The sequence below is a fragment of the Dokdonella koreensis DS-123 genome (genome assembly GCF_001632775.1).
Lineage (GTDB): Bacteria > Pseudomonadota > Gammaproteobacteria > Xanthomonadales > Rhodanobacteraceae > Dokdonella > Dokdonella koreensis.
Genome location: NZ_CP015249.1, coordinates 3,043,749 through 3,099,372, shown reverse-complemented (window position 1 = coordinate 3,099,372; position 55,624 = coordinate 3,043,749). Strand labels below are relative to the sequence as shown.

General features: G+C 71.3%; 53 protein-coding genes and 1 tRNA gene (2 of these 54 only partly in view). 26 read left to right on the top strand and 28 right to left on the bottom strand.

What is annotated here, in order from left to right:
• The 3 genes in view from I596_RS12710 to thiD are tightly spaced (at most 58 nt apart) and all read right to left on the bottom strand, a layout consistent with a single transcriptional unit that may run on beyond the window.
• Positions 1-222: the 5' portion of a hypothetical protein gene (locus I596_RS12710; protein WP_067648553.1), read on the bottom strand. Its footprint begins 2,112 nt before the window's first position; 222 of the gene's 2,334 nt are visible here — the first part of the coding sequence; its start codon is at positions 220-222; its stop codon lies beyond the left edge, outside the window.
• Positions 219-539 (bottom strand): hypothetical protein, encoded by a 321-nt coding sequence (locus tag I596_RS12705; RefSeq protein WP_067648550.1) that lies wholly within the window; start codon positions 537-539, stop codon positions 219-221. The genes I596_RS12710 and I596_RS12705 overlap by 4 nt, the downstream gene beginning before the upstream one ends.
• Positions 540-597: 58 nt before the next feature.
• Positions 598-1,416 carry a bifunctional hydroxymethylpyrimidine kinase/phosphomethylpyrimidine kinase gene (gene thiD / locus I596_RS12700; RefSeq protein WP_067648546.1) on the bottom strand — a complete coding sequence of 273 codons (819 nt, stop codon included), beginning with the start codon at positions 1,414-1,416 and terminating at the stop codon, positions 598-600.
• A gap of 434 nt (positions 1,417-1,850) precedes the next feature.
• Here thiD and I596_RS12695 point away from each other — a divergent pair, with 434 nt between their 5' ends.
• A complete protein-coding gene (locus tag I596_RS12695) occupies positions 1,851-2,813 on the top strand; it encodes a hypothetical protein (protein ID WP_067648543.1) in 963 nt (320 codons plus the stop codon).
• A gap of 135 nt (positions 2,814-2,948) precedes the next feature.
• On the opposite strand, the gene I596_RS12690 is transcribed toward I596_RS12695, so the two are convergent.
• The 3 genes from I596_RS12690 to I596_RS12680 all read right to left on the bottom strand — a co-directional run bounded on the left by I596_RS12690 (position 2,949) and on the right by I596_RS12680 (position 5,508).
• Positions 2,949-4,349, bottom strand: coding sequence for a PhoH family protein (locus I596_RS12690; protein ID WP_067648540.1), 1,401 nt, complete (start codon positions 4,347-4,349; stop codon positions 2,949-2,951).
• An 82-nt stretch (positions 4,350-4,431) separates the two neighbouring features.
• Entirely contained in the window at positions 4,432-4,893 is a 462-nt protein-coding gene (locus I596_RS12685) for a peroxiredoxin (RefSeq protein ID WP_067648538.1), read from the bottom strand.
• Positions 4,894-4,947: 54 nt separating this feature from the next.
• Positions 4,948-5,508, bottom strand: coding sequence for a glycine cleavage system transcriptional repressor (locus I596_RS12680; RefSeq protein WP_067648535.1), 561 nt, complete (start codon positions 5,506-5,508; stop codon positions 4,948-4,950).
• Positions 5,509-5,774: 266 nt separating this feature from the next.
• On the opposite strand from I596_RS12680, the gene dapA reads away from it, so the two are divergent.
• Together dapA and I596_RS18775 are read left to right on the top strand one after the other, a co-directional pair.
• The gene (dapA, locus tag I596_RS12675; protein WP_067648532.1) at positions 5,775-6,689 is read left to right on the top strand and encodes a 4-hydroxy-tetrahydrodipicolinate synthase; all 915 of its coding nucleotides are present in this window, start codon (positions 5,775-5,777) and stop codon (positions 6,687-6,689) included.
• 27 nt (positions 6,690-6,716) lie between these two features.
• Positions 6,717-7,379: a hypothetical protein gene (locus I596_RS18775; protein ID WP_190278905.1), complete on the top strand. Its 663-nt coding sequence runs from the start codon at positions 6,717-6,719 to the stop codon at positions 7,377-7,379.
• 100 nt (positions 7,380-7,479) lie between these two features.
• On the opposite strand, the gene fdxA is transcribed toward I596_RS18775, so the two are convergent.
• Positions 7,480-7,803, bottom strand: coding sequence for a ferredoxin FdxA (fdxA, locus tag I596_RS12665; RefSeq protein WP_067648526.1), 324 nt, complete (start codon positions 7,801-7,803; stop codon positions 7,480-7,482).
• Between the two features lie 45 nt (positions 7,804-7,848).
• A tRNA-Glu gene (locus I596_RS12660) sits at positions 7,849-7,924 on the bottom strand.
• Between the two features lie 113 nt (positions 7,925-8,037).
• Between I596_RS12660 and pcnB the strand changes: the two genes are divergently transcribed.
• The 8 genes from pcnB to I596_RS12620 all read left to right on the top strand — a co-directional run bounded on the left by pcnB (position 8,038) and on the right by I596_RS12620 (position 19,979).
• Positions 8,038-9,441 (top strand): polynucleotide adenylyltransferase PcnB, encoded by a 1,404-nt coding sequence (gene pcnB / locus I596_RS12655; protein WP_067648523.1) that lies wholly within the window; start codon positions 8,038-8,040, stop codon positions 9,439-9,441.
• Positions 9,438-9,941, top strand: coding sequence for a 2-amino-4-hydroxy-6-hydroxymethyldihydropteridine diphosphokinase (gene folK, locus I596_RS12650; RefSeq protein ID WP_067648520.1), 504 nt, complete (start codon positions 9,438-9,440; stop codon positions 9,939-9,941). Before pcnB ends, folK begins: the two co-directional genes overlap by 4 nt.
• 78 nt (positions 9,942-10,019) lie before the next feature.
• On the top strand, positions 10,020-10,844 hold the full coding sequence (panB, locus tag I596_RS12645; RefSeq protein WP_067648517.1) for a 3-methyl-2-oxobutanoate hydroxymethyltransferase: 825 nt from the start codon (positions 10,020-10,022) through the stop codon (positions 10,842-10,844).
• A gap of 2 nt (positions 10,845-10,846) precedes the next feature.
• Complete coding sequence (gene panC / locus I596_RS12640) at positions 10,847-11,695, top strand: pantoate--beta-alanine ligase (protein WP_067648514.1); 849 nt, start codon at positions 10,847-10,849, stop codon at positions 11,693-11,695.
• A gap of 474 nt (positions 11,696-12,169) precedes the next feature.
• A complete protein-coding gene (gene panD, locus I596_RS12635) occupies positions 12,170-12,550 on the top strand; it encodes an aspartate 1-decarboxylase (protein WP_067648511.1) in 381 nt (126 codons plus the stop codon).
• Between the two features lie 134 nt (positions 12,551-12,684).
• Positions 12,685-14,334, top strand: coding sequence for a glucose-6-phosphate isomerase (pgi, locus tag I596_RS12630; protein ID WP_067648507.1), 1,650 nt, complete (start codon positions 12,685-12,687; stop codon positions 14,332-14,334).
• Positions 14,331-16,634, top strand: a complete 2,304-nt coding sequence (locus tag I596_RS12625; protein ID WP_067648504.1) for a winged helix-turn-helix domain-containing protein — start codon at positions 14,331-14,333, stop codon at positions 16,632-16,634. Before pgi ends, I596_RS12625 begins: the two co-directional genes overlap by 4 nt.
• A 201-nt stretch (positions 16,635-16,835) precedes the next feature.
• The gene (locus I596_RS12620) at positions 16,836-19,979 is read left to right on the top strand and encodes a Kelch repeat-containing protein (protein WP_150132140.1); all 3,144 of its coding nucleotides are present in this window, start codon (positions 16,836-16,838) and stop codon (positions 19,977-19,979) included.
• A gap of 49 nt (positions 19,980-20,028) precedes the next feature.
• On the opposite strand, the gene queG is transcribed toward I596_RS12620, so the two are convergent.
• A complete protein-coding gene (gene queG / locus I596_RS12615) occupies positions 20,029-21,153 on the bottom strand; it encodes a tRNA epoxyqueuosine(34) reductase QueG (RefSeq protein WP_067648498.1) in 1,125 nt (374 codons plus the stop codon).
• 21 nt (positions 21,154-21,174) lie between these two features.
• Between queG and I596_RS12610 the strand changes: the two genes are divergently transcribed.
• The 6 genes from I596_RS12610 to I596_RS12585 all read left to right on the top strand — a co-directional run bounded on the left by I596_RS12610 (position 21,175) and on the right by I596_RS12585 (position 28,232).
• A complete protein-coding gene (locus tag I596_RS12610) occupies positions 21,175-22,656 on the top strand; it encodes a bifunctional ADP-dependent NAD(P)H-hydrate dehydratase/NAD(P)H-hydrate epimerase (protein ID WP_067648495.1) in 1,482 nt (493 codons plus the stop codon).
• On the top strand, positions 22,653-23,135 hold the full coding sequence (gene tsaE / locus I596_RS12605) for a tRNA (adenosine(37)-N6)-threonylcarbamoyltransferase complex ATPase subunit type 1 TsaE (protein ID WP_067648491.1): 483 nt from the start codon (positions 22,653-22,655) through the stop codon (positions 23,133-23,135). Before I596_RS12610 ends, tsaE begins: the two co-directional genes overlap by 4 nt.
• A gap of 88 nt (positions 23,136-23,223) precedes the next feature.
• Positions 23,224-24,552, top strand: coding sequence for an N-acetylmuramoyl-L-alanine amidase (locus tag I596_RS12600; RefSeq protein ID WP_067648488.1), 1,329 nt, complete (start codon positions 23,224-23,226; stop codon positions 24,550-24,552).
• Between the two features lie 167 nt (positions 24,553-24,719).
• The gene (gene mutL, locus I596_RS12595) at positions 24,720-26,534 is read left to right on the top strand and encodes a DNA mismatch repair endonuclease MutL (protein WP_067648485.1); all 1,815 of its coding nucleotides are present in this window, start codon (positions 24,720-24,722) and stop codon (positions 26,532-26,534) included.
• A gap of 110 nt (positions 26,535-26,644) precedes the next feature.
• Positions 26,645-27,541, top strand: a complete 897-nt coding sequence (locus I596_RS12590) for a DUF1684 domain-containing protein (protein WP_067648482.1) — start codon at positions 26,645-26,647, stop codon at positions 27,539-27,541.
• A 70-nt stretch (positions 27,542-27,611) separates the two neighbouring features.
• Complete coding sequence (locus I596_RS12585; RefSeq protein WP_067648479.1) at positions 27,612-28,232, top strand: hypothetical protein; 621 nt, start codon at positions 27,612-27,614, stop codon at positions 28,230-28,232.
• Between the two features lie 54 nt (positions 28,233-28,286).
• Here I596_RS12585 and fghA read toward each other — a convergent pair whose 3' ends face one another.
• Genes fghA through I596_RS12570 form a run of 3 tightly spaced genes read right to left on the bottom strand, consistent with a single transcriptional unit; the run spans position 28,287 to position 30,803 of the window.
• Positions 28,287-29,132, bottom strand: coding sequence for an S-formylglutathione hydrolase (fghA, locus tag I596_RS12580; RefSeq protein ID WP_067648477.1), 846 nt, complete (start codon positions 29,130-29,132; stop codon positions 28,287-28,289).
• 23 nt (positions 29,133-29,155) lie between these two features.
• The gene (locus tag I596_RS12575; protein WP_067648474.1) at positions 29,156-29,482 is read right to left on the bottom strand and encodes a YnfA family protein; all 327 of its coding nucleotides are present in this window, start codon (positions 29,480-29,482) and stop codon (positions 29,156-29,158) included.
• Between the two features lie 4 nt (positions 29,483-29,486).
• A complete protein-coding gene (locus I596_RS12570) occupies positions 29,487-30,803 on the bottom strand; it encodes an NTP/NDP exchange transporter (RefSeq protein WP_067648471.1) in 1,317 nt (438 codons plus the stop codon).
• A 102-nt stretch (positions 30,804-30,905) separates the two neighbouring features.
• On the opposite strand from I596_RS12570, the gene I596_RS12565 reads away from it, so the two are divergent.
• Positions 30,906-31,703, top strand: a complete 798-nt coding sequence (locus I596_RS12565; RefSeq protein WP_067648468.1) for an MOSC domain-containing protein — start codon at positions 30,906-30,908, stop codon at positions 31,701-31,703.
• A gap of 69 nt (positions 31,704-31,772) precedes the next feature.
• Here I596_RS12565 and I596_RS12560 read toward each other — a convergent pair whose 3' ends face one another.
• The 7 genes from I596_RS12560 to rpoZ form a co-directional block, all read right to left on the bottom strand.
• Positions 31,773-33,065, bottom strand: a complete 1,293-nt coding sequence (locus I596_RS12560) for a citrate synthase (protein WP_067648465.1) — start codon at positions 33,063-33,065, stop codon at positions 31,773-31,775.
• 317 nt (positions 33,066-33,382) lie between these two features.
• Entirely contained in the window at positions 33,383-33,631 is a 249-nt protein-coding gene (locus tag I596_RS12555) for a type B 50S ribosomal protein L31 (RefSeq protein WP_067648463.1), read from the bottom strand.
• A gap of 101 nt (positions 33,632-33,732) precedes the next feature.
• Complete coding sequence (locus I596_RS12550) at positions 33,733-34,656, bottom strand: nucleoside hydrolase (RefSeq protein WP_067648460.1); 924 nt, start codon at positions 34,654-34,656, stop codon at positions 33,733-33,735.
• A gap of 47 nt (positions 34,657-34,703) precedes the next feature.
• Positions 34,704-36,806, bottom strand: coding sequence for an ATP-dependent DNA helicase RecG (recG, locus tag I596_RS12545; protein WP_067648458.1), 2,103 nt, complete (start codon positions 36,804-36,806; stop codon positions 34,704-34,706).
• A 19-nt stretch (positions 36,807-36,825) separates the two neighbouring features.
• A complete protein-coding gene (locus tag I596_RS12540) occupies positions 36,826-37,206 on the bottom strand; it encodes a RidA family protein (protein WP_067651909.1) in 381 nt (126 codons plus the stop codon).
• A 94-nt stretch (positions 37,207-37,300) separates the two neighbouring features.
• Complete coding sequence (locus I596_RS12535; protein WP_067648455.1) at positions 37,301-39,460, bottom strand: RelA/SpoT family protein; 2,160 nt, start codon at positions 39,458-39,460, stop codon at positions 37,301-37,303.
• Between the two features lie 57 nt (positions 39,461-39,517).
• Complete coding sequence (rpoZ, locus tag I596_RS12530) at positions 39,518-39,811, bottom strand: DNA-directed RNA polymerase subunit omega (protein WP_067648453.1); 294 nt, start codon at positions 39,809-39,811, stop codon at positions 39,518-39,520.
• Between the two features lie 339 nt (positions 39,812-40,150).
• Here rpoZ and I596_RS12525 point away from each other — a divergent pair, with 339 nt between their 5' ends.
• Positions 40,151-40,963: an MlaA family lipoprotein gene (locus I596_RS12525; RefSeq protein WP_067648450.1), complete on the top strand. Its 813-nt coding sequence runs from the start codon at positions 40,151-40,153 to the stop codon at positions 40,961-40,963.
• 87 nt (positions 40,964-41,050) lie between these two features.
• On the opposite strand, the gene I596_RS12520 is transcribed toward I596_RS12525, so the two are convergent.
• Complete coding sequence (locus I596_RS12520; RefSeq protein WP_067648447.1) at positions 41,051-41,539, bottom strand: asparaginase domain-containing protein; 489 nt, start codon at positions 41,537-41,539, stop codon at positions 41,051-41,053.
• Between the two features lie 90 nt (positions 41,540-41,629).
• Positions 41,630-42,190 carry an FMN-dependent NADH-azoreductase gene (locus tag I596_RS12515; RefSeq protein WP_067648445.1) on the bottom strand — a complete coding sequence of 187 codons (561 nt, stop codon included), beginning with the start codon at positions 42,188-42,190 and terminating at the stop codon, positions 41,630-41,632.
• 111 nt (positions 42,191-42,301) lie between these two features.
• Here I596_RS12515 and I596_RS12510 point away from each other — a divergent pair, with 111 nt between their 5' ends.
• Positions 42,302-43,273: a LysR substrate-binding domain-containing protein gene (locus I596_RS12510; RefSeq protein ID WP_067648444.1), complete on the top strand. Its 972-nt coding sequence runs from the start codon at positions 42,302-42,304 to the stop codon at positions 43,271-43,273.
• Here the strand turns inward: I596_RS12510 and I596_RS12505 are convergent, their stop codons facing one another.
• Both I596_RS12505 and wrbA read right to left on the bottom strand, forming a co-directional pair.
• A complete protein-coding gene (locus I596_RS12505) occupies positions 43,274-43,633 on the bottom strand; it encodes a DUF2069 domain-containing protein (RefSeq protein ID WP_067648442.1) in 360 nt (119 codons plus the stop codon).
• Positions 43,630-44,229 carry an NAD(P)H:quinone oxidoreductase gene (wrbA, locus tag I596_RS12500; RefSeq protein ID WP_067648440.1) on the bottom strand — a complete coding sequence of 200 codons (600 nt, stop codon included), beginning with the start codon at positions 44,227-44,229 and terminating at the stop codon, positions 43,630-43,632. Before wrbA ends, I596_RS12505 begins: the two co-directional genes overlap by 4 nt.
• Before the next feature lie 78 nt (positions 44,230-44,307).
• Between wrbA and I596_RS12495 the strand changes: the two genes are divergently transcribed.
• Genes I596_RS12495 through I596_RS12485 form a run of 3 tightly spaced genes read left to right on the top strand, consistent with a single transcriptional unit; the run spans position 44,308 to position 46,299 of the window.
• Entirely contained in the window at positions 44,308-45,537 is a 1,230-nt protein-coding gene (locus I596_RS12495) for a virulence factor BrkB family protein (protein ID WP_190278904.1), read from the top strand.
• Positions 45,534-46,025, top strand: a complete 492-nt coding sequence (locus I596_RS12490; protein WP_067648430.1) for a TlpA family protein disulfide reductase — start codon at positions 45,534-45,536, stop codon at positions 46,023-46,025. Before I596_RS12495 ends, I596_RS12490 begins: the two co-directional genes overlap by 4 nt.
• Positions 46,026-46,032: 7 nt before the next feature.
• Positions 46,033-46,299: an acylphosphatase gene (locus I596_RS12485; RefSeq protein WP_067648428.1), complete on the top strand. Its 267-nt coding sequence runs from the start codon at positions 46,033-46,035 to the stop codon at positions 46,297-46,299.
• Positions 46,300-46,380: 81 nt separating this feature from the next.
• On the opposite strand, the gene ppk2 is transcribed toward I596_RS12485, so the two are convergent.
• The 5 genes from ppk2 to hemA all read right to left on the bottom strand — a co-directional run bounded on the left by ppk2 (position 46,381) and on the right by hemA (position 52,222).
• Positions 46,381-47,148: a polyphosphate kinase 2 gene (gene ppk2, locus I596_RS12480; RefSeq protein WP_067648425.1), complete on the bottom strand. Its 768-nt coding sequence runs from the start codon at positions 47,146-47,148 to the stop codon at positions 46,381-46,383.
• Between the two features lie 11 nt (positions 47,149-47,159).
• Entirely contained in the window at positions 47,160-47,681 is a 522-nt protein-coding gene (gene moaB, locus I596_RS12475; protein WP_067648423.1) for a molybdenum cofactor biosynthesis protein B, read from the bottom strand.
• On the bottom strand, positions 47,678-49,768 hold the full coding sequence (locus I596_RS12470) for an O-linked N-acetylglucosamine transferase, SPINDLY family protein (RefSeq protein ID WP_067648421.1): 2,091 nt from the start codon (positions 49,766-49,768) through the stop codon (positions 47,678-47,680). Before I596_RS12470 ends, moaB begins: the two co-directional genes overlap by 4 nt.
• Before the next feature lie 109 nt (positions 49,769-49,877).
• Complete coding sequence (gene prfA / locus I596_RS12465) at positions 49,878-50,960, bottom strand: peptide chain release factor 1 (protein WP_067648419.1); 1,083 nt, start codon at positions 50,958-50,960, stop codon at positions 49,878-49,880.
• Positions 50,957-52,222, bottom strand: coding sequence for a glutamyl-tRNA reductase (hemA, locus tag I596_RS12460; RefSeq protein WP_067651906.1), 1,266 nt, complete (start codon positions 52,220-52,222; stop codon positions 50,957-50,959). The genes prfA and hemA overlap by 4 nt, the downstream gene beginning before the upstream one ends.
• Before the next feature lie 581 nt (positions 52,223-52,803).
• Between hemA and I596_RS12455 the strand changes: the two genes are divergently transcribed.
• The 3 genes in view from I596_RS12455 to ispE are tightly spaced (each overlapping or abutting the next) and all read left to right on the top strand, a layout consistent with a single transcriptional unit that may run on beyond the window.
• Positions 52,804-54,498 carry a tetratricopeptide repeat protein gene (locus tag I596_RS12455; protein ID WP_083965554.1) on the top strand — a complete coding sequence of 565 codons (1,695 nt, stop codon included), beginning with the start codon at positions 52,804-52,806 and terminating at the stop codon, positions 54,496-54,498.
• On the top strand, positions 54,495-55,097 hold the full coding sequence (gene lolB, locus I596_RS12450; protein ID WP_067648415.1) for a lipoprotein insertase outer membrane protein LolB: 603 nt from the start codon (positions 54,495-54,497) through the stop codon (positions 55,095-55,097). The genes I596_RS12455 and lolB overlap by 4 nt, the downstream gene beginning before the upstream one ends.
• Positions 55,094-55,624, top strand: the 5' portion of a protein-coding gene (gene ispE, locus I596_RS12445) for a 4-(cytidine 5'-diphospho)-2-C-methyl-D-erythritol kinase (protein WP_067648412.1). Its footprint extends 363 nt past the window's final position; the window shows 531 of its 894 coding nt (coding positions 1-531); it begins with the start codon at positions 55,094-55,096; its stop codon lies beyond the right edge, outside the window. Before lolB ends, ispE begins: the two co-directional genes overlap by 4 nt.

Genomic DNA, 55,624 nt, shown 5'->3' with positions numbered 1-55,624 from the left:
ATCGGCTGCGCCGGTCCCGCTGAACTGGATCTTGAGCTGGGCGTTCTGGCCGATGTTGGCCGGGACGTCGATGTAGTACGACGTCGTGAAGGTCTGTCCCTGCAGCGTGAACGCCGCCGGCGTGCCGGACGCCAGGGGAATCGTCGGCGCGGCGAGGACGGCGGGCGCAACGAGCGCGAGGCTCAGTGCGAGACGGCTGGCGAGGCGGCGGGCGCGGCTCATTCGGACTGCTCCGCAGCGGCCTGGGCGCGGCGCCGCTCGGCGCGTTCGAGGAAGGTCGGGCGGGCGTCCAGGTTCGGGATGTCGCGGCACTGGATCGCGACGGTGCCGTCCGCTTCGAGAGTCGCCACCGTGCCGGCCAGCTGCGGCGGCGGCACGGCGAGCGGCGCAGCCGCCTTGGCCGGCGCCGTCCCGGCCTCGAGGGCCGGTGCCGCGGCCAGCGGCAGCGCCTGCGGCTCGGCGGCGAGTGCGCAGGCCGGTCCGAGCAGCAGTGTCAGCAGCCAGGACGGGCGCAGGAAAGCCGGGATGGAAGAGGGCATTGTGGGATCTCCTTGCTGGAATCCGCCGGGGCGGCACGACGGACCGATCATAAGCCGATCAGTGGCGCGGGAGGGCCTGCACGGCATGGTCCAGGACGACCAGCGGACCACGCCCCGGGCGATAGCCGCTCCGCAGCGCGCGGTGCACGTAGTCGATCGCGTCCGCCACCGCGGTGGCGAGCGGTTGCCCGCGCGCGAGGCCGGCCGCGGCGGCGGCGGCCAGCGTGCAGCCGGTGCCGTGGCCCTCGCCGGGCAGGCGCGGGTGCTCGAACCAGTGCTCGCCGGCGGCGTCGAGCAGCAGGTCGGCGACCTTCCGGCCCGGTCGATGGCCGCCCTTGAGCAGCACCGCCGGGCAGCCCAGCGCGCGCAGGTCGTGCGCGGCCTGGCGCATGCCGGCGCGGTCGCGGATCGTGCGGCCCAGCAGGCGCTCGGCTTCGGGCAGGTTCGGGGTGACCAGGGTGGCGCGCGCCAGCAGGTGGCGCCGCAGCGCGGCGACGATGTTCGCCGCGGCCAGCGTCGCGCCGCTGGTCGCGATCATCACCGGATCGAGCACGACCGGCACGTGCGGATGTTCGGCCAGCGCCTGGCCGACGAGGCGCGCCGCCGTGGTGGTGCCGAGCATGCCGATCTTGACGGCGGCGACCCGGAAGTCCGCGAACACCGCGTCGATCTGTCCGCGCAGCAGCCGGGCCGAGACCTGCTGGATCCCGGTGACGGCGCGCGTGTTCTGGGCCGTGATGGCGGTGATCGCGCACAGGCCGTGGGTACCGAAGGCGGAGAAGGTCGCCAGGTCCGCCTGGATGCCGGCGCCGCCTCCGGAATCGGAGCCGGCGATCGTCAGGACGGCGGGAGGGGCGGGCGGGAATCGATGGGTCATCGTGGTGTTGTATTTTGGCAACGAAAGGTGCGGGGCATTGTGCCCGGATCGGCGGTCCGTGCCGGGTCCGGGCGATTTATCACAGGTGCTCAACGGGTTCCGGCGGCAGCACGGGTGTTGCGTGCTTGACACGCTGTTGCGTTTTTCCCATAATCGGCTCGCTTCACGCGGCAACAGCACAGCACTCAACACTCCAGGGACCGCAGCACAGGGCAATGCAGCGGGCATCATCAGCGACTACAGGCAGATTGGCGGGAGCGCTCAGTATCGTACTGGCGCTCCCCCTTTCTTTTGCGCAGGCGGCGCCGTCGAGTGAATCGGCGCAGGCGCGTGGAGCCGGCCCTGCCGATTCCGCGCTCGATCGCTGGCGCAGCTATGCCTTTGCGAGTGTAACGCCGCGCTTCGCCTGGGCCTTGCTCCCGGCTACCGAAGCCATGATTCCGAAAGTGACCGACGCGCTGGTGACCGCGCGCCCGTCCCTGTTCCCGTCGCTGGTGGCCGATGCGCCGGCAGCGGCACGCCTTTCGCTCTCGATCGCCAGCGGCAACGTATCGGAGACCGCCGCACGGCCGACCCCGGCCGGGCAGCGTCTGTTCGAACTGCCGCAGCCGGGGCTCGAGCGCACGGTCGTCGCGCCGTCGATGACGTTCCGGTTCGGCGCCGATGGGGCGCTGGGCGTTTCGGCGCTGCTGGCCTACCAGCGGTTCGCGAGCCTCGGGCTCGGCGTGGTCGACTGGCAGAGCCAGTACCGTCCGCCGAGCTGGGCCGCCAGCGAGACCTCGTCCGGTACCGGTGTTCGTTTCGACGTGGCCTACCGGCTCGGCGAGCGCTTCGAATGGAGCGGCGGCTACCAGTCGCGCGTCAACATGGACGCGTTCTCGAACTACCGCGGCGTCTATTCCGACCCGGGCCAGTTCGACATCCCGGCGCAGGCCAACCTCGGGCTGTCCTATGCCTTGGTGCCTTCGCTGACGTTCGACCTCGGCGTCGACCGCATCATGTACAGCGGCGTCACGCCGTTCACCAGCAACGGCCTGCCCAATCGCGTGCTGGCCCTGCTCGGCGACGGGCTCAGCCCGACGTTCGCGTGGCGCGACCTGACCGTCTACAGCGTGGGTTCCACCTGGCGCAACCGCTCGTTCGGCGACCTGCAGCTTCGCTACACCACGCGCCAGCAGCCCGAGCCGACCTCCGAGCTGCTGCGCCGCGCCCTGGCCCCCGACGTCGCCGACTACGCGGTCTCGCTCGGCTGGTCGCGGCCGACCGGCCGCAGTGCGCGCATGACGGTGCTGGCCAACTACGCGCCGCAGCCGTACATCCTCGGCCTGCCGACGCACCGCACGCCGTCCTCGGCGAGCCGCGTCGAGTTCGAAGCGCTCTGGGCACTGAGTTTCTGATCGCCCCGGCGTCGCCGCGACGCCTCCCGGCCTGATCGCCGGCTTCCGGTCCCCCCGTTTCCGAGGCGCCGCGCCATCCCTGGCGTTCGTCGCTGTGCCCGCCGCGGCGGCCGGTCTGCGGCCGCGCGCGGACCGTCAGAGCATTTCCGAGGCGCGATCGGCCAGGCGCGACCGCTCGCCGCGGCGCAGCGTGATGTGGCCGCTGTGCTCCCAGGTCTTGAAGCGGTCCACCGTGTAGGTGAGGCCCGAGGTGGTCTCGGTCAGGTACGGGGTGTCGATCTGCTCGACGTTGCCGAGGCAGATCATCTTGCAGCCGGGGCCGGCCCGCGTGATCAGCGTCTTCATCTGCTTGGGCGTCAGGTTCTGCGCCTCGTCGATGATCACGTAGCGGTTCTGGAAGGTGCGGCCGCGCATGAAGTTCATCGAACGGATCTTGATGCGCGAGGCGAGCAGGTCGTTGGTCGCGGCGCGGCCCCAGGAGCCGCCTTCCTGCGGGTTGGTCAGCACTTCCAGGTTGTCGGTCAGCGCGCCCATCCACGGCGTCATCTTTTCCTCTTCCGTGCCCGGCAGGAAGCCGATGTCCTCGCCGACCGAGACGGTCGCACGCGTCATGATGATCTCGCGGTAGCGCTGCTGGTCCATCGTCTGCGCCAGTCCGGCGGCGAGCGCCAGCAGCGTCTTGCCGCTGCCGGCCGTGCCGAGCAGGCTGACGAAGTCCACGTCCGGATCCATCAGCAGGTTCAGCGCGAAGTTCTGCTCACGGTTGCGGGCGTGGATGCCCCAGACCGAATGCGAGCCGTTGACGTAGTCGTCGAGGATCTGCAGCGTGGCCTTGCGGTTGTCGATCGCCAGGACGCGCATCTCCACGTCGTCCTCGCCGGGCAGGTAGAGGCATTCGTGCGGATGCCACTGCTCGTCCTTGCGGCATTTGACCTCGTAGTAGGTATGCCCGCGCTCGGACCACGAACGCAGCTCCGGGTGGCGGTCCCAGAAGTCGACCGGCAGCTCGGCGTGGCCGGCGTAGAGCAGGCTGAAGTCGTCCAGCGCGCGATCGTTCTCGTAGTCCTCCGCCGCCACGCCGTAGATCGACGCCTTGATGCGCAGGTTGATGTCCTTGGTGACCAGCACCACCGGCGTCTTGGGCCGCTGCTCGCGCAGGTGCAGGACCGAGGCGAGGATCAGGTTGTCGGGGACGGCGCGCTTACGCGCCGCTTCGGCACCGTTCTCGATCGGCCGGGTTTCGAAGTACAGCCGGCCGGCCTGCTTGCCGCGGTCGAGGCGAAGCCCCTGCGGCAACTGCAGGTCGAGGCCTTCGGCGATGCCGCGGCCGTTGCCGCGCTCGATCAGCTCGTTGATGAACCGGCTGACCTGGCGCGCGTTGCGCGAGACTTCCGAGGTGCCCTTCTTTGCGGCGTCCAGTTCCTCCAGTACGGTCATCGGGACGAACACGTCGTGTTCCTCGAAGCGGAACAGCGACGTCGGGTCGTGCATGAGCACGTTGGTGTCGAGCACGTAGATGCGTTTGCCTCGGGTCATGCCAGGCTCTCGGTGGAGGAAGGGATTGAGATGGCGCGCGCCGCCGGCGGCCGCGTGACGGGAATGGCGGGACGGGGTCGCTTCACGCGTCGGTCAGGCGCGCCAGGACGGCGGCGGCGTGCCCGGGGACCTTGACGTTGCGCCAGGCGTCCACCAGCGTCCCGTCGGGGCCGATCAGGAACGTGCTGCGCACGATGCCCAGGTAGCGCTTGCCGTAGAGCGTCTTCTCGTGGATCACGTCGAACGCGCGGCACCAGGTCTCGTCGGTGTCGGCCACCAGTGCGAACGGCAGCGCCTGCTTCTCGATGAATCGCCGGTGGCTGGCGGGCGAGTCGCGCGATACGCCGAGGATCGTGCAGTTGCGGCGCTCGAAGGCCGGCTGCAGGTCGCGGAAGTCCTGTGCCTCACGCGTGCAGCCGGTGGTGTTGTCCTTGGGGTAGAAGTAGATCGCGACGAACCGTCCGCGCAGCTGCCCGAGGGAAAGCGCCGAGCCGTCCTGGATCGTTCCGGAAAGCGCGGGAACCTGCGTGCCGATTTCGATCATCTTCGCTGGAGTGTCCTGCCGTTCTCGTCGTGGTCGAGGGACCGCATCGTTCGATCAGAATTTCATCGGATCCATGATCGCGTCCAGGTTCAGTCCGTCGCAGAACTCGAGGAAATCGTCGCGCAGCGCCGCGATGTGCATCGTATTGGGGATGCCGATCGTGATCTGCGCGGAGAACATGTCGGCACCGGTCTGCATCGCGCGGTAGCGCGAGGAATGCAGCTGCTCGATCGAGATGCTGCGACCGGCGAAGAACTCGGCGAGCTGGAACAGCACGCCGGGCTTGTCGGCCGCGATGACCTCGATCACGTACGGCAGCAGGTTGGGCTGCGGCTGGTGCGCGCTGGTGCGGAAATGGCCCAGGCGCAGGCCGCCGTCCCGGTCGAGACGCGCCAGGGCGTTCTCGAGCTTGGCGATCGCATCCCACGAGCCCTGCGCCAGCGCCAGCACGCACAGTTCGCTGCCGAGCGTGGAAACCCGCGCTTCGGCCAGATTGCAGCCGCAGTCCGTGATCCGCTTGCTGATCGCCAGCAGCGGGGACCCGGCAGGCTTGCCGAATGCATTGATCAGCAGGTAGTTGTCGTTTGCAGAGGGACGCGGTGCGATTTCGCTCAAAGTCTGCCTTCCTGCCTCGTCTCGCGGAGTCCGGCACACCTCCCTGCGGCGGGAGGTGCATGGCGCCGGAGCGGCGTCCGAGCCAGCATACTTGCCGGCCCGTGGTGCCGCAAGAATCGCCCGTGCCGATGTCGGCGCCGTGACCGGCGCCTGCCGCAGGCGGTGAACGGCCGCTGGACGGCGGCCGGATCGCGGGGTGCCGGGATGGACTGGCGCAGGGCGCAGCCGGTACTATCGATCGACCTCATCGGCCCGTTTTTCACGCCTTGAACCTCTCCGGCAGTATCTGCGCGCTGGCCACGCCGTTCCGCATGCAGGACGGCGAGCTTCCCATCGATTTCGAGGCCTTCGGGCGCCTGATCGACCACCAGGTCGCCGGCGGTACGCGGGCGCTGGTCGCCGCCGGCTCCACCGGCGAGGCGGCGATGCTCGACGATGCCGAGTTCTCCGCGCTGGTGGCCTTCACGGTCGAGCGGGCCGCCGGCCGTATCCCGGTGCTGGCCGGCACCGGCCAGGCGTCGACGCGGCGCACGATCGAACAGACCCGCCGTGCCGCCGATGCCGGCGCCGGAGCGGCGCTCGTCGTCACGCCGCCGTACGTGCGGCCGACGCAGGAAGGGCTCTATCGCCACTTCATGGACGTGGCCGAGCACGGGCGCCTGCCGGTCGTGCTCTACAACGTGCCGGGGCGCACCGCCTGCGACCTGTTGCCCGAGACCGTCGAACGGCTCGCCGCGCAGGGCAACATCGTCGCCATCAAGGAAGCCCGCGCCGATGCCGAGCGGATGGAGCGCCTGCTGGCGGCGCGGCCGACGACCCGCCGGTTCGCCATTCTTTCCGGCGATGATCCGACCTGCGTCCGGGCGATGCTCGCCGGGGCCGACGGCGTGATCTCGGTGGCGGCCAATGTCGCGCCCGCCGCGCTGCAGGCGATCGCCGAGGCCTGCGCCGATGCCGACCGGCCGCGCGCCGAAGCGCTGGATGCCGCGCTGCAGGACCTCTATGCGCTGCTGGCGGCCGAACCGAACCCGATCCCCGTCAAATGGTGCCTGGCCCGGCTGGGCCTGGGCGGGCCAGACCTGCGTCTGCCGCTGCTGCGGCTGTCGGCCGCCCATCATCGTCAGGCCGAGCGCGTACTGGCCGCCTGCGGACTCGCCGAGCCGCTGCTGGCGACCGGCTGACGCCTACCGTTACAGGAAAACAGAACCGTGAAACGAACGATTGCGCTGCTGATGCTCCTGCCCCTGCTCCTGCTGGCCGGAGGCTGCAAGTATTTTTCGCGCGAGAGCGCCAAGGACGAGTACAAGCGCGCCGTCGAGAGCCGCCCGCTCGAAGTGCCGCCGGATCTCGATGCGCCGGCCAATTCCGGTGCGATGGTCATTCCCGAGGCGCGGCCGTCGGCCTCTTCCGATCCGGCCGGTTCGGTACGCCGTGAGGACGGTGCCCTGGTGCTCGGCGCGCCACCGGCCGGCGACACGTCCGCGACCGCCGAGCCGCCGCCGGTGTCGGCGTCACCCGGCGTGAAGGTCGGGGGCGAGGGCCTGCTCGTCAGCGATTCGGTCGAAAGCACCTGGCGTCGCGTCGGCCTGGCCCTGCAGCGGTCCGGCGCGGCGACCGTCGTCGCGAGCGACGAGGCGACGTCGAGCTACGACGTCGAAACCGCAGGCGAGGTCGTCAGCAAGCCGGGCTGGTTCAAGCGCACGGTCACGCTCGGCATGGCCAAGGACAAGGTCTCCGCGCCGGTGCGCCTGAAGATCCGCGTGAGCGGCGAAGGCGAGGGCAGCCGCGTCAGCATCGAGGGTGCGGACGACGAAGCCGGCCGCGCCGCAGCCGACGGCGTGCTCGCCGCGCTGCGCCAGCGCCTTTCCTGAGGCCGGCACATTCGGGCACGCGCCACGATGGCCGGTGACGTCGTGCGGCGACGCGCCGGTTGAAACCGGCGCATCCGGCCGGCCGGTCAATGCGTGCGGTTCAGCGTTCGAGGAGCGGGAGCTTGCCGGGCTTGCCGTCCCATTCCTTGGCGTCCGCCGGCGGCTCGCCACGCTCGGTGATGACCGGCCAGCCCTTGGCCAGCTCGGCATTGAGCGCGATGAACGCTTCCTGCCCGGCGGGAACGTCGTCCTCGGGATAGATCGCGTTGGCCGGGCATTCCGGCTCGCACAGCGTGCAGTCGATGCATTCCTCGGGATCGATCACGAGGAAGTTGGGGCCTTCATGGAAGCAGTCCACCGGGCAGACCTCGACGCAGTCGGTGTACTTGCACTTGATGCAGTTCTCGGTGACGACGAAGGGCATGGCGTGCGGAGTAGCGGCTGGCCTGGAGGGCGGAAGACGGCGGAATGGCGCTCCCTACGAGGTTCGAACTCGTGTTCCCGCCTTGAGAGGGCGGTGTCCTAGACCACTAGACGAAGGGAGCGCGGAGCTTGGGTTCCGCAGGGGGCGCGTAGTATAACGGAAACCCAACGCCCGGCAATCGAAAGATTTCACTCCCGTCCCACGGGCGTCCGTCGTGGATCAAGCCATCACTGAATGAATTCTCCCGAAACGAATCCGGTCGGCGACGTCACGCCGCATCTGCGCGTGATCGCCCGCTCCGAGCATGCGATATCCCGCAAGAACATCTCCAACGGAGCGCTGCGCGTCCTCTACCGTCTCAACGAAGCGGGCTATGCGGCCTTCCTCGTCGGCGGCGCGGTCCGCGACCTGCTGCTGGGCGGGCATCCGAAGGACTTCGACGTCGCGACCAACGCGACGCCCGAGCAGATCCGCTCGCTGTTCCGCAACTGCCGGCTGATCGGCCGGCGCTTCCGCTTGGCGCACGTGGTGTTCGGCCGCGAGATCGTCGAGGTGGCGACCTTCCGCGGCAGCAGCGACGACGGCAGCGGCGACCGCCACGTGGTCGACGGACGCATCGTGCGCGACAACGTCTACGGCACGATCGAGGAGGACGCGGTCCGGCGCGACTTCACCGTCAACGCGCTCTACTACGACATCTCCGATTTCAGCGTCCGCGACTACGTCGGCGGGATGCATGACCTGGAGCAGCGCACGATGCGCCTGATCGGCGATCCGGAACTGCGCTATCGCGAAGATCCGGTGCGCATGCTGCGCGCGGCGCGCCTCGCGGCGAAGCTCGACTTCTCGATCTCCGCCGAGGCGGCGGCACCGTTCGCACAACTGGCGCCGCTGCTGCGCGACGCCGCACCGGCGCGCCTGTTCGACGAGACGCTCAAGCTGTTCCTGGCCGGTCACGGCCTGGCGAGCTTCCGTACGCTCGAACGGTACGGCCTGCTCGAGGAGGTCTTTCCGGCCACTGCGCGCTCGCTGGCCGGTCCGCACGCCGACCGCTTCCGCGGCCTGCTCGAGGCGACCTTCCGCAGCACCGACGAGCGCGTGCGCGACGAAAAGGGCGTGACGCCGGCGTTCCTGTTTGCGGCGCTGCTCTGGCAGCCGGTCCGCGACGAGGTGGAGCGGCTGGTCGCACGCGGCACGGAAAGCGCCGCCGCCTGGACCCAGGCGGCCGACCGGGTCATGCGCGCGCAGGTCGAGCGTGTCGCGGTCCCGCGCCGCTTCGGCTTCGCGATCGAGGACATCTGGGCCCTGCAGCCGCGCTTCGAGCAGCGCGTGCGCAAGCGCGTCTTCCGCCTGCTGGCCCACCCGCGCTTCCGGGCTGCCTACGATTTCCTGGTGCTGCGCGCCGAGGCCGAGCCCGAACTGGTCGAACTCGCGCAGTGGTGGACCGAAGCCCAGGTCGTCGATCAGGCGGTGCTGGCCGAGCGCCTCGTCACGCCGCCGCCGGCTCCGGCGGCCGGCACCACCGACACGCCGCGTCGCAAGCGTCGGCGCGGTGGCCGGCGCAAGGGCGGGCGAGGGGCCGGTGCCCCGGCTGCCGCCGGCGGCGACCACGCAGGACGGTCCGGTTCGGGGGAATGAAGGCAGCGCAGACGCTGGCCTGGGTCGGTCTCGGCAGCAACCTCGCCGACCCCGTCGCGCAGGTGCGCGCGGGCCTGGATGCACTGGCAGCGCTGCCGTCGACCGACGTGCTCGCCCGGTCGCGGCTGTACCGCACGGCGCCATGGGGGCGAACCGACCAGCCCGTCTTCGTCAACGCCGTCGCGCGCCTGTCCACCGCGCTCGTGCCGCTGGATCTGCTCGATGCGCTGCTCGGGATCGAGCGCCGGCACGGGCGCGATCGCAACAGCGACCTGCGCTGGGGGCCGCGTACGCTCGACCTGGACCTGCTGCTGTACGGGGACCGTCGCATCGAGCACGCGCGACTGACGATTCCGCATCCGCGCCTGCGCGAGCGCGCCTTCGTGCTGGTGCCGCTGGCCGAGCTCGATCCGGAGCTCTCGATTCCGGGCGACGGCCGCGTGCAGGACCTGCTGGCCGCCGTCGCCGAAGATGCCGGCGCGTGCCGGGTCGCCGATTGAATGTCGTATCCGGGCGCCGCATCTTTGCGCCCGCGGCCACCCGGCCGATAATCCCGTGCCGTCGATAGGGGTCTTGCCATGTACGCTCAACCCGCCGCTCCGGCACCACGTGCGGCCACCACGGTGACCCGGCTGCGCGAGATGAAATCGCGCGGCGAGAAGATCGTCAGCGTCACCGCCTACGACGCCGGTTTCGGTGCGCAGGCCGATGCGGCCGGCATCGACATGGTGCTGGTCGGCGATTCGCTCGGCATGGTCGTCCAGGGGCATCCCAGCACGCTGCCGGTCACCGTCGACCAGATCGTCTATCACAGCGCCTGCGTGGCACGGGGCGTGCGGCAGGCGCTGCTGGTGACGGACCTGCCGTTCATGAGCTACCGCGACGTCCCGACCGCACTGGCCAGCAGCGCCCGCGTGATCGCCGAAGGTGGTGCGGCCGTGGTCAAGCTCGAAGGCGCCGGTTGGGCGCTGGAGGTGATCCGGGCCTTGTCCGAGCGCGACGTCGCCGTCTGCGCCCACCTGGGCCTCACGCCGCAGTCGGTGCACAAGCTGGGCGGGTATCGCGTCCAGGGCCGCGAGGCGGCCGCGGCCGAACAGCTCAAGGCCGACGCGCTGGCAGTCGAGCAGGCGGGGGCCGACCTGCTGGTGCTCGAATGCGTGCCGAGCGCGCTGGCCGCCGAGATCACCGGTTCGTTGCGCATCCCGACGATCGGCATCGGCGCCGGCCCCGACTGCGACGGCCAGGTGCTGGTGCTGCACGACCTGCTCGGCATCACGCCGGGCCGGCCGCCGCGGTTCGCCAAGAACTTCCTCGCCGGGTGCGACTCGGTCGCCGCCGCGCTGACGGCCTACGCCGATGCCGTGCGCAGCGGTGCGTTCCCCGGCCCCGAGCACGGGTTCTGACCGTGGAGATCCTCGATCAGGTGCCGGAGCTGCGCGCGGCGATCGCCGCCCAGCGCCGCGCGGGGCGGAGCATCGCGCTGGTGCCGACGATGGGCAACCTGCATGCCGGACATCATTCGCTGATCGCGGTGGCGCGCCGCCATGCCGATTTCGTCGTCGCCAGCGTCTTCGTCAATCCGACGCAGTTCGGTCCCAACGAGGACTTCGCGCGCTACCCGCGCACGCCCGATGCCGACGCGGCCGGACTGGACCGGCACGGCTGCGATGCGCTGTTCGTGCCGGCGGTCCCGACGCTTTACCCGTTCGGCAGCGAGGCGGCGGTGCGGGTGCACGTGCCCGGTATCTCGGACGTGCTGGACGGTGCCAGCCGGCCCGGCCACTTCGACGGCGTGGCGACGGTGGTTGCACGGCTGTTCAACCTCGTCCAGCCGGACGTGGCGGTGTTCGGCCGGAAGGACTACCAGCAGCTGCTGGTGATCCGCCGGCTGGTGGACGACCTGGCCTTTCCGATACGGATCCTCGGCGCACCGATCGTTCGCGAGGCGAGCGGCCTGGCACTGAGTTCCCGCAATCAGTACCTGAGCCCTGCGCAACGCGACCAGGCAGCGGCGATCCACGGCGTCCTGCAGTGGATGCGCGGGCAGGTCGCCGGTCATGCGACGCCGCTGGCGGCGATCGAGGCCGAGGCCGTCCGGCAACTGGCGGCGGCCGGGTTCGATCCGGACTATGCGGTCATCCGCCGGGGCGAGGATCTGGGCACGCCGGAGCCCGAACGCCGGGACGGCCTGGTGGCGCTGGTCGCGGCCCGGCTCGGTTCGACCCGGCTGATCGACAACCTCGAACTGGGCTGAGCCGGCCTGGCACGTGTCGCGGCCTTGGAGGCGAACTGCGTTGGGCTGCCGCGCCGTACGGGCAACGCGGCCGGGGCGACGCGGCGACCGACCCTTCGCACTCGGCTCAAGGATCCATGGGTCGCTCTAGCGTCCCGGTGCGCGGACGAATGTGAAACACCCCGCAGAACAGGTGTGGTTTTTTGCCGAACGCTGTGGTATTCTTCTCACCGCTGTAGGGGTTTTCGCAACGAAAGACGCGACTCTTGCAGCAGCAGGGCGCATTGTAAGGTAGTCGTCACTCCGTATATACCCTCGCGCGTTTATCGCTGCGAGGGTTTTTTTTGCCCTTAGATCTCTAAATATTCTTTTGTTTTCAACGAGTTGAAGAAAATGGAAGGGGCCTGTGCCCGATCTGTTGCAGCGCGCAAACCGCATCGCGGTATAATTCCGGTTCGCAATGTTGCTTGTGCGCAACATCATCAAGGTACCGTCATGCAGCTCAACATGCTCAAGGCCAAGATCCATCGGGCCACCGTGACCCACGCCGAGCTTCACTACGAAGGCTCCTGCGCCATCGACGGGCATCTCCTCGATACCTCCGGTATCCGCGAGTACGAGCAGATCCACATCTACAACGTCAACAACGGCGAGCGGTTCTCGACCTACGCGATCCGGGCGGACGAGCACTCGGGCATCATCTCGATCAACGGTGCCGCTGCGCATCGCGCCGCGCCGGGCGACATCATCATCATCTGCGCCTACGGCGTGCTCGACGCCGCCGAGGCGGCCGGCCACAAGCCGATGCTGGTCTACGTGGACCGCGAGAACCGGCTGGCCCGTACCAGCCAGTCGATCCCGAAACAGGCCGCCTGACGGCAGTCCGCCGCAGCGCCCGCGGGCACCCGCAGGCGCTCGGGGAGCGTGCCGGGGTTCCGGCCGTGCCGCGCGAGTGATGACAGCTCGCGCGTTTCGTATGATGCGGCGACTGCCATGACGTCCGCATTCCGATGACACCCGATCAGCTTGCCGACCTGCGCCGCGCGTCCGAGCGCCTGGGCGCCGATTCCCTTCGCCGGCTGCTGGCCGACCCGGACCGGTTCGCGGCCTGGTCGCATCGCGTCGGACCGCTGCTGGTCGATTTCTCGCGGCAGCGGCTCGACGGCGCCGCGCTGGATGCACTCGGCGGCGTGCTCGCCGGCACCGATTGGGAAGCGCGGCGCGACGCGATGTTTCGCGGCGAAACGATCAATGCCTCCGAGCGGCGCGCCGTGCTGCACACGGCCTTGCGTGCGCGCCAGGCCCGCCTGCCGGCATTGGCGCCGGCCGCGGTCCTCGGGGAGATCGCCGAGGCGCTGCAGCGGATCGAAAAGCTGGTCGCGGCCGTGCAGGCCGGGCGCGCCGAGCATGGGTTGCCCCCTGGCATCACCGATGTCGTCAACGTCGGTATCGGCGGCTCCGATCTCGGTCCGCGCCTGGCCGTCGAGGCGCTCGATCGCTTCCGGACCGGACGCCTGACCTGCCATTTCCTCGCCAATCTCGACGGCGAAGGCCCGGCCCGGTTGATGCGCACGCTCGACCCGCGCCGCACGCTGGTGCTGCTGGTCTCCAAGAGCTTCACGACGCAGGAGACGCTGCTCAACGGGCAGGTGCTGCGCGACTGGATCGTCGCCGCCTACGATGGCGATGCCGCTGCGGCGCAAGGCCATTTCGTCGCGGTCACCGCCAACGCCGCCGCCGCGCACGCGTTCGGCATCGCCGCGGAGCGGACGCTGCCGATGTGGGACTTCGTCGGCGGCCGCTATTCGGTGTGGTCGGCGGTCGGGCTGGCGCTGGCGCTGGCGATCGGCAGCGAGGCGTTCACCGCGTTCCTGCACGGCGGCGCATTGATCGACGACCATTTCCGGACCGCGCCGTGGCGCACGAACCTGCCGGTGCTGATGGCGCTGGTCGGCATCTGGAACCGCAATGCGCTCGATCTTCCGGGGCTGGCGGTCATCCCGTATTGCGACGCGCTGCGCGAGCTGCCGGCGTTCCTGCAGCAGTTGGAGATGGAGAGCCTCGGCAAGTCGGTGCGGCCCGACGGCGCGCCGGTCGCGCAGGCGACGGTGCCGGTGCTGTGGGGCAACGTCGGCTCGAACGCGCAGCACGCGTTCTTCCAGGCGCTGCACCAGGGGACCGATCCGGTACCCGTGGACTTCATCGGCGTGATCAGGCCCGACCACCCGCTGGGCGCCAACCACCGGGCGCTGCTGGCCAACATGCTCGCCCAGGCGGCGGCGCTCGCGGCCGGCAAGACCTTCGAGGAGGCGCTGGCCGAGGCGCGCGAAGGCAGCGAGGCCGAGCGCCGCGTGCTGGCGGCGCAGCGGACGTTCCCGGGCAACCGGCCGAGCACGACGATCCTGCTCGACGTGCTGACGCCCGAGAGCCTCGGCGCACTGATCGCGCTGTACGAGCACAAGGTGTTCGTGCAGTCGCTGCTCTGGGAGGTCAACGCCTTCGACCAGTGGGGCGTCGAGCTCGGCAAGGTGCTGGCCAAGGCGATCCTGCCGGTGCTGTCCGGGGAGGCCGACCCGGCGGCGCTGGACGCCGCCACGCGCGGGCTGGTCGCGGCGATCCGGACACGGGACGTTCGCGAGCGCGACATGCCCGCGCCATGACGCCTGCGGCGTACCGTTTCGGACGGTTTCGCCTGATCCCATCCCGGCGCGAACTCTGGGACGGCGACGGCCCGGTGCACCTGCCGCGCCGCGTCTACGACTGCCTGTGCCACCTGGTGGAGCACTGCGACCGCGCCGTGGGCCGCGACGAACTGGCCGCGGTGCTGTGGGGCCACGCCGGCGTATCGGACAAGCAGGTCAACCAGTTGATCGTGCGTACGCGGCGTGCGCTCGGCGACGACGGCAACGCCCAGGCCACGATCCGGACCGTGGCCGGTTTCGGCTACCGCTGGGCGATGCCGATCGAGCCTGCCGCGCCGGAGCTGCCCGCGGACGCCGTATCGCCGCGCCCGGTCATGGCCGAAGCCGAGACCGTGCCTGCGGTGCGGCGGCCGCTGCGCTGGCGCCTGGCAGCCGGAGCGCTGCTCGTGATCCTCGGCGTGGCGGCGGCGGGCCTGTTGCTGCCGGCCGGATGGCGGCCCCGGCCGGCCGTGCCGCCGGCGCCGGCCAATGCCGTCATCGTGCTGCCGGTCGAGGTGCAGGGGCCGGCGGACGCCGGCTGGATGCGCCTGGGCCTCATGGACCTGGTGGCCGAACGGCTGCGGGGGGCCGGGCTGCCGGTGCCGCCGAGCGAAAGCGTGCTGACGGCACTCGGCGCGAAGGCGCAGGCGCCGGCATCGGTGGAGGGCGGTTCGCCGTTGCCGTGGGCGGACAGCCTGCTGATCCACGGCAGCCTGTCCCGGCTGCGGGCCGGCTGGCGCGTCGAGCTGGCGACGGTGGCGCCCGACGGCACGCGCCATCAGGTGCAGAGCGAGCGCGGCGATGCGGCCGACGCGGCGCGCATCGCCGCCGATCTGCTGCTGGCGGCGCTCGGCCGGCCGCGGCCGCCCGACGCCGACGAAGGCGACCGGCTCGAGGACCGCTTGCGGCAGGTCCAGGCGGCGATGCTGGCCGGCCGTCTCGATCACGCGCGCGAACTGCTGGCGGACATCGGTGCGAACGCGCCGGACGATCCGCAGGTGCGGGTCCGGTTGGCCGAGATCGACCTGCGCGAAGGACGGCTCGACCGTGCCGGGTCCGGCGTGGAGCGGCTCGCCGCCGAGCCGGGAACGGCGGCCGTACCGTCGCTGCACGCACGCGTGCTGACGCTGCGCGGCGCGATCGCCCTGCGGCGCGAGGCCTGCGACGCGGCCTGGCGCGACTACGACGCGGCGGCCGGGCTGCTCGCACAGCAGCCGCGCGCCTCGGAATGGGGCAATGCCCTGGTCGGGCGCAGCCTGGCCGCCACCTGCCGGCACGCGTTCGCCGAGGCCGCGTCGGACATCGGCGAAGCGCGCCTGCGCTTCGAGAGCGTGGGCGATCGCCTCGGCGTCGCCAAGGCCGACAGCTACCGCGGCATGCTCGAGCTCGAGCGGGGACGGCCGGCGGACGCGTTGCCGCATCTGCAGGCGGCGGTCGAGGTCCACGACGCCTTCGGTGCCGTCGGCGACACCGCGTCCGACCTGCTGGCGCTGTTCGATGCACAGGCGCTGCAGCTCGACTGGAATGCCGCCTGGCAGACCAGCGAACGCGCCTGGGCGCTGCGCGGGCGGATCGGCGATCCCGAGCAGCGGCTGCTGATCGGCGCCGACCGCGTGCGCGTGCTGGCCGCGAAGGGCCGCTTCGGCGAGGCCGGCGAGCTGGCGGCCGGCCTGGCGGCGGGCATCGACGGCCTGCGCCCGGCCGTCGCGCGCTACCTGCATGCGGCGATGGCCGATCTGGCCTGGCGCCAGGGCGACAGCGTCCGGCTGCTGGCAGCCGCGTCGCTGGCACTGGCCACCTGGCCCGAGGCCGCCAACGAGGACCTGCGGGCACGCATGGCGCTGTTCCATCAGCGCGCCGCCCTGGCGCTGGGCGACCCCGCGCCGCCGCCGACCTTCACCGGCGGCCGGGTGGCGGCTGCGCAGCTGGTCGCCGACGCGGAGCGCCATGCGGCAGCGGGGCGGCCGGCGCAGGCCGATGCCGCGTTCGCGCGCGCGCTGGCGCAGGCCGAGTCCGAGGCGGTGCCTGCCGGTGTCGCGCTGGTCGCCGTGAGCCATGCCCGCTGGCTGCTGGCCGAGCAGCGGCCGGAAGCGGCCAGCGCCCTGGCGGGCCGTCTCGCCGGCTGGTCCGCGCAGGACTACGACTGCGCACTGATCAAGCTGCAGGTACTGCAGGCGCTCGGCCGCTACGACGCCTGGGCCCAGGCCCTGGCGGCACTGCGCCCGCTGGCCGGCGAGCGGATCGTTCCCGAACCGCTGCGGGCGTCGCTGGTGCCGTAGCCGTCGGCGCCTTGCGCCGCGTATCGGGCGGATCTCGCCCCGGCGCCGCCGTTTTCCCGCCTTGGAGCCGGATTGGAGCCGGATTGGAGCCGGATCGGGGATGACGGTTGCCGCCGCCGCGGCCGATAGTCCGGTGGCCTGGGGCGGTGGAACGCCGGTGCAGGCATTCCCCGCCACGCCTTTCGCTCCGGGAGCTCCATCATGATTCGATTGCAAACGCCTTCCCGCCTATCCGCGCCGACCGGCCGACGGGCACCGTCACGTGCCTGGCTGCTGATGCTGGCGCTGATCGCGTACCCGGTTGCGGCGCTGGACATCCCGGTGCCGAACGGATCGTTCTCCGAGACGGCCAACGCCGGCAGCATCGGCGGCGGCGCGATCGGCGACGAGGGGAACCTGATCGCGATCGGCGACGGGCCCTGGCTGGCCAGCTTCAGCGGCGTCGCCGGCCAGCTGCCGCCGCCGACGCTGACGATCGGCGGTGGCATGGCGGTCATCTCGGGCCTGGTCGCCGCCGGCAGCGGCGAGGACGTGGTCAACAACGGTGGCGCCTTCGATCTGGTGGCCAGCGACGTGCCGCTGCAGCCGTTCACGCGCTACGAGCTGGAGGTGCAGTTCGACACCGGCGGCGCCTTCTCCAATGACTATTTCCCGCAGGGCAACGGCGGCATCGCGCTGACCGGCGGCCACGAGGTGCTGGTGTCCTCGCAGACGGCCGGTCCGGACGATTTCGTCTTCGGCTACATCGCCGGTTCGTCATCGACGTTCCGGCTGCTCCTGCGCTACACGACCCAGGCCGATCCGCCTGCGGGCGACCTCGGCATCCGCCTGTACGCACGCCCGCAGCGCGTCGCCAGCCAGTATCTGAAGCCGACCGTGGCGTTCTACCGGGTCCGCCTGGACGTGCGCCGTCTCGCCAGCGAGCCGGGCAGCTTCGTCCCCACCGCCATGCGGCCGTTGCGGGCACGCCAGAATCCGGCCACCGCCCTCCTGCCCGACGGCAAGGTGCTGATCGCGGGCGGGTACAGCTTCTTCGACGGCGCCGTCGCCGGCAGCGCCGAGCTGTTCGACCCGGCGACCGGCCGCTACAGCCCGACCGGCAACCTGACCCTCGGCCGCTTCGCCGCGACGGCGACGCCGCTGGCCGATGGTCGCGTCCTGTTGATCGGCGGTCCGTATCACGCCGCCGCCGAGTTCTACGATCCGCTGACCGGAACCTTCACGCCCGGCCCCGGGCTGGCGCAGCCGCGCGTGGGCAACGGTTTCACGACGACGCTGCTGGCGGACGGCAGCGTGCTGGTCACCGGCGGCTTCGACTACGACGAGAACGACGAGGACCTGGTGCTGCCGTACGTGGACCGGTTCGATCCGGCCACCGGATCGTTCGAGGCGCTGCCTGACCTGCAATCGTCGCGCTCGGGGCACACCGCGACGCTGCTGGCCGATGGCCGTGTGCTGATCGTCGGCGGCTACAACGCCTTCTTCGGGGCCGACGCCAGCGCCGAGCTCTACGACCCGGCCACGGGAACGACGACGCCGACCGGCGCGCTGAGCATCGGGCGCGAGGGCGCGACCGCAGTCATGCTGGCAGACGGCCGCGTGCTGGTCGCCGGCGGCTTCAACGCCGGCGCCGGCCGTCACCAGCGCAGTGCCGAGCTGTACGATCCTGCGACCGGCACGTTCACGCGCACCGGCGACATGACGATTCCGCGCTATTCCGGGACGGCCAAGCTGCTGCCGGACGGCCGCGTGCTGATGGCGGCCAGCGTCTCGCCGAACGCCGCCGGCGGTGGTGTCGCCAGCGACGTCGCCGAACTCTACGATCCGGCGACCGGCACGTTCTCGATGATCGAGCGCCTGACCGAGGCACGCGACTACGCGTCGACGATCCTGCTGCCGGACGGCCGCGTCCTGTTCACCACCGGCTTCACGCAGGAGTCGGGCCGGTTCCTGCCTTCGGCGGAGGTGTACAACCCGCTGGTCGACACGCTGGCCGCCGGACCGGCGCTGCAGCGGGCGCGGCGGGGTGCGACGGCCAGCGTGCTGGCCGACGGCCGCGTGCTGATCGCGGGCGGCGAGGATGCGGCAGGGCCGTCGGCCACGGCCGAGCTCGTCGCCGCCGACGGCGGCACGGTCGTCGCGGCCGCGAGCCTGGTCCACGCACGTACCGGCCACGTCGCGACCACGCTGGCGGACGGCCGCGTGCTGATCACCGGCGGCGGTTCGGCGGTCGCCGAGCTGTTCGACCCGGAAACGGGAGCGTTCACGGCGATCGCCGCGCTCGACCAGGATCGTCGCGACCATACCGCCACGCTGCTGGCGGACGGCAAGGTGCTGGTGGCCGGCGGAACCGGCACGCAGGGGCCGCTGGCCGGCGCATCGGTGTTCGATCCCGCCTCCGGCGCGTTCGCACCGGTCGCCGCGCTGCAGGCGCCGCGGTCGGGCCATGCCGCACGCCTGCTGCCGGGCGGCCGGGTGCTGCTGGTCGGCGGCGGGCCGGCGACGGCGGAGCTCTACGATCCGGCGCAGCGCGCCTTCATCGCCACCGGTGCACCGGTCAACGCGCATGCGACGCCGACCGCCACCGTGCTCGGCAGTGGCCACGTGCTGGTGCTCGGCGGCGCGCGCGGCAGTGCCGAGCTGTACGACCCGGACAGCGGCACCTTCGCCGCCGCCGGCCGCGACGACGCGGCGCGTTCGGCGCATGCCGCGACGATGCTCGGCGATGGGCGCGTACTGGTGGTGGGCGGCGGTGCGCCGGCGGCCCTCTACGACCCCGTGACCGGCCAGTTCGGTCCGGCGGCCGGCGGTCCGGCCGCCGACCGGTCGCGCTTCGCCGCGGCGCTGCTCGCTGACGGCAGGGTGCTGCTGGCGGGCGGCGAAACGGCCGGTTCCGCGTTGGCGAGCACCCTGGTCTACGATCCGGGCCGCGGCGCGGCCGGGCGTCCGCAACTCGATGCGCCGGCGTCGGCATTCGTCGTGCAGCCGTTCGTGCTGGACCTCACCGGCCACGGGTTCCGGGGATCGAGCCGCGTCTCGGCGACGGCGGTGGTCGGCGCGGAAGCATCGGGCGGAACGGCCAACGGCGCCAGCACGTCGGCGACCAATTTTCCGCTGGTGCAGCTGCGCCACCGCGAGAGCGGGCGGCAGTTCTTCGTCGCTCCGGATCCGGCGGCACCGTGGACCGATGCGACGTTCCGCTCGCGCGAGCTCGGCGGCTTGCCGCTGGGCGAGTACGACGTGACGGTCACCGTCAACGGCATCGCCAGCGTCGCGCGCCGTTTCGCGATCGTCGAGGACACACCGGGCGACGTGATCTTCCGCTACGGCTTCGACGCGCCGTAGGCGCGCCGCACCGTTCCATGAAGGCCAAGGGCCGCCCTCGGGCGGCCCTTCAGCCGGCGCCCGGCGCCGGCCCTGCCGAGACGGACGCGTGCGCTGCCTGCTTGCGCCGCTGCTCGGCCAGCGCCCAGGCGACGTGCTCGCGCACGAGCTCGGAAGGATCGTCCTGGCGCGCCGCGAGCGCCTGCATCGTCGGTTCGGCATAGGGCGCATTGCCGAGCGCCACGGCGATGTTGCGCAGCCAGCCCGGATAGCCGGTGCGGCGGATCGGCGAGCCTTCCGTGCGTTGCAGGAACTCGGCCTCGGTCCAGGCGAACAGGTCGACCAGGCGGCTGTCGTCGAGCCGGTGGCGCGGCGCGAAGTCCGGCTCGGTGGTCGGCGTGGCGAACTTGTTCCACGGGCAGACCAGCTGGCAGTCGTCGCAACCGAAGATGCGGTTGCCGATCAGCGGACGCAGTTCGACCGGGATCGGCCCGCGCGATTCGATCGTCAGGTAGGCGATGCAGCGGCGCGCGTCGAGCTGGTAGGGCGCGAGGATGGCCCGGGTCGGGCAGATCTCGATGCAGCGCGTACAGGTGCCGCAGTGCGCGGTGGCCGCGGCGCCGAGCGGCAGCGGCAGGTCGGTGAACAACTCGCCGAGGAAGAACCACGAGCCGCCGCGGCTGTCGATCAGGCAGGTGTGCTTGCCGATCCAGCCGATGCCGGCATCGCGTGCCAGCGCGCGCTCGAGCACCGGCGCCGAATCGACGAAGGCGCGATAGCCGAACGGCCCGGTCCGGGCAGCGATGCGATCGGCCAGCTTCTGCAGGCGGTTGCGCATCAGCTTGTGGTAGTCGCGTCCCAGTGCATAGCGCGCGACGTAGGCTGCGTCCGGATCCCCGAGCACGTCCCAGCCGTCGCGCGCGCCGGCCGGCAGGTAGTCCATGCGCACCGAGATCACGCGCAGCGTGCCGGGCTGCAGCTCGGCCGGGCGGCTGCGCTTGACGCCATGGTTGGCCATGTAGTCCATCTCGCCGTGGCGGCCGGCCGCCAGCCAGTTGAGCAGGTGCGTCTCGTCCTCGCCCAGCTCGGTGCCGGCGATGCCGATGTCGCGGAAGCCCAGCTCCGCCGCCCACTGCCGGATCTCCGCGGCGAGGGCGGCGAAGTCGATGGTGTTCCGGCATGCGGCGGCTGGCATCGGGTCACTATAATCGGTCGGATGCCGGCCGATCCCGCCACCGCGCTGTACACCGCCGACCAGGTCCGCCGGATCGATCGCGCGACGATCGATCGTTGCGGCGTTCCGGGCCTGGAGCTGATGCGGCGTGCCGCCGCCGCGGCATTCGACACGCTGCGGCGGCGCTGGCCCGAGGCCCGCCGCCTGTGCCTGCTGGCCGGATCCGGCAACAACGGCGGCGATGCGCTGCTGGTCGGCGAACGGGCGCTGCACGCGGGCCTGGCCGTGACGGCCCTGCTGCCGGAGCGCCCGGGCGGCGATGACGCGCGGGCGGCGCTCGCCGCCTATGCCGACGCCGGCGGCGGGCTGGGGAACGCCGATGATGGACTGCCGCTGGCGGACGTCTACGTCGATGGCTTGTTCGGAACCGGCCTGGCGCGTGCGCCGCAGGGTGTCGCCGCGGCCTTGATCGCGCAGCTGAACGCATGCGGGCGGCCGGTGCTCGCCCTCGACGTCCCGTCGGGACTCGCCGCCGATACCGGCATGCCGCTCGGCGTTGCCGTCCGTGCCGCGGCGACGATCTGCTTCGTCGGCTGGAAGCGCGGCCTGTTCACGGCGGCGGCGGCCGACTGCTGCGGCGAGCGCGAGCTGGCACTGCTCGACGTCCCCGCGATGGCGCGCAGCGGCATCGTGCCCGATGCGCGCCTGCTCGATGCGGGCATCGGCTGCGTGCTGCCGACCCGCGATGCCGACGTCAACAAGGGGCGGTTCGGCCATCTGCTCGCGGTCGGCGGCGACCACGGCATGGGCGGTGCGATCCGGCTGGCCGGCGAAGCGGCGCTGCGCTGCGGTGCCGGACTGGTCGGCATCGCCACGCGCGAGGACCACGTCGGTGCCGTTCTCGCCGCGCGCCCCGAGCTGATGGTGCGTGGCGTCGACGGTGCGCCGGCCTTGCAGGTCTTGCTCGAACGCGCCGACGTGGTCGCGCTCGGACCGGGCCTGGGCCAGGGCGCCTGGTCGCATGCGCTCTGGGACCGCGCGCTGGCGGCCGGCAGGCCGTGCGTGGTCGATGCCGATGCGCTGAACCTGCTGGCACGCCAGGCGCAGCCGGTGCCCGCCGGCAGTGTGCTGACACCGCACCCGGGCGAGGCGGCGCGCCTGCTCGGCAGTGACGTCGCGGCGGTCCAGGCCGACCGCTACGCGGCCGCGCGCGCGCTGGCGCAGCGCCACCGTGCGGTGGTCGTGCTCAAGGGTGCCGGCAGCCTGATCGCCGATCCGGACGGCCACGTGGCGGTATGTCCCTGGGGCAATCCGGGCATGGCGACGGCCGGTATGGGCGACGTGCTGACCGGTGTGATCGGCGCCCTGCTGGCGCAAGGGTTGAGTGCCTGGGACGCGGCCCGGCTCGGCGTTGCGCTGCATGCGCGCGCCGGCGACCTCGCCGCCGGCGGATCGCCGCGCGGGCTGCTCGCCTCGGACCTGTTCGCGCCGCTGCGGACGCTGGCCAACCGGTTCACGGCATGAGCGGCGCCCTGCGTCGCGTGGTCGACGAGGCGGGCCTGACCGCGCTGGCCGCGGCGCTCGCGCCGGCGCTCGCCGATGGCGGCGTGATTCATCTGCACGGCGACCTCGGCGCCGGCAAGACCACGTTCGCGCGCGCGCTGCTGCGTACGCTGGGGGCCGGCGCGCGGATCAAGAGCCCGACCTACAGCCTGATCGAGTCCTACCGCGCCGATGGGCGTGCGCTGCATCATCTGGACCTGTACCGGATCGCGGACCCCGGCGAGCTGGAGTGGCTGGGCCTGGCCGACCTGGCCGACCCCGGCGCGGTGCTGCTGATCGAATGGCCCGAGCGCGGCGGCGATGCGCTGCCGCCGGTCGATCTGGCGGTCCGGCTGGCACATGCCGGCGCGGTGCGCGACCTGGCGATCGAGGCCGTCAGCGCCCAGGGGCGGGCGATGCTCGACCGGCTGCGCGCGGCGGCGGAATCAGGACAAACCTGAATAGTTGGTCAGGAATGTCCTGCAGCTTGTGGATTTAGAACGAAAAAAATCTTGAAATTTGCGTATGGCTGCGGTTCAATCGCGGCCTATGCGATTGGGGAAACTTCCAGCGCGCATCCTCGCTCCCTGGGCGGCCCTGCTGCTCGGCGCCGCCGTGCCCGCCGGAGCGGCCGACATCAAGGCGCTGCGCATCTGGGAAGGTCCGGACTACACGCGCGCGGTGTTCGACGTCAGCGGCCCGCTCGACTACAAGCTGTTCGAGCTTTCCGACCCCGGGCGCATCGTCATCGACGTCAAGGACGGACGCATCGTCGAGGGGCTGGGGGCGCCGGCCGCCAAGGGCATGCTCAAGGCCGTCCGCATCGGCAAGCAGGGCAAGAGCGACGCGCGCATCGTCCTGGACCTGGGCGCCGAGGTGCGGCCCAAGAGCTTCCTGCTGCCGCCGGCCGAGAAGCTCGGCTATCGGCTGGTGGTCGATCTGTACCCCAAGCAGAAGCCGGCACCGGTCAAGACGGTCAAGCAGGTGCTGCCCGGCGAGCCGCGCCCGGTGGTGATCGCGATCGACGCCGGCCACGGCGGCGAGGACCCGGGCGCGCGCGGCGCCACCGGCACCCACGAGAAGAACATCACGCTTCAGGTCGCGCGCGAGCTCAAGCGGCAGATCGACCGCGAACCGGGCATGACCGCCATCCTGACCCGCGACGGCGACTACTACGTCAAGCGCGAGGACCGCTACCGCAAGGCGCGCGAGGCGCGCGCGGACCTGTTCGTGTCGATCCACGCCGACGCCTGTCCGGGTTCGTGCGAGACGGCGCGCGGATCGTCGGTATGGGTGCTGTCCACGCGCGGCGCATCGAGCGAGGCGGCACGGCGGCTGGCCGATCGCGAGAACCGCGCCGACCTGATCGGCGGCGTGTCGCTGGACGACAAGGAGGACAGCCTCGCGGCGGTGCTGCTCGACCTCCAGCAGGGCGCGACGATGGACGCCAGCAACGCGGTGGCCGATCACGTGCTGGTCGCGCTGCGGCAGATCGGCCCGACCCACCGGCGCCAGGTCGAGCGTGCCAACTTCGTCGTGCTGCGCTCGCCGGACGTGCCCTCGATCCTGGTCGAGACGGCCTTCATCAGCAACCCCGCCGAGGAGAAGCGCCTCAACGATGCGGTCCATCGCGAGAAGCTGGCCGGCGCGATCCTCGACGGTGCGCGCAACTACTTCCGCATGATGCCGCCGCAGGGGACCTGGTTCGCCGCCAACGCCGACAAGTTCCGTCCGTCGCGCCATGTCGTCGGCCGGGGCGAGACGCTGGCGATCATCGCCGAGCGCCACGGGACCACCGCCGGCAAGCTGCGCAGCGCCAACAAGCTGGCCAGCGACGCGCTGCGCGTCGGCGACGTGCTGGACATTCCGGCCGGCTAGCGCGCCATCGGGAAACCGCCTGCCGGCGCGATCCGGGCAGGGCCGCCTCCGGGACCAAGGCGCACGCCGTCGCCCCGTGGGACCGGCGGCGCGGCCCCCCCCTTTCGCGACAACGTGCCGGCGCAGGCGTTCGGCTATGATGCGGTGACGTCTTGCCGTTTCCGCTCATGCGACGCATCCACGCGCTTCCTCCCGAACTGGTCAACCAGATCGCCGCCGGCGAGGTGATCGAGCGCCCGGCCTCGGTCGTCAAGGAACTGGTCGAGAACAGCATCGACGCCGGCGCGCGCCGCGTCGAGGTCGACATCGAGGACGGCGGCGCCCGCCTGATCCGCGTGCGCGACGACGGCGGCGGCATCGAGCCGGACGACCTGCCGCTGGCGATCACCTCGCATGCGACCAGCAAGATCGCCAGCTTCGACGACCTCGAACGGGTCGGCACGCTCGGGTTCCGCGGCGAGGCGCTGCCGTCGATCGCGTCGGTCTCGCGCTTCGCGCTGATGTCGCGCACCGCCGGCGGCGACGCCGCCTGGCGCATCGAGGTGGACGGCGGCCGGCCGCTGCTGCCGAAGCCGGCCCAGCATCCGGTCGGCACCGTGGTCGAGGTGCGCGACCTCTTCTACAACGTGCCGGCACGCCGCAAGTTCCTGCGCGCCGAGCGCACCGAGTTCGGCTATATCGACGAGCTGATCAAGTCGATCGCGCTGGCCCGTGCCGAGGTCGAGTTCCGCCTCGCCAACAACGGCAAGCCTCTGCGCCTGTTGCGGCCCGCGCACGGCGAGGCCGACATCCAGCGCCGCATCGGCGACGTGCTCGGCGGTGATTTCGTCGAGCGCAGCCTGCGCGTGGACCATGCCGGCGCCGGCTTACGCCTGCACGGCTGGGTCGGCCTGCCGACCGCCTCGCGCAGCCAGGCCGACCAGCAGTACTTCCACGTCAACGGGCGCCTGGTACGCGACCGCCTGGTCGCCCATGCCGTGCGCCAGGCCTACGCCGACGTGCTGTTCCACGGCCGTCATCCGGCCTTCGTGCTGTTCCTCGAGCTCGATCCGGCCCTGGTCGACGTCAACGTGCATCCGGCCAAGCACGAGGTGCGCTTCCGCGAGTCGCGGCTGGTGCACGACTTCCTGTACCGCACGCTCGACGAGGCGTTGTCGGGAACGCGCGCCGGCTCCGCCGTCGCCGCGGCTCCGGCCGCCGCGCCTGCCGCGCTGCCGGCCTGGCCGGTCTACCGCCAGCAGGGCGGACTGGGACTCGGCACGCGCGAACCGCTGGCGGACTACGCGGCCCTGCTGGGCGCGCCGGCCCGTGGCAGCATGGCGCCGGCGATCGCACCGGGCACCGACGCGGCGGGCGAGTACCGTGCCGAGGGCACGGCACCGCAGGAAGCCGGCGAGGTGCCCCCGCTCGGCTTCGCGCTGGCGCAGCTGCACGGCGTCTACATCCTGGCCGAGAACGCCCAGGGCCTGGTCCTGGTCGACATGCACGCTGCGCACGAGCGCATCACCTACGAGAAGCTCAAGCTGGCGCAGGCCGGGGAGGGCATTCGTGCGCAGCAGCTGCTGGTGCCGCTGACGCTGGCGCTGAGCGAGCGCGAGGCCGCTGCCGTCGAGGAGCACGCCGAGCGTTTCGCCGTGCTCGGCTTCGACGTCGTGCGCAGCGGCCCGCAAGGCGCGGTGGTGCGACGCGTACCGATGCTACTCGAAGGCTCGGACGTCCAGCAGCTGGTCCGCGACGTGATCGCCGACTTCGTCGCGCAGGGCAGTTCGCGCCGGATCGAGGAAGCCGGCAACGAACTGCTGGCGACGATGGCCTGCCACGGCTCCGTGCGCGCGAACCGCCGCCTGAGCCTGCCGGAGATGAATGCGCTGCTGCGCGAGATGGAGCGCACCGAGCGGTCCGGGCAGTGCAACCACGGCCGGCCGACCACGGTCCAGCTCGGCATGGCCGAACTGGACCGCCTGTTCCTGCGCGGCCGTTGAGAATCGGCCGATCGCTCATATCCTCATGCTGCCGGGCGACCGGGCCGCGTCCGCTCCGGTGGTACGCTGATGCCCCTGCCGGCGCGTCCCGCCGTTCCGGAATCGATGCCATGACCCGCAGCCCGTTCGTCGCGATCCTCGCCGTGATCTTCGCCATGACCGTCCCCGCCACCGCCGCACCATCGGACTACACCCAGCAGATCCAGGCCTGGCAGGCCAAGCGTCTGGAGCGCCTGCAGGCACCCGAAGGCTGGCTCAGCCTGATCGGGCTGGACTGGCTGCAGGCCGGGCGCAACACGATCGGCAGCGCCGACGGCAACGACATCGTGCTGAAGGCCGGGCCGGCGAAGCTCGGCGTCGCGGTGCTCGACGGCGGCGGCGTGACGCTGGAACTCGATCCGGCCGCCGAGGCGACCATCGACGGCCAGCGCGTGTCCAAGGCCGCGCTGCGCGACGATGCCCAGGCCGAGCCGAGCGTGGTCCGCTTCGGCACCGCGAGCTTCATCGTCATCAAGCGCGGCGACCGCTACGCGCTGCGCGTGCGCGACAGCGAGGCGCCCACGCGCACGCACTTCCTCGGCCTGGACCGGTACCCGATCGATCCGTCCTGGCGGATCGAGGCCCAGTGGGTCGCGTTCGATCCACCCCGGACGCTGGACATCCCCAACATCATCGGCACCGTCGATGCGATGACGGTGCCCGGCAAGGCGGTGTTCGAGCGCGAAGGCCGCAGCTACGAGCTGCTGCCGGTGATCGAGTCGCCGGACGCGACGCAGCTGTTCTTCATCCTCGCCGACCGGACCAGCGGCAAGGAGACCTACGGCGCCGCGCGGTTCCTCTATGCCGACGTGGCCAAGGACGGTGTCGTGGTGCTCGACTTCAACAAGGCCTACAACCCGCCGTGCGCGTTCACGCCGTACGCGACCTGTCCGCTGGCGCCGCCGGAGAACCGGTTGGGCGTGGCGGTGACGGCCGGCGAGAAGAAGTACCGCGGCAGCGATCACTGACGCGGCGGCGATCCGGCACGGGCGGGTGCGTCGCCTTGCGGCGGTGGCTCCGGCCCGTTAGGGTTGGCGCATGCGTACCTTCCTCCTGCCGATCGCCTTGCTGATCCTGCTGCCGGGCTGCGACCGCCCGACCCCTTCGTCCGCGGCCTCGAGTCCGACCGCCGCCTCGGCGAAGCCAGCCGATGCCTTCTTCGCGCAGCTCGGCGCACTCTGCGGCAAGGCCTTCGCGGGCCGCCTGGTCGCCTTCGACGAGCGCGACCGCGAAAGCTTCGGCGGTCCGTCGGTGATGCACGTGCGCACCTGCTCCGAGCAGGAGATCCGCATTCCGTTCCACGTCGGCGACGATCGCTCGCGGACCTGGATCGTCAGCCGCGTCGACGGCGGCCTGCGCCTCAAGCACGACCACCGTCATCGCGACGGCAGCGAGGACGACCTCACGCAGTACGGCGGCGACAGTGCCGCGGCCGGCGCCGGTACCGCGATACGCCAGTCGTTTCCGGCGGACGCCGAATCCAAGGCGATGTTCCTGAAGGGCGGATTGAACGCGTCGGTCGACAACGTCTGGTCGCTGGAGGTCGAGCCCGGCTCGCGCTTCGCCTACGAGCTGCGACGGCCCGATCGCCACTTCCGGGTGGAATTCGACCTGTCGCAGCCGGTCGAGGCGCCGCCCCCGCCGTGGGGCTACGAGTAGCCGGCGACCGTGCCCGGCGCCGCCGCGATGCGGCGGACGCCGGTGGGGTGCCTGTCAGGCCAGCGCCCGCGCGTGATGGCGCAGGTGGTCCTCGATGAAGGTCTGGATGAAGTAGTAGCTGTGGTCGTAGCCGGGCTGCAGGCGCAGGGTGAGCGCCTGGCCGGCGTCCTTCGCGGCGGCGGCCAGCAGCTCGGGCTTGAGCTGCGGTTCGAGGAACTTGTCCGCGTCGCCCTGATCGACCAGCAGCGTGCCGTCGAAGCGGTGGCCGCTGCGCAGCAGGGCCACCGTGTCGTACGGCTGCCACGCCACGCGGTCCTCGCCCAGGTAGCGCGGCAGCGCCTTCAGGCCCCAGGGCACCTGCGACGGTGCGACGATCGGCGCGAACGCCGAGACCGAGCGGTAGGCGCCGGGATTCTTCAGCGCGATCGTCAGCGCGCCGTGGCCGCCCATCGAATGCCCGAAGATGCCGCTGCGCGCGGTGTCGGCCGCCGCGAACCCGGCGGCGATCAGCGCCGGCAGTTCGCGCGTGACGTAGCTGTACATGCGGAAACGCGCGGCGAACGCCGGCGTGGTCGCATCGAGATAGAAGCCGGCAGCCTCGCCGAACTCCCAGTCGCCGGTGGCGCCCTCGATGCCGGTGTTGCGCGGGCTGGTGTCCGGCGCGACCAGCATCAGGCCCAGTTCCGCCGCCAGGCGCTGGGCGCCGGCCTTGATGATGAAGGTCTCCTCGGTGCAGGTCAGTCCTGCCAGGTAGTACAGCACCGGCACCTTGCCGGTCGCCGCCTGCGGCGGGTGGTAGACCGCGAACTTCATCGTGCCGCCGGTCTCGGAAGAGGCGTGCGAATAGAAGCCCTGGATGCCGCCGAAGCAGCGCTGCTCGGAGATCGTCTCGAATGTCATGTCGGTTCCTGGAAGGCGATGGATCAAACGTGGCGGGGACCGAGCACGATGATAGCCATGCCGGTGAGCGCGACCACCGCGCCCACGATGTCCCATGCGGATGGTCGAACGCTATCGACCAGCCACAGCCATGCAAGTGCCACCGCAACATAGACGCCGCCGTAGGCGGCATAGACGCGGCCGGTCGCGGTCGGGTGCAGGGTCAGCAACCAGACGAAAAGCGCCAGCGCCAGCGCGGCCGGAACCAGCAGCCAGGCCGGTTTTCCCTTGCGCAGCCACAGCCAGGGCAGGTAGCAGCCGACGATCTCGGCCAGCGCGGTGAGGACGAACAGGCCCGCGGTCCTGAGCATCGCGCTACGCGTCCCCGGCCGGCGGTGCGTCCATTTGCCGCGTGTCGCGCAGGCGCCGCTGCAGGCGCGTGAGCCAGATCGCGACCGCCAGCCAGGCCACGGCTACCGCGATCCACACGCCTGCGCGCGCGGCCAGACTCAGGCCGATCGCACCCAGTCCGATGTAGGCCCAGCTCGAAGCCATGTCGCCGCCGCGGTAGACCACGGTGTCGATGAAGTTCTTGGCCTTGTAGCGCGCCTCGCGATCGACCAGCGTGAACAGCGTTTCACGCGCCGGCTTGACGAAGGCGAACGAGAATCCGCGCGTGCCGACCTGCACGACCGCCAGCAGCAGGGCGCCGTGCGCCAGCGCCAGGCTGCCGAGCCCGATGCCGACCAGCATCGCCGGTATCAGCAGCAGCGGACCCACGCCGTAGCGCGCCAGCAGGACCCGCGTCACCAGCACCTGGACCAGCAGGACGACGAGGTTCATCGTCAGGTCGATCGTCGCGAAGTAGCGGTTGCGTTCGGCGTAGCTCAGTCCCAGTGCCTGCACGGTGTCGGCCTGGGAGCTGTAGAGCAGCACGCCGATGCTGACGCCGAAGAACATGTGCAGCACGAGGGCGAACAGGATCGGGCTGCGGAACACCATCCTGGCGCCGGCGACGATCGATCCGCCGATCAGGCGGTCGCCGTCCTCGCGGCCGTGGTCCCGCTCCTGCTGCCGCGCCCACGGGATCAGGCGCAACAGGCAGCCGAGGCAGATCGCGTAGAACGCCGCGGAAATCAGCATCAGGCCGGAGGCGTTCACGTGCGCGACCAGCCCCAGCGAGGCGACCGGGCCGAGGATCGCGCCCATCGTGCCGCCGGCCGCGATCACCGCGTAGAAGCGCTTGGCCTGCTGGTTGACGAAGATGTCGGCCATGAAGCTCCAGAACACCGCATCGGTGAACAGGTTGATGACCGACAGGAAGATCGAGAACGCGACCGCCACGCCGCTGCTCATGCCGCGGCCGACCAGGAACGCGAACAGCAGCAGCATCGCGATCACGAACAGGTAGATCGCCGGCATGAAATGGCGCCGGGCGACCCGTGCCACGAGGGCGCCGTAGAGCGGCGTCAGCAGCAGCATGCAGACGAAGACCGAGGTGAACACGGCCGGGATCAGCCGCGCGCCGTCGGCGCTGATCAGCGCCTCGCGCACCGAGCGCAGGATGTAATAGCCGAACAGCTGCGAGAAGAAGAAGGCGAACGACCAGAAGAGCGCCACGCGCTCGTGCCGGTCGGCGCCGGCGATCAGCGCCTGCCAGCCCTGCCTGTGCGTGGAATCGGCTGCCGCCATCTGCAATCCCCTGGCTTTCGCGACCGGCGGAGGCCGGGGCCGAAGCATGTTGCGCCGCGCACGCTAACATTGTATTTCCGCCTCGGCCAGACTCGACCGCGCATGACGATCACGCTCTCCGGCTTGTACGTGTATCCGTTGAAGTCGTGCGCGCCGTTGCCGCAGCCGGCGGCCGAAGTCGATCCGCGCGGCCTGGCCGGCGACCGGCGCTGGATGGTCGTGGATGCCGACGGCCGTTTCGTCACCGGGCGGCAGCAGCCGCGCCTGACGCTGGTCCGCGCCTGCCCGGATGGTCCGGACGCGCTGCGGCTCGATGCGCCGGACCTGCCGACGCTGCGGCTGGCGCCGGCGGCGGCCGAGCGGACCGCGGTGACCGTATGGGGCAGCCGCGTGCTCGCGCTGCCCGCCGAGCCGGCCGCGGATGCGTGGATCAGCGGCTTTCTCGGGCAACCGGCGCGCTTCGTCCACATGGACCCGGCCGCGACGCGCCGCATCGACGGGCGCTATTCGGAGGCCGGCGAAGTCAGCTTCGCGGACGGATTCCCGCTGCTGCTGCTGTCGGCCGCGGCCGTGGACCTGCTCAACACCAGGCTGGCACGGCCGGTCTCGCCATTGCGGTTCCGGCCCAACCTGATCGTCGCCGGCACCGAGGCGCATGCCGAGGACCGATGGAAGCGCGTGCGCATCGGCGACCTGGTGTTCGAGGTGGTCAAGCCGTGCACGCGCTGCGTCTTCACGACGGTGGATTTCGAGCGCGGCGTGCGCGATCCGGACGGCGAGCCGCTGCGGACCTTGCTGACCTATCGACGCGGCGCCGACGGCGTCACGTTCGGCCAGAACCTGATCCCGCTCACCGGCGGCGGCGTGCGCGTGGGCGACCGCGTGGACGTGCTGGACTGAGGAGCGGGCCGGCGCGAGAGCGAACGGCCCGCAGAAGAGGCGGGAGCGCGAGCGCGCTCCCGCGAGGTCTCAGCGCTTGTCGACCGGGACGTAGGCGCGCTCGGCCGCGCCGGTGTAGATCTGCCGCGGACGACCGATCTTGGCGTCCGGCGTGACGTGCTGCTCGAGCCAGTGCGCGACCCAGCCGGCCGTGCGCGCGATCGCGAACATCACCGTGAACATCTCGGTCGGGATCTTCAGGGCCTTGTAGATGATGCCCGAGTAGAAATCGACGTTCGGGTACAGCTTGCGCTCGATGAAGTACGGATCCTTGAGCGCGACTTCCTCCAGCGCGACCGCGACGTCGAGCAGCGGGTCGCTGACGTTGAGGTCGGCCAGGACCTTGTGCGTCATCTCGCGGATGATCGTCGCGCGCGGATCGAAGTTCTTGTAGACGCGGTGGCCGAAGCCCATCAGGCGGAAGCCGGAGTTCTTGTCCTTGGCCTTGGCGACCGCGCTGGCGACGTTCTTGGCATCGCCGATCTCCTCCAGCATCTTCAGCACGGCCTCGTTGGCGCCGCCGTGCGCCGGTCCCCACAGCGCGGCGATGCCGGCCGAGACGCAGGCATACGGGTTGGCACCGGTCGAGCCGACCAGGCGCACGGTCGAGGTCGACGCGTTCTGCTCGTGGTCGGCGTGCAGGATGAACAGCAGGTCCAGCGCCTTGGCCACCACCGGATTGAGTTCCAGCGGCTCGCTCGGCACCTCGAACATCATGTGCAGGAAGCGCGTGACGTACTCGAGGTTGTTGCGCGGATAGCGGAACGGCCAGCCGATGCCGTAGCGGTAGGCGGCGGCGGCGATGGTCGGCACCTTGGCGATCAGGCGGATCGCCGCCAGGCGCCGCTGCTCCGGGTCGTTCATGTCGAGCGTGTCGTGGTAGAACGCCGACAGCGACGCCACCGAGCCGCACAGCATCGCCATCGGATGTGCGTCGTAGTGGAAGCCGTTGAGAAAGTTCTTCAACGACTCGTGCATCATCGTGTGGTGGGCGACTTCGTGCTCGAAGGCGCGGAACTGCTCGCCGCTGGGCAGCTCGCCGTTGATCAGCAGATAGGCCACCTCGAGGAAGCTCGACTGCTTGGCCAACTGCTCGATCGGGTAGCCGCGGTACAGCAGGATGCCCTGGTCGCCGTCGATGTAGGTGATCGCGCTGCGCGTGCTGGCGGTCGAGACGAAGCCCGGGTCGTAGGTGAAGTAGCCGGTTTCCTTGTTCAGCTTGCCGATGTCGAGCGCGGGATCGCCCAGGGTTCCGGAGACGACCGGAAGCACGACGCTCTTGCTGGTGGCGGCATCGGTGAGCGTGACGGAAGGTTCGGACACGGGAGTACCTCGCTGCTGAAGGTCCGCGAGCGTGTTGCGACGCAAACAAGCGGACCCGGTAAGACGGGCGGCTGCACGATCGGCAACCCTGGCGCCGGTCGGCCACGCCCGCTATTGCGCGGCGGAGGCCGATCGCGAGGCGGGATTATCTCACAGCTTGGTGTTACAGATTGATGGTGCGCAGCCACATCGGCTGCCCGGCGCGAACGACACGCATACGAAAACCCGGACGTTGCGGCAACGTCCGGGTCCGAGGCTGGAAGGCGATACGGGCGGCCCTGCGCCGGCGCGAACGGCCGGCGCGCGAGCCGGGGTTGTCAGGCCTTGCCGGCGTAGCGCTTGCGGAACTTGTCGACGCGACCGCCGACGTCGGCAACCTTCTGCTTGCCGGTGTAGAACGGGTGCGAGTGGCTGGAGATTTCCACCTTGATCAGCGGATACTCCTCGCCGTCTTGCCACTTGATCGTTTCCTTGCTGGTCATCGTCGACCGGGTCAGGAACGAGAAGTCGCTGGCCAGGTCCTGGAAGACCACGGACTGGTACTTGGGATGGACGTCGGGTTTCATCGTACGGCTCCAGGACGGACCGGTGGAAAAAGAGCCGCGCATGATAGCCGCTGCCCGCCTGCTGCGCAATCGCCGCCGTTGGGTCGTCGTGCCGGCCCGCGTCAGGCGCCCAGGGCGGCGGCGATCAACGCCTCGAAACGGGCCTGGTCCACCTCCAGCACGATGCGGGCATTGGCCGGCCGGCCGGACCGCGCCTGCCAGTCGACGAGGGTCGCGCCGCGTGTCAGGGCGCCGGTCAGCTCGACCTCGACGCGGCGCTCCGCGGCGTCGCTGACGATGTCCGGCTGCAGCGCGACCGCCATTGCCAGGGCGTCGGCGGCCATCAGGCCGCGCCGGCCGCGCGCCTGGCTGAAGTCGCGGGTCTTGCGCGAAAGAGCGGCGTAGAAGCGGGCGCGCCGGTCGCCGGCGGCGAGCACGCGCTCGAAGCGGTCCAGGGCGATGGCGTGGCGCTGGGTCGCTTCCCAGTCCACCAGGTCGAAGCGGGGCCACTCGGTGAACACGACGTGCGCCGCTTCGGGATCGAAGCCGATGTTGAACTCGGCCGGCAGCCGCTCGGTATTGCCGGTGCCGGTCACCGCGCCGCCCATGACCACCAGGCGCTGCACGTGCCGCGGAAGATCCGGGTCCAGGCGCAGCGCCAGGGCCAGGTTCGTCAGCGGGCCGAGCGCGACCAGGGTGAGCCGGCCCGGCTGCCGGCGTGCCAGCCGCACCAGGGCCAGGGCGGCGTGCTCGGCTTCGGGCGCGCGCGCGGCCGGGGCGTAGCCGGTGTCGCCGAAGCCGTCGAGGCCGTGCACGAAGGCGGCATCGGCCGCCGGCAGCACCAGCGGGACCGGGCAACCCGGAAACACCGGCGTGTCCGCCTGCAGCAGGTCGACCAGCTTCAGCGCGTTGCGCACCGTGTGGCCGAGCCCGACATTGCCGGCGGCGATCGTCAGCCCGTGGACGCGCGCATGGTGGTGCGCCATCAGGATCGCCAGCGCATCGTCCACGCCGGGATCGGTATCGATCAGCAGGTCCGGGATCATCGTCGCTCGTCGCGGAAGGGGGCGGTCATTGTCGCAGGGACGCCGCGTCAGGCACCGGCATAGCGGGCGGCGCCGCCGACCCAGCGCTCGATCAGCCGCTCGACGCGCTCGGGCGTGTCGGCGGCCAGGTCCGCTGCGATCCGCTGCACGGCCGGCAGCAGGCTCGCGTCGCGCACGAGGTCGGCCACCCGGAACGCGATCTGGCCGGTCTGGCGCGTGCCGAGCACCTCGCCCGGTCCGCGCAGCTCCAGGTCCTTCTCGGCGATGCGGAAACCGTCCGTCGTCTCGCGCATCACGTCCAGGCGCGCGCGTGCCAGGCCGCCCAGCGGCGGGCGGTACAGCAGCACGCAGCTGGACGCGGTGCGCCCGCGCCCGACGCGCCCGCGCAGCTGGTGCAGCTGCGCCAGGCCGAGCCGCTCGGCATTCTCGATGACCATCAGGCTGGCATTGGGCACGTCCACGCCGACCTCGATGACCGTGGTCGCGACCAGCACGTGGAGGTCGCCGTCGGCGAAGGCCTGCATCGCCTGCGCCTTTTCCTTCGGCTTGAGGCGGCCGTGCACGAGGCCGACCTTCAGCTCGGGCAGTGCCGCGGTCAGCTCGGCGTGGGCGACCTCGGCCGCGCGCGCCTCGAGCTGCTCGGATTCCTCGATCAGCGTGCAGACCCAGTAGGCCTGGCGTCCGGCCAGGCAGGCGGCGCGGATGCGCTCGATCACCTCGTGGCGGCGCGCGTTGGAGATGACCACCGTCTGCACCGGCGTGCGTCCGGGCGGCAGCTCGTCGATGACCGAGACGTCCAGGTCCGCGTAGGCGGTCATCGCCAGCGTGCGCGGGATCGGCGTGGCGGTCATCACCAGTTGGTGCGGCACGCGGCCTTCGGCCAGGCCCTTGTCGCGCAGCGCGAGGCGCTGGTGGACGCCGAAGCGGTGCTGTTCGTCGATGACCGCCAGGCCGAGGCGTGCGAAGCGCACTGCTTCCTGCATCAGCGCGTGCGTGCCGATCACCAGCGGTGCGCCGCCGGCCACGGCGTCCAGCGCCACCGCGCGGGCCTTGCCCAGCACCTTGCCGCCGAGCCAGACCGGCTCGATGCCGAGCGGCGCCAGCCAGCCGCGAAACGCGCGCAGGTGCTGCTCGGCCAGCAGCTCGGTCGGCGCCATCACGGCCGCCTGGTGCCCGGCCTCGATCGCGACCAGCGCGGCCAGCGCGGCGACGATCGTCTTGCCGGAGCCGACATCGCCCTGGACCAGGCGCAGCATCGGCTGGGCCTGGGCCAGGTCCGCGCCGACCTCGTCGACGACGCGCCGCTGGGCACGCGTCAGCTGGAACGGCAGCCGCGCCAGCAGCGTGGCGGGCAGGGTGCCGCCGCCGGCGAGCCGCGGCGAGGCGTGGCGCCGGATCTGGGCACGCAGCCGCTTGAGCACGAGATGGTGGGTCAGCAGTTCCTCGAACGCCAGGCGGCGTTGCGCCGGATGGGTGCCGGCGGCGAGCGCGGCCTGGTCGACGTCGGGCGGCGGCCGGTGGACCGTCAGCAGCGCCTGGCGCAGGTCCGCCAGGCCGAGCGGTTCGAGCAGCCGCGGCGGGATCAGTTCGAGCGCCGCGGCGGGCGGAAGGCGGTCCAGCGCGCGGGCGATCACGCCGGCCAGCCGCTTCTGGCCGAGGCCCTCGGTGGTCGGGTAGACCGGCGTCAGGCGATCCTCGACCACGCCGACCTCGTCCTCGGCGAGGCGCTGGTACTGCGGATGGACGATCTCCAGTCCCTGGCTACCGTGGCGGATCTCGCCGTAGCAGCGCAGCCGCGTGCCGGGCACCAGTTGCGCGACCTGGGTTCCGCGAAAGTGGAAGAAGCGCAGGATCAGCGTGGCACGCGTGTCGTCGCTGATCGCCACGCGCAGCTGCGGCCGGTAGCGGAAGCCGCGCTCGACCGCCTCGACGCGTCCCTCGACCAGGGCGTTGCTGCCGATGCGCAGGTCGCGGATCGCGGTGACGTGCGTGCGGTCCTCGTAGCGCAGCGGCAGGTGGAACCACAGGTCCTGGATGCGCACCAGGCCCAGGCGCTCCAGCGCCTGCGCCAGGGCCGGACCGACGCCGGCGAGGTCGGTGACCGGTGCCAGGCCGGCGTCGAAGGCCGCGATCGGGGCGTCGGCCGTCATCGGTCAGGCGGTGGCCGGATCAGCCCAGTACGAGGATCGCGTCCACTTCGACCGCGGCGCCGCGCGGCAGGCCGCTGACCTGGATCGTGGAGCGGGCCGGATACGGCGCGGCGAAGTAGTCCTTCATGACCTCGTTGACGGTCGCGAAGTCGCCCAGGTCGGTCAGGTAGATGCCGATGCGCACGAGGCCGGCGAGCGAGCCGCCGGCCGCCTCGCAGACCGCGCGCAGGTTGTCGAACACCCGCCGCGCCTGCAGGCCGATGTCGCCTTCCACCAGTGCGCCGGTGGCCGGGTCGAGCGGGATCTGCCCGGAGAGATAGACGGTATCGCCGGCCCGTACGGCCTGGGAATAGGGGCCGATGGCCTGGGGCGCGGCGTCGGTCTGGATGATCGTTCGCATGGTGTCCGTCACGGAGAGGAAATGGGACGCCGGCGCGATCGCGACGGCGGTCCGATTATCCCGCATCGGGCGGTCGCGCGCCGACCCGTGCCGGTCAGACCGGGTGGCGGTGTACCGAGTTGACGACGCCCAGGCGGCGCACGTGGCGCATGACGTCGGCCAGGTGCTTGCGGTTCTTGACCTCGATCGTGAACACCAGCATCGCATTCATGAGGTCGCGTTCCTGGTACTCGACGTTCTCGATGTTCGAGGCCGAGTCGGCGATCGCGGTCGCGACCTGGGCCAGGACGCCGGGACGGTTGTGCGCGCTCACGCGCAGCTCGACGCGGTAGTCGCCCTCGACCTCGCGATCCCAGTCGATCTCGACGCAGCGCTCGGGCGACTTGCGGAACTCGGGCACGTTCGGGCATTCGAGCCGGTGCACGACCACGCCCTTGCCGGCCGACAGGTAGCCCATGATCGGATCGCCCGGCACCGGATGGCAGCAGTTGCCGAAGCTCAGCACGCCGCGTTCGCTGCCGGTGATCAGGATCTTCTCGCTGACCGTGTGCGCGGTGACGGCGGGATGTCCCTGCAGCATCAGCAGGCTGCGCGCGACGGTGTCGGGCATGCGGTTGCCCAGCGCGATGTCCGAGAGCAGTTCTTCCAGGCGCTTGAAGCGGTTGTCGGCCAGGTAGCGCTCGAGCACCGGCCGGCGCACGAGGTCGAGCGAGGCACCGAGGCCGTCGAGCGCGCGGTCGAGCATGCGATGGCCGAAATCGACCGCGTCCTCGTGCTGCAGGCGCTTGAGGTGGTGGCGGATCGCCGTGCGTGCCTTGCCCGACACGACCCACTCCAGCCACTGCGGGCTCGGCGCCGCCGATGGCGCGGTGATGATCTCGACGGTCTGGCCGCTGGCCAGGCGCGTGCGCAGCGGCACCAGCCGGTCGTCGATGCGCGCGGCGACGGCGTGGTCGCCGACGTTGGTGTGCACCGCATAGGCGAAGTCCAGTGCGGTCGCGTTGCGCGGCAGCGCGAGGATGCGTCCCTTGGGGGTGAACAGGTAGACCTCGTCGGGGAACAGGTCCACCTTGACGTTCTCGATGAACTCGATCGAGGACGGGATCACGCGCTGCTCGTCGACCAGGTTCGACAGCCACTCGCGCGCGCGGTTCTGGGCGTTGTTCGACGCGCCCGATTCGTTCTTGTAGGCCCAGTGCGCGGCGATGCCGCGCTCGGCCACGCTGTTCATGTCCTCGGTGCGGATCTGGATCTCGATCGGCATGCCGAACGGCCCGAACAGCACCGTGTGCAGCGACTGGTAGCCGTTCGCCTTCGGGATCGCGATGAAGTCCTTGAAGCGGCCGTCGAGCGGCTTGTAGAGCGCGTGGATCGTACCGAGCGCGTGGTAGCACTCCATCACGCTGTCCACGACGACACGGAAGCCGAACACGTCCATGACCTGCGCGAAGGACTTGTTGTCGTTGCGCATCTTCATGTAGACGCTGTACGGCGACTTGATGCGGCTGACGATCCGGTGCTGGATCTTCTCGGCCGACAGCCGGGTCTCCAGCTCCGCCTCGATCCGCTTCATCGCTTCGCGCCGGTTGCCCGCCGATGCGCGCACGCGGGCGCCGATGATGCGGTGGCGGTCCGGGTAGAGCGCCCGGAAGCCGAGATCCTGCAGCTCGGACTTGAACTTGTTCATGCCCAGCCGCTGGGCGATCGGCGCGTAGATGTCGAGCGTCTCGCGCGCGATGCGGCGGCGCGACTCGGGCGCCATCGAGCCGAGCGTGCGCATGTTGTGCAGCCGGTCGGCCAGCTTGATCAGGATGACGCGCAGGTCGCGCGCCATCGCCAGCAGCATCTTGCGGAAGCTCTCGGCGGCCGCCTCCTGGCGCGTGCGGAAACGCACGTTGTCGAGCTTGGTGACGCCGTCGACCAGCTCGGCGACGGTCTCGCCGAACGTGGCGACCAGTTCCTCGCGCGTCAGCGGCGTGTCTTCGAGCGTGTCGTGCAGGATCGCCGAGATGATCGTCTCGGCGTCGAGGCCGAGGTCGGCCAGGATCGTGGCGACCGCGACCGGATGGGTGATGTAGGGCTCGCCGCTCTTGCGGGTCTGCCCCGCATGCGCGCGGTCGCCGATCGCGTAGGCCTGGCGGACCCGGGCGACCTGGTCGGCAGGCAGGTACGTGGCCAGCCGCTGCTCGAGCGCGACCACGTCGGGGGGAAGGGCGTCGGTCCCGGTAGGCTGGACTTTCACTGCAGCGTCCACGGCCGTCGCCCGCCGGTGTTCAGCGTTTGGCGCTACACGGCGGGCGGCGGCGCGGCGTCACAGGTCGTCCCCGCCCTTGGACAGGTCGTCGTCGACCTCGGCCGCGGCCCATTCCAGCGCCTCGCGCTCGGCCTTCTCGCGCGCCAGACGGTCGATCTCGTCGATCATCGGCTGGTCCACCTTGCGCTCGGCGATCTCGCGCAGTGCGACCACGGTGGGCTTGTCGTTGTTGCTGTCCACGACGCTGTCGGCACCCTTGGCCAGCTGGCGTGCGCGCTTGGTGGCCATCAGAACCAGTTCGAAGCGGTTGTCGACCACTTCGAGGCAATCTTCAACGGTAATACGGGCCATCGGATATCCTCGATCAAAACCAAAGCCAATTCATGGCGTTATGCCTCGGCATTGTAGCGGGCCACGATTGTGCGGCGCAAACTATCGGGCCGCCTGCCGGCCTGCGGCGGGTGCTGCGCTGCCGCGAGGGTGGCCACGGGGTGCGCCCATCTTGATTGTCGCGCCCGGCACACCCATTCTGCGACGGGGAGCGGGGGACGGCGCTGCCCGGCCGTCCTGCGGTCGCGATTCGTTAAGGAACCGTCCAGTATTTCGTGTACCTTGCTCCGCCCGCTCGCGCCTTGGCGGGGCCTGGGGAATCGTCCGGCGCACCTGCAGCGCCAGGGAAGCCGTCGTCCAATGCCGAAAAGCCCGCTCCTGAACAGCCTGCGCCCGTTCGCCCTCGCGCTCGGCCTCGTCCTCCTGTCCGCCTGCACCATCGCGCCGCCGCGTACGGACGACCCGTACGAGCGGTTCAACCGGAAGATGTACACGTTCAACGACACGGTGGATCGCGTCGCGATCCGGCCGGTGGCCGTGGGCTATCGCAAGATCACCACGCCGAACATGCGCCGGGTGGTCAGCAATTTCTTCGCGAACATCCGGATGCCGATCACGATCGCCAACGACCTGCTGCAGGGCAAGCCCGGCCAGGCCGGGCGCAACACCGGCCGCTTCGTGATCAATACCACCCTGGGCTTCCTCGGGTTGTTCGACCCCGCCAGCGAGATGAACCTGCCGCCGAACTCGAACGATTTCGGCATCACGCTGGCGAAGTGGGGCGTCCCGGATGGTCCGTACCTGGTGCTGCCGCTGCTCGGCCCGACCACCACGCGCGACGTCTGGCGCACGCCGGTGGACAGCTACTACTTCGACCCGTTGAGCTGGTACGCGCGCGAGCACGACCTCACCCACAACACCGAGTACCTGCCGCAGTTCGTCTACCTGGTCACGCTGCGTTCGTCGGGGATCGACGCGGAGGGGTTGCTCGAAGGCGTCTACGACCCCTACGTCTTCTTCCGCGACGCCTATCGCCAGCGACGGCTCTACGACGTCTACGACGGCGAGCCGCCGGTCGACGTCATCGAGAAGCTGCAGGGCACCGACGACGTGGACGTCGACCAGTTGCTCGAGGAGCAGCAGCAGTACGAGCAGCGCAAAGGCGGCGGTTAGCCGCCCGTCCACGAGCGCAAGGGCGGCGGCTGGCCGCCGGTCCGCACACGCAAAGGCACCCAGCCGCCCGTTCGCCCGGGCGGCGGATCAGCCGGCGGTTTCGAAGCGATTGGCTTCGCGGTTCTTGCGAACCTGGCCCGGGTGCCAGACGCGCCCGTTCATCGCGATGTAGACGCCGTCCGGCAGGGATTGCACCGCGCCGACGGCGCAGCCGATGTTGAACACCGCATCGGACCGGTCGAACAGCGCCGGGTTCAGCGCGCCGGTCAGCACCACCACCTTGCCGGTCAGGCCTTCCAGGGCACGGGCGGTCTCGACCATGGTGTCGGTGCCGTGGGTCACCAGCACGTGCCGGTGTGACTGCTGCTCGATCGCCTCGCGGATCAGCGCGCGATCGGCGTCGTCCATGTGCAGGCTGTCCTTGCGCATCAGCGAGCGCACGTCGAACGCGAACGCCACGCCGAGCGAGGTCAGGATCTCGCCGATCTGCGGGTCGCCGATCTGGTAGGTCGACTTGTCGTCGAAGTAGATCTTGTCGATCGTGCCGCCGGTGGTGAGGATCGTGAGGTGCTGCATGCCGTGGAAGAATGAGCGGGGCGGAGCCGCGCATTGTAGCGCCGGCGCGCGTCCTCGCGCGCGCCGGTCCCTCACACGACCGGGCCCGCTTCAGGCCGCCCTGGCGCGCAGCCCGTCGATGCTCTCCTGCGCCGCCGCCAGCGCCTGGCGGCGATGACCCTCGTCGAGGTTGAGCCCTTCGGCCCGCACCACGCGGACGTCGTCGATGCCGAGGAACGCGAACATGCGGCGCAGGTACGGCTCCTGGAAATCGAGGGCGGCGGTCGGACCTTCGGTGTAGAGGCCGCCCCGGGTGGAGGCGATCACCACGCGCTTGCCGCCGGCCAGCCCGACCGGTCCGGTGGCCTCGTAGCGGAACGTCCGTCCGGCCACGCAGACCCGGTCGATCCAGGCCTTGAGCTGCGACGGGATCGCGAAGTTGTACATCGGGGCGCCGACGACGATCACGTCGCTGGACAGGAACTGGTCGAGCGCGTCGCCGTCGGCGGCGGCCGCCGGCGACCAGTCGCCGAGCGGCGCGGCGGCGAGGTCGCGGTAGGCGACATCGAGGCCGGGGTGGCGCTCGCGGAACGCCTCGACGATCGAGGCAGTGAGATCGCGCGAGACCGAATGGGCGCCGAGGGCGCTCGAGTCGATATGCAGCAGCTTCATTGGGGGTTCTCTGGCAGGTCAGGCCGGCGATCCGGCGAAACCAAAGCTATGGCGTGGACGATAGGTCGATAAGAGGGCAATATCGAGACTCATCGTTCGCGTGTGGAGACAATGATGGCTGGCGACGGCCTGGCGGATCTGAACGACCTGCGCTTCTTCGCGGCGGTGGTCGATCACGGCGGGTTCTCGGCGGCCGGCCGGGCACTGGGGGTGCCCAAGTCCCGGCTCAGCAAGCGGGTGGCCCTGCTGGAGGAGCGGCTCGGCGTCCGGCTGCTGCGGCGGACCACGCGGCGCCTCGCGCTGACCGAGGTCGGCGAGCGTTTCCACGGTCACTGCCGGGCCATGCTCGAACAGGCGCAGGCGGCGCAGGAGGCGGTCGAGGTGCTGCGCGCCGAGCCCAGCGGCGTGGTCCGCGTCAGCTGCCCGGTCGGGCTGGCACAGACGCTGGTGGCCTGGGTCCTGCCCGACTTCCTGCTGCAGCATCCGAAGGTGCAGGTCCGCCTGGTCGCCACCAACCGCCGCATCGACCTGATCGGCGAAGGCATCGACATCGCCGTGCGGGTGCGCGAGCGCCAGGATGCCGAGGCCGCGCTGGTGCTGCGCAGCGTCGGCGAGGCGCGTGCGGTGCTGGTGGCGAGTCCGGCCTTTCTCGACGCGCAGGGACGCCCGCGCGTACCGGCGGACCTGGCGCGCTATCCGCTGCTGTCGATGGACGAGCACGAAGGCCCGCAATGGCTACGGCTGTTCGACGCTGCCGGGCGGCCGGTCGAGATCGAGATGCGGGCGCCGCTGGTCTGCGGCGACTTCGTCGTCCTGCACGAGGCGGCGCGGCGTGGCGTCGGCGTGGCGATGCTGCCGGATTTCGTCTGCGCCCCCGCCGTCGCCCGCGGCGAGCTCGAACGGCTCCTGCCGGAATGGGACACGCCGCAGGGAACGGTGCACTTCGTCTACACCGGCCGGCGCGGTCTCCTGCCGGGCGTGCGTGCGCTGATCGACTACCTGACGGATGTGTTGCCGAAGAACGCGCAGCTCCTGGCCACGCGCTGCGTGGAGGCGTCGCATTCGAGGCCGGCGTCCCGTTAGTCAGCCGGCGGGACGCGCCGCGCCGGCGCGGCGCCGGGCAGCGATCGCGTTCCAGCCGAGCGCGCCGACCAGCAGCGTGCAGATCAAGACCTGGAGCAGGGCGATCGGCCGGGCCGCGGGCACCGCATAGGCGGCGACGATGCCGTGGCAGAAATAGAACAGGCTGACGATGCCGATCCAGGTCAGGGCGCGCCGTGCGCCGGTCCGCAGCGCGAGCAGCGGCAGCAGCAGGGGCGGCAGCGTCAGGGCGAGCGCCAGGGCACCCTGGCCGTTTTGCGGCGGCGCGCTCCACAGGTACCAGGCCGGCTGCAGCGCGACCAGGCCGGCCCAGGCCAGGAAGCCGACGCGCAGCGCCGTCACGCGCCGCGCCCGAGGCGCGCGGCGACCTCGGCCACGCGCCGGCCCAGCGCGCGCGCGAGCACGCGCTCGTCGTCACTGATGCCGTTGCCGCCGTCGGCCCCGCCGACGTGGCTGGCGCCGTAGGGCGTGCCGCCGCTCGCCGTGTGGCTCAGCGTCGGTTCGGTGTATGGAATGCCGACGATCAGCATGCCGTGGTGCAAGAGTGGCAGCATCATCGACACCAGGGTCGTCTCCTGGCCGCCGTGCATCGTGTTCGTCGCGGTGAAGACCGCGCCGGGCTTGCCGGCGAGCGTGCCCGAGGCCCATTCGGCGCCGGTCGTGTCGAGGAAATGCTTGAGCGGCGCGGCCATGTTGCCGAAGCGGGTCGGGCTGCCCAGGATCAGGCCGGCGCAGTCACGCAGGTCCTCGCGCGTGACGTACGGCGCGCCCTCGTCCGGCACCGGCGGCTGGGCCGATTCGGTCACCGGCGCCACCGGCGGCACGCTGCGCAGACGCGCCTGCATGCCCGGCACCTCGGCGATGCCGCGCGCGACCAGCCGGGCGAGCTGGGCCACCTTTCCGGTCCGGCTGTAATGGAGGACAAGGATTTCGCTCATCGGGCTTTCCGTCGTACGCTCCTCATCATGATTCGCGCGATCCCACAGTTTGTCACACGGCGCTACGATCGCGAGCGCGTGTCGGCATTCCTGCGCTTCACGCTGAGGCGCTTCCTCGAGGACCGGTGCACCCAGGCGGCCGGCGCGCTGGCCTATACCAGCGTCTTCGCACTGGTGCCGCTGACTGCCGCGATCCTCGGCATCCTGGCGGCGTTCCCGGTCTTCGGCGAATGGCGCATCCAGCTGACGGCGTTCATTTTCAACAATTTCGTCCCGGCCGCCGGCGACACGGTGCAGGAATACATCACGCAGTTCGCCGACAACGCCAGCAAGGCGACCGCCGTGGGCGTCCTGGTGCTGCTGTTCAGCGCGGTGGCGTTGATGATGAGCATCGAGGACGCGTTCAACCGGATCTGGCGCGTCCAGGCCGGGCGCCGCCCGGTCTCGCGCTTCGTCATCTACTGGACCGCGTTGACGCTCGGCCCGCTGCTGCTGGTGGCGGCGCTGGCGATCAGCTCCTACCTGTTCGCGCTGCCGTTCATCGATGCGGCCGAGGCGCAGTTCTCGATCCGCGCGCGCGTGCTCGGCCTGTTGCCGTTCCTGATCGTCTGGGCCGCGCTGGTGGCGGCGTTCGTCGTGATCCCCAACCGCGAGGTGCGCTTCCGCCACGCCGTGATCGGCGCCCTGATCGCCGCCGTGCTGTTCGACCTGGCCAAGCGCGGGTTCGCCTACTACGTGACCGACCTGGCCAGCTACCAGAAGGTCTACGGCGCGCTGGCGATGGTCCCGATCTTCTTCTTCTGGATCTACCTGTCCTGGCTGATCGTGCTGCTGGGCGCCTCGATCACCGCGTCGCTGAGCGCGTTCGACTACCGGCCGCCTTCGCAGCGGCTGCCGGAAGGGCACGAGTTCGCCGGCCTGCTGCGCGTGGTCGCCCACCTGGCCGACGCCCAGCGCGCCGGCCACGGATTGACCACGCGCACGCTGCGCCAGCGCGAGAGCTTCCTGACCGACGACCTGCTGCAGCGCTATCTGAAGGACATGCAGCGCATCAGCATGATCCGCCGGACCGAGATCGGCGAATGGGTGCTGACGCGCAGCCTGGACAGCCTGAGCCTGCACGACCTCTACGAAGCGGGCGGCTACCGCCTGCCGTCCGGCGATGCGCAGCCGGGCTTCCAGTGGCCCGCGCAGGACGTCGTGCGCAACACGGCACGCGATCTGGGCGAGGACCTGGACGTGCCGTTGAGCCGGATCTTCCCTTTCCCGGCGCCGGACCCGGCGCCGCCCACCAAGGAACCTGCATGAAACGTCTGATCCTGTCCGTCCTGCTGGCGATGCTGGCGACCGGGCTCGCCTCGGCGGCCGGGACCGGCAGCACCCCGCCGGCGAAGCCCACGCTCAAGGTCACCACCCTCGACGGCAAGGCCTGGGACCTGGCCGGCCAGCGCGGCAAGTGGGTCATCGTCAACTTCTGGGCGACCTGGTGCGCGCCGTGCATCAAGGAGATGCCGGAATTCTCGGCCTTCGTCGGCGAGCGCGAGGACGTGGTCGCGATCGGCCTGGAGATCGGCGACGAGGAGCGCGCCGAGGTCGACGCATTCCTGGCCAAGCGGCCGGTCGTCTATCCGATCGCCCAGGTGCCGATGAGCGATCCACCCGCCGACTTCGGCGCGCCGCGCGGCCTGCCGACGACCTACCTGATCGCGCCGGACGGGACGGTCGCCAAGAAGTTCATGGGGCCGGTGACGCGCCGCGACCTCGAGCAGGTCATCGCCGGGCACAAGGCCGGCTGAGCGGCGCATGCCGGTCGTTCGCTACCTGGTTTCCGGCCGCGTCCAGGGTGTCGGCTTCCGCGCCGCCACGCGCGCGCAGGCCCTGCGCCTGCGGCTCGACGGCTACGCCCGCAACCGGGCCGACGGCCGGGTCGAGGTGCTGGCCGCCGGCCCGGACGCGGCGCTGGCGGCGCTGGAAGCCTGGCTGCAGCGCGGGCCGCCGGCCGCGCGCGTGGACGCGGTGCAGCGCGAGGACTGCGACACGCCGGCGCCGGACGGCTTCGTCATCCGCTGACGGCCGGTTCGTCCTCGGCGCATGGGTTCAAGGCAGGCGCGCTCGAGGTGCGCGTGTCCGAGGCGCGCCCGGGCCGGCCGGTCAGAACGTCTCGGGCACCCACAGGCTCGCGTCGGCCGGCGTTTCGCGCGCCGGCTTGCGTGCCAGCTTCGGCAGCTTGAGCGGCTTGTCCGGCGGCGTGCGCTCGGGCAGGCGACGCACGAGGTCGTGGATCAGGTTGAGCCGGCCGCGCCGCTGGTCGTTGAAATCCACCAGCGACCACGGCGCCCGCGGGCGGTGCGTGGCTTTCAGCATCGCATCGCGCGCCCGGCCGTAGTCCTCGTAGCGCTTGCGCGCCTCCAGGTCGATCGGCGAGAGCTTCCAGCGCTTGCGCGGATCGCTGGCGCGCTCGGCGAAGCGTTCCTCCTGCTGGGCCTGGTCCACGGTCAGCCAGTACTTGAACAGCACGATGCCGTCGGCGGCCAGCAGGTCCTCGAAGACCGGGCAGTCGACCAGGAAGCGCTGGTACTGATCCGGGCTGCAGTAGCCCATCACGTGCTCGACGCCGGCGCGGTTGTACCAGCTGCGGTCGAACAGGACCAGCTCGCCCGCCGCCGGCAGGTGCGCGGCATAGCGCTGGAAGTACCACTGCGTCGCCTCGCGCTCGGACGGCTTGGGCAGCGATACCGTGCGCACGTAGCGGTTGTTGAGCGGCGCCTCGATCGCCTTGATGACGCCGCCCTTGCCGGCCGCGTCGCGTCCCTCCAGCAGCACGACCACCCGCTGGCCGGTCTGGATCATCCAGTGCTGGAGATCGACCAGCTCGTCGTAGAGCCCTTCCAGCTGTTCTTCGTATTTCTTCTTCTTCATGGCGGCCTCGGTCAGCGTTCGCGCAGGCGCGGAATCAGTCCAGGGAGGTTGCACGGCCGGGTCCGCGCGTCGAGCTGGTCGCGCAACAGCTTCTCCCAGGCCAGCCGGCAGGCCGAGGTGGAGCCGGGCAGGCAGAACACGAAGGTCTCGTTGGACAGGCCGGCGAACGCGCGCGACTGCATCGTCGAGGTGCCGATGTCCTCGTAGCTGAGTGCGCGGAAGACCTCGCCGAAGCCGGGCATTTCCTTGTCGAGCAATGGGCGTACCGCTTCGGGCGTCGAGTCGCGACCGGTGAAGCCGGTGCCGCCGGTGACGATCACGCCGTTGACCTGCGGCTCGGCGATCCAGGCGGCGACGATCGCGCGCACGAGGTAGCGGTCGTCGCGGCAGATCCTGCGCTCGTGCAGGCGGTGCCCGGCCTGGCCGAGCGACAGCACGAGGTAGTCGCCGGAGGTGTCCTCGTCGGGACCGCGCGTGTCCGATACGGTCAGCACGCACAGGTGGAGCGGCACGAAGTCGGCTTGCGCGGTCATCGGACGTCCTGCGGTTGCGATGGGGCGCCACGCGCCAGGCCGGCGAGCAGCGCGGAGAGGTCGGCAGCGAAGCCGTCCATGTCGAACAGCGGGCTGGTGGCGCGCCGGCGCTCGAGTTCCCGCCGCAGCTCGGCGCGCGCATCGGCGTCGCGGCCCAGCGCGACGGCGGTGGCGATGAAGCCGGCTTCGTCGCCGGCGTTGAGCTGCGCCAGGTCCAGGTGGGCATTGAGGCTGGCGGCGACCCGCGAAGCGAAGGTCTCGCCGGGCAGGGTCAGCACCGGACAGCCGGCCCAGATCGCATCGGATGCCGTCGTATGGGCGTTGTACGGCGCGGTGTCGAGGAACAGGTCCACGTGGCCGAATCGCGCGAGGTAGTCGGCGTGCGGCAGCGGGGCCATGAACACCAGGCGTTCCGGCTCGACGTCGTGGCGGCGGGCCGCCGCGCGCAGCCGCTGCTCGGCGTCGCCGGGGCCGGCCAGCAGCCACAGCACCGCGCCGGGTACCTCGCGCAGCACGGCCATCATCCGCCCGAAGCTGGCCGGGTTGATCTTGTAGCTGTTGTTGAAGCAGGCGAACACCACGCCGTCGGCGGGCAGGCCGCAGGCCGCGCGATCCGGCGGCGGGGCCACCACGCGGCGCGTGTCGGATGGCTGGAAGCAGCGCGGCAGGTAGGCGACGCGCTCGGCGTAGTGCGCCTGCAGCGACTCGGGCAGCACCACCGCGTCGGCGATCACGTAGTCCATCCAGGGCGCGCCCGAGGTGCCCGGGTAGGCCAGCCAGTTGACCTGGACCGGTGCCGGCCGCAGTGCGAAGACCTCGCTGGTCCCGCCCTCGCCGTAGCCGCGCAGGTCCACCAGCAGGTCGATGCCGGCGGCGCGGATGGCCTGCGCGGTCGCTTCCGGCGTCAGGCCGGCGACATCGTGCCACTGGCCGGCCGCCGCGCGCAGGCGCTCGCGGATCGGGCCGTCGCCGCCACCGGTCGCGAACAGGTGGGCCTCGATCGGCTGCGTGCGCAGCGCCTCGAACAGCGCCACCGTCAGCAGGCCGGTCGGGTGCTCGCCGAAGCCGTTCGAGACGAAGCCGATCCGCGGCGCCGGCCCCGGCGCCGCGGCGGGCGGATAGTCCAGGCGCTGCCGCACGCGCTGCATTTCGGCCTCGACGCCGGCGGCGAAGGTGCGCGCGCAGCGCAGCTGGTCGGCGGCCGATGCGTCCTCGGCGAGGAACGCGAACGGCGTGATGCCGGCGGCGTCCTCGCGCACGCTCTTGAGCAGGCGCGCCGCCCAGGCGTCCAGCCCGTCCCAGTCGCAGAGCCGGCGCTTGGCGAACAGCAACTGGCTGAGCGCGGGATGGAGCAGGGGATCGCGATCGACCGCACGGGCATAGGCGGCAGCGGCTTCTTCGAGCTCGCCGAGCGCGTCCAGCGCCAGGCCGCGCTGGAACGCCAGCCCGGCCGCATCCGGTGCAAGTTTCTCGGCATGCCCGTAGGCGACCAGGGCGTCGCGGTGGCGGCTCTGCGCGACCAGGACCTCGCCGTACAGCCGGTAGGCTTCGAGGTTGGCGCCGTCGACGCTGAGTGCATCGCGCAGGCAGGCCTCGGCTTCGACCAGGCGGCCGAGCTTGAGCTCGGCGGCGGCCAGGTTGACCAGGATCGTCGGATGGCGCGGTGCGCCGAAGGTGGCGGTCGCGAACGAGCGCTGGGCTTCCAGGTAGCGGCCGGCGGCCATCAGGGCATTGCCGAGCGTCATCAGGATGGCGGCGTGCCCGGGATGCTGCCGCAGCGCGGCGCGCAGGTCCTCGACGGCGGTATCGGCGTCACCGGCGGCCGTCCGGGCGCTGCCGAGATTGCAGTGCGCGGCGACCGACAGGGGCGCCAGCTCGACCGCGCGCTCGAAGGCGGCGATGGCGTCGGCGGTACGCGCCAGGCGCAGCAGTGCGATGCCGTGCAGCCGCGCGGCTTCGGCGGCGTCGGGCTGGGCGCGGCGCAGCTCGGCGGCGCGCGCTTCGGCGCGCGCATCCTGGCCGGCTTCGAGCAGTTCGGCGATCTGCGTGAGAGGAGCGTGTGCAACGGAAGTGGGGTCGGCATTCATGCCGCCACGCTAAACCACCCCGGTCGCCGGCGCCAGCCTGTCGCTACCGGCATGCCGGCTCCGGCCGGCACCCGCAGAACGGTCGCCGCCCGCCGGTGGCCGCCGCCGCTCAGGCGTTCCCGGCCAGCTGCTGGAGCTGGTCGGCCTGGTCCTCGCGCGTGAGCGTGTCGACCAGCTCGTCCAGGTCGCCGGCGACGATCTCGGGCAGGCGGTACAGCGTCAGGTTGACGCGGTGGTCGGTCACGCGCCCCTGCGGGAAGTTGTAGGTGCGGATGCGTTGGCTGCGGTCGCCGGAGCCGACCTGCAGCCGGCGCGACTCGGCCTGGGCGGCGTTCTGCTTGGCGCGCTCATCGTCGAGCAGGCGCGCCTTCAGCAGCGACAGCGCACGGGCGCGGTTCTTGTGCTGGCTGCGCTCGTCCTGGCATTCGACCACGATGCCGCTCGGCAGGTGGGTCATGCGGATCGCCGAGTCGGTCTTGTTGACGTGCTGGCCGCCGGCGCCGGACGCGCGGAAGGTGTCGACCTTGAGGTCCGCGTCGCGGATCTCGATCTCGTCGATCTCGTCGAGCTCGGGCAGGATCGCCACCGTCGCCGCGGAGGTGTGGATGCGTCCCTGCGCCTCGGTCTCCGGTACGCGCTGCACGCGGTGGGTGCCCGACTCGTACTTGAGACGGGAATAGGCCCCCTGGCCCTCGATGCGCGCAATGGCTTCCTTGTAGCCGCCGTGCTCGCCGGGACTGGTCGACAGCACCTCCACGCGCCAGCCGCGGTTTTCGGCATAGCGCGCGTACATGCGCAGCAGGTCGCCGGCGAAGATCGCCGCTTCGTCGCCGCCGGTGCCGGCGCGGACTTCGAGGAACAGGTTGGCCTCGTCGCGCGGATCCTTCGGGATCAGGTGCAGGTTCAGCTCGTCGTCCAGCTCGCCGAGCCGCCGCTCCAGACCGGCGATTTCCTCGTCGGCCAGCTCGCGCAGCTCCGGGTCCTGCAGCATCGCCTGCGCGGCGCCGATCGCGGCGGTCGTGCGGTCGTAGTCCGCCAGTCCGGCGGCGAGCGGCCCCAGCTGCGCGTGCTCACGCGAGATCTCGCGCAGCCGGCGCGCATCGGCCAGCACCTCCGGCGTGGCGAGCAGGTGTTCGAGTTCCTGGTGGCGTTCGGCCAGCTGTTCGAGTTTGCGGCGTATCGAGGGTGTCATTCGGTGGTATCGGACGGGGCGTCGAACAGGCGCTCGGCAGCCGTGAGCAGGTCGACGTCGCCGCGCAACGCCGCGCTGCGCAGGTTCGCGCTCGGCGCATGCAGCAGCTTGTTGGTGAGGGTATTGGCGAGGAAGGCGAGCGCCTCGTCGGCCGGGCGGCCGCGGGCGAGCAGGGCACGCGCCTTCTCCAGGACTTCGTCGCGATGGGCCTCGGCGCTGCGGCGCAGCTCGCCGACCGGGTTGCGCAGCTCCAGCGCGCGCCACCAGCCCATGAAATGCTCGACCTGCAGCTCGATCAACGCTTCGGCCTCCTTGGCGGCCGCCTGGCGGCTGCGCAGGCTCTCGTCGATGACCGAGCGCAGGTCATCGATCGTGTACAGGAACACGTCGTCGAGCTCGGCCACGTCCGGCGCGATGTCGCGCGGGACCGCGATGTCGACCAGGAACATCGGGCGATGCCGGCGGCTCGCCAATGCGGCGGCGACCCCGGAGCGATCGAGGATCGGCTCGCGCGCGGCGGTCGAGCTGATGACGATGTCCGCTTCCGGCAGGTGCCGCGGCAGGTCGTCCAGCGCGATCGCGTAGCCGCCGACACTGGCCGCCAGTGTCTGGGCATGCTCCAGGGTGCGGTTGGCGACGATCGTGCGCCGGACCTGCGCCTCGGCCAGGTGCCGCGCGGTCAGCTCGATCGTCTCGCCGGCGCCGATCAGCAGCACGCAGGCCTTGGACAGGTCGGCGAACAGGCGCTCGACCATGCGCACCGCCGTATAGGCGACCGAGACCGGGTGCGCGCCGATGCGCGTGTCGCTGCGCACGCGCTTGGCCACCGCGAACGTGTTCTGGAACAACCGGTCCAGCGGCGCCTTGAGCGTCTGCGACGACCGCGCGATCTGATAGGCGTCCTTGACCTGGCCCAGGATCTGCGGCTCGCCGAGGACCAGGGATTCCAGGCCGGTCGCGACGCGGAAGATGTGCCGGACCGCCTCGGCATCGTCGTGCCGGTAGAGGAATTCGTCGAGCCGGTGGCCGTGCAGGCGGTGGTGCTGGTGCAGCCATTCCCCGGGCAGGCTCTCGGCGCCGGGCTCGACCGTGCAGTAGAGCTCGGTCCGGTTGCAGGTCGAAAGGATCGCCGCCTCGCGCACGCCGGGCAGCGACGAGAGGCCGGCCAGCGCCTCGGGCGTGGCCTCGGGCGCGAAGGCGATCCGCTCGCGCAGGGCGACCGGTGCCGTCAGGTGGTTCAGCCCGAGGGCGATCAGCGCCATCGATGCGAACGCGGCGGCCATGTGCGGGCGGCCGGCTGGAGCCGGCCGGTTCCGGCCGCGGCCCGCACGGGGATCACGGCGGGTGCGGGGATCGGTGCGAGCACCCGTTCCATGCCCGCACGCGCCCGCCGCGGCGATGCGTCGCCGGCGACCGGAGGCGAGACAGGAGCCGGCAAGCGGTTGCCGGCCCGGCGATGGGGGGCCGGAGCGTTGTTCACACGCGCATAGTCCACGATGTTGAGAGGCGGAGCCAGATCGGCGGAACGAATCGCCCGCACGATCGCCGGCCGAGGCGGCGCCGGAACGGGAAGGACACGGGCGACGGCATTCACTTGCACAATCCGCTAACGATCACGTAGGCAGCAATCAGCTAAGCTTAGATCCGACGATTCCGCACACGTCGTCTGACCCGGCACCGCAGGCGCGGACTCGCAAGGCGGCTCGCGCGGAGCGGACCTGCGACCGGCGTGAATTGTGCGGGCGCCGCGCTGTCACTTCAAGCCGGTATTCCAGTTCCGACAAGGCCTTGCATGCGATTCTCATTCCGTCCCGCCCGACTGGCCGCAGCAGGCAGGCATCGCTTGCGGCATCTTGCCGCGTCGGGCCTGGTCGTGCTGCTGACCGCCTGTGCGACGGTGCCGCGGCCGTCGAGCGCACCCGCCCGGCCCCCCGGCGCGGTCACGATCGCGCCGGTCGATGCGCACGACGACCTGCTGCTCCAGCTGATCGCCGGCCAGTTCGCCGTGCAGGATGGCGACCTTGCCGCCGCCGCCGGCCGGTTCGTCGAGGCGGCCCGGCTTTCGGCCGATCCCGCCATCGCCGAGCAGTCCACGCAGCTGGCGCTCGCGGTGCGCGACTGGGCGCTGGCGCGGACCGCGCTGGCGCGCTGGCGGCAGCTGGCGCCGGCAGCCCTCGGCACACGTCAGGCGGAGGCCTGGATCGCGCTCGGCGAGGGCGACGTGGCGGCGGCGACCCGGCTGCTGACGGCCCTGGTCGACACCGCCGACGAGCAGGCCTGGCGCCTGGCTGCCCAGGTGCTGCTGGCCTCGAACGACAAGGCGGTCGCGGCCGGCGTGCTCGATCGCCTGGCCAGTCCCGCGCGGCTCGGCGACAAGCCGGCGGCCTGGCTGGCGGTGAGCCAGCTGGCCTACAAGCTGGAGAACCGCCCCTTGGCCGATCGCCTCGCCGACGAGGCGGTCACGCGCTTCCACAGCGCCGATGCCTACGGCTGGAAGGCACGGCTGGCGCTCGATCGCGGCGATCGCGGCCGGGCGCGCGACATCTTCGCCGAAGGCGTCCGGCGCCGCCCGGGCGATGCCCGGCTGCGTGGCGGCTATGCGGCCCTGCTGGCCGAGTCGGGCGACAACGCCGCCGCTGCACGCGTGCTCTCGACCGGCCCGCAGGACGACACGATCTTCGCCGCCCGCGCCGCCTATGCCGCGCGCGCCGAGGACAAGGCGACGCTCGCCGCGCTGTATCGCGAGGTCCAGGCCGATACCTCGCCGCGCAGCGGCACCCGTCTGTATCTGCTCGGTCAGCTGGCCGAGCTGGTGGAACAGCCGGCCCAGGCGCGCGCCTGGTACCGCGACGTTCCCCGCGACGACGAACGCTGGTTCGAGGCCCAGACCCGCCAGGCGGTCCTGCTCGACGATGGCGGACGTACCGACGAGGCGCTGGCGCTGCTGCGCTCGCTGGAGCCGGATGCCGCCGACGACGGCGAGCAGCTCGGCACCGTCTTCCTCGTCCAGGGCGACCTGCTCAAGCGCCACGGCCGCAAGACCGAGGCCGTGGCCGTCTATCAGCGCGGCCTCAACAGCCTGCCCGACGATGCCCGCCTGCTGTACGCGCGGGCGATGCTGGCGATCGAGCTCAAGGACATCGGCGCGGCCGAGGCGGACCTGCGCCGGATGATCGCACTCGACCCGGACGACCCGACCGCGCTCAACGCGCTCGGCTACACGCTGGCCGACATGACCGACCGCTGGGCCGAGGCGCTCGACCTGATCGAGCGGGCGATCGCCCTGAAGCCCGACGAGCCGACGATCATCGACAGCCTGGGCTGGGTGCAGTACCGCCTCGGCCGCGTCGACGAGGCCGTGGCGACGCTGCGGCGCGCCTACGAGAAGATGCCCGACCCGGAAATCGCCGCGCACCTGGGCGAGGTCCTGTGGGTCAGCGGCCAGCGCGAGGAGGCGCGGCGAGTCTGGAACGAGGGCCGCCGGGCCGATCCGGACAACGCGACCCTGGTCGAAACGATCCGGCGGCTCGATTCGTGAGCCGGTCGATGCGGTGGCGGTTCTGCGGCCTGCTCGGGCTGATGCTGCTGGCGGCCGGCTGCGTCAGCACCGGCATCCGGCCCGACGCCGGGCGGATGGCGGCCCAGGCCGAGCGCGAGGCCGTCTTGGCGGGTACGCGCAACTGGGCGTTGACGGCGCGCATCGGTGTTTCCGACGGCCGCGACAGCGGCAGCGGCACGCTCAACTGGACGCAGGACGGCGACCGGTTCCGCTTCCAGGTGCATGCCCCGGTCACCGGCAAGACCTGGATCTTGAGCGGGGACGGCACGCATGCCGTGCTCGAGGGCCTGCGTGCCGGCGCGGTGGCGGACGCCAGCGCCGAGGACCTGCTGCGCCGCGAGCTGGGCTGGCGCGTGCCGGTCGCCGAGCTGGCGGACTGGGTGCGCGCGCTGCGCTCGCGCAGCGATGCCGACATCCGCTTCCGCGAAGACGGCCTGCCGCAGGAGATCCGCGAAGGCGGCTGGGTCGTGCGCTACCTGGACTACGACGACGCGGCCCCGCCGCTGCCCCGCAAGCTGTTCGCCGAGCAGGGCGACTACCGCATCCGGCTGGCGATCCAGCGCTGGCAGTCCCGATGACCGCACCGGCGCCGGCCGGTCCGGGCTGGTCGTCCTGGCCGGCGCCGGCCAAGCTGAACCTGTTCCTGCACATCGTCGGCCGTCGCGCGGACGGCTATCACCAGCTGCAGACGGTGTTCCACCTGCTCGACTGGGGCGATCGCATCCGCCTGCGGCCGCGCGCCGACGGCCGCATCGTCCGTCACGACGGCCCGGCCGGCGTTCCGCCGGAGGACGACCTGGCGGTCCGCGCCGCCGCTGCGCTGCAGGCCGCCTGCGGGACCGGTGCCGGCGCGGACATCCTGGTCGAGAAGCACATCCCGCTCGGCGCCGGGCTGGGCGGCGGGAGTTCCGACGCGGCCACGGTGCTGGTGGCGCTGAACCGGCTGTGGGGATGCGGCCTGGCGATGGACGACCTGGCCGAGCTGGGACTGCGCCTGGGGGCCGACGTGCCGGTGTTCGTGCAGGGCCGGTCCGCCTTCGCCGAGGGCATCGGCGAGCGCCTGACACCGCTGGCGCTGGCGCCGCAGTGGTACCTGGTGGTCCAT

Bases quoted from the DNA above. Each gene is read 5' to 3' on its own strand.
- I596_RS12705 (WP_067648550.1), bottom strand. From the start codon at position 539: ATGCCCTCTTCCATCCCGGCTTTCCTGCGCCCGTCCTGGCTGCTGACA.
- thiD (WP_067648546.1), bottom strand. From the start codon at position 1,416: ATGACCCATCGATTCCCGCCCGCCCCTCCCGCCGTCCTGACGATCGCC.
- I596_RS12695 (WP_067648543.1), top strand. From the start codon at position 1,851: ATGATTCCGAAAGTGACCGACGCGCTGGTGACCGCGCGCCCGTCCCTG.
- I596_RS12690 (WP_067648540.1), bottom strand. From the start codon at position 4,349: ATGACCCGAGGCAAACGCATCTACGTGCTCGACACCAACGTGCTCATG.
- I596_RS12685 (WP_067648538.1), bottom strand. From the start codon at position 4,893: ATGATCGAAATCGGCACGCAGGTTCCCGCGCTTTCCGGAACGATCCAG.
- fdxA (WP_067648526.1), bottom strand. From the start codon at position 7,803: ATGCCCTTCGTCGTCACCGAGAACTGCATCAAGTGCAAGTACACCGAC.
- pcnB (WP_067648523.1), top strand. From the start codon at position 8,038: ATGAATTCTCCCGAAACGAATCCGGTCGGCGACGTCACGCCGCATCTG.
- folK (WP_067648520.1), top strand. From the start codon at position 9,438: ATGAAGGCAGCGCAGACGCTGGCCTGGGTCGGTCTCGGCAGCAACCTC.
- panB (WP_067648517.1), top strand. From the start codon at position 10,020: ATGTACGCTCAACCCGCCGCTCCGGCACCACGTGCGGCCACCACGGTG.
- panD (WP_067648511.1), top strand. From the start codon at position 12,170: ATGCAGCTCAACATGCTCAAGGCCAAGATCCATCGGGCCACCGTGACC.
- pgi (WP_067648507.1), top strand. From the start codon at position 12,685: ATGACACCCGATCAGCTTGCCGACCTGCGCCGCGCGTCCGAGCGCCTG.
- I596_RS12625 (WP_067648504.1), top strand. From the start codon at position 14,331: ATGACGCCTGCGGCGTACCGTTTCGGACGGTTTCGCCTGATCCCATCC.
- I596_RS12620 (WP_150132140.1), top strand. From the start codon at position 16,836: ATGATTCGATTGCAAACGCCTTCCCGCCTATCCGCGCCGACCGGCCGA.
- queG (WP_067648498.1), bottom strand. From the start codon at position 21,153: ATGCCAGCCGCCGCATGCCGGAACACCATCGACTTCGCCGCCCTCGCC.
- I596_RS12610 (WP_067648495.1), top strand. From the start codon at position 21,175: ATGCCGGCCGATCCCGCCACCGCGCTGTACACCGCCGACCAGGTCCGC.
- tsaE (WP_067648491.1), top strand. From the start codon at position 22,653: ATGAGCGGCGCCCTGCGTCGCGTGGTCGACGAGGCGGGCCTGACCGCG.
- I596_RS12600 (WP_067648488.1), top strand. From the start codon at position 23,224: ATGCGATTGGGGAAACTTCCAGCGCGCATCCTCGCTCCCTGGGCGGCC.
- mutL (WP_067648485.1), top strand. From the start codon at position 24,720: ATGCGACGCATCCACGCGCTTCCTCCCGAACTGGTCAACCAGATCGCC.
- I596_RS12590 (WP_067648482.1), top strand. From the start codon at position 26,645: ATGACCCGCAGCCCGTTCGTCGCGATCCTCGCCGTGATCTTCGCCATG.
- I596_RS12585 (WP_067648479.1), top strand. From the start codon at position 27,612: ATGCGTACCTTCCTCCTGCCGATCGCCTTGCTGATCCTGCTGCCGGGC.
- fghA (WP_067648477.1), bottom strand. From the start codon at position 29,132: ATGACATTCGAGACGATCTCCGAGCAGCGCTGCTTCGGCGGCATCCAG.
- I596_RS12575 (WP_067648474.1), bottom strand. From the start codon at position 29,482: ATGCTCAGGACCGCGGGCCTGTTCGTCCTCACCGCGCTGGCCGAGATC.
- I596_RS12570 (WP_067648471.1), bottom strand. From the start codon at position 30,803: ATGGCGGCAGCCGATTCCACGCACAGGCAGGGCTGGCAGGCGCTGATC.
- I596_RS12565 (WP_067648468.1), top strand. From the start codon at position 30,906: ATGACGATCACGCTCTCCGGCTTGTACGTGTATCCGTTGAAGTCGTGC.
- I596_RS12555 (WP_067648463.1), bottom strand. From the start codon at position 33,631: ATGAAACCCGACGTCCATCCCAAGTACCAGTCCGTGGTCTTCCAGGAC.
- I596_RS12550 (WP_067648460.1), bottom strand. From the start codon at position 34,656: ATGATCCCGGACCTGCTGATCGATACCGATCCCGGCGTGGACGATGCG.
- recG (WP_067648458.1), bottom strand. From the start codon at position 36,806: ATGACGGCCGACGCCCCGATCGCGGCCTTCGACGCCGGCCTGGCACCG.
- I596_RS12540 (WP_067651909.1), bottom strand. From the start codon at position 37,206: ATGCGAACGATCATCCAGACCGACGCCGCGCCCCAGGCCATCGGCCCC.
- rpoZ (WP_067648453.1), bottom strand. From the start codon at position 39,811: ATGGCCCGTATTACCGTTGAAGATTGCCTCGAAGTGGTCGACAACCGC.
- I596_RS12525 (WP_067648450.1), top strand. From the start codon at position 40,151: ATGCCGAAAAGCCCGCTCCTGAACAGCCTGCGCCCGTTCGCCCTCGCG.
- I596_RS12520 (WP_067648447.1), bottom strand. From the start codon at position 41,539: ATGCAGCACCTCACGATCCTCACCACCGGCGGCACGATCGACAAGATC.
- I596_RS12515 (WP_067648445.1), bottom strand. From the start codon at position 42,190: ATGAAGCTGCTGCATATCGACTCGAGCGCCCTCGGCGCCCATTCGGTC.
- I596_RS12510 (WP_067648444.1), top strand. From the start codon at position 42,302: ATGATGGCTGGCGACGGCCTGGCGGATCTGAACGACCTGCGCTTCTTC.
- wrbA (WP_067648440.1), bottom strand. From the start codon at position 44,229: ATGAGCGAAATCCTTGTCCTCCATTACAGCCGGACCGGAAAGGTGGCC.
- I596_RS12490 (WP_067648430.1), top strand. From the start codon at position 45,534: ATGAAACGTCTGATCCTGTCCGTCCTGCTGGCGATGCTGGCGACCGGG.
- I596_RS12485 (WP_067648428.1), top strand. From the start codon at position 46,033: ATGCCGGTCGTTCGCTACCTGGTTTCCGGCCGCGTCCAGGGTGTCGGC.
- ppk2 (WP_067648425.1), bottom strand. From the start codon at position 47,148: ATGAAGAAGAAGAAATACGAAGAACAGCTGGAAGGGCTCTACGACGAG.
- moaB (WP_067648423.1), bottom strand. From the start codon at position 47,681: ATGACCGCGCAAGCCGACTTCGTGCCGCTCCACCTGTGCGTGCTGACC.
- I596_RS12470 (WP_067648421.1), bottom strand. From the start codon at position 49,768: ATGAATGCCGACCCCACTTCCGTTGCACACGCTCCTCTCACGCAGATC.
- prfA (WP_067648419.1), bottom strand. From the start codon at position 50,960: ATGACACCCTCGATACGCCGCAAACTCGAACAGCTGGCCGAACGCCAC.
- hemA (WP_067651906.1), bottom strand. From the start codon at position 52,222: ATGGCGCTGATCGCCCTCGGGCTGAACCACCTGACGGCACCGGTCGCC.